Source organism: Sphingobacterium griseoflavum, from assembly GCF_014653155.1.
In the GTDB taxonomy this organism is placed as follows: Bacteria; Bacteroidota; Bacteroidia; order Sphingobacteriales; family Sphingobacteriaceae; genus Sphingobacterium; species Sphingobacterium griseoflavum.
Window position 1 is genome coordinate 1 of the sequence record NZ_BNAF01000004.1, and the last position, 57671, is coordinate 57671.

40 protein-coding genes, 1 tRNA gene and 1 pseudogene (1 of these 42 running past the window's edge) are annotated in these 57671 nt (G+C 48.0%); 26 read left to right on the forward strand and 16 right to left on the reverse strand.

Annotated elements, in window-relative coordinates; all coding sequences use genetic code 11:
- A pseudogene (locus IE165_RS05830) lies at positions 1 to 268 on the forward strand (hypothetical protein); the annotation flags it as partial.
- A gap of 987 nt (positions 269 to 1255) precedes the next feature.
- On the opposite strand, the gene IE165_RS05835 reads toward IE165_RS05830, so the two are convergent.
- Positions 1256 to 1591, reverse strand: a complete 336-nt coding sequence (locus IE165_RS05835; RefSeq protein WP_189625674.1) for a hypothetical protein — start codon at positions 1589 to 1591, stop codon at positions 1256 to 1258.
- Positions 1592 to 2288: 697 nt separating this feature from the next.
- Between IE165_RS05835 and hchA the strand changes: the two genes are divergently transcribed.
- On the forward strand, positions 2289 to 3137 hold the full coding sequence (gene hchA / locus IE165_RS05840; RefSeq protein WP_189625675.1) for a glyoxalase III HchA: 849 nt from the start codon (positions 2289 to 2291) through the stop codon (positions 3135 to 3137).
- Between the two features lie 292 nt (positions 3138 to 3429).
- Here the strand turns inward: hchA and IE165_RS05845 are convergent, their stop codons facing one another.
- On the reverse strand, positions 3430 to 4941 hold the full coding sequence (locus tag IE165_RS05845) for a DUF4394 domain-containing protein (RefSeq protein WP_189625676.1): 1512 nt from the start codon (positions 4939 to 4941) through the stop codon (positions 3430 to 3432).
- A gap of 663 nt (positions 4942 to 5604) precedes the next feature.
- On the opposite strand from IE165_RS05845, the gene IE165_RS05850 reads away from it, so the two are divergent.
- Positions 5605 to 6015 carry a hypothetical protein gene (locus tag IE165_RS05850; RefSeq protein ID WP_189625677.1) on the forward strand — a complete coding sequence of 137 codons (411 nt, stop codon included), beginning with the start codon at positions 5605 to 5607 and terminating at the stop codon, positions 6013 to 6015.
- 77 nt (positions 6016 to 6092) lie between these two features.
- Positions 6093 to 7139: an Rpn family recombination-promoting nuclease/putative transposase gene (locus IE165_RS05855; protein ID WP_189625678.1), complete on the forward strand. Its 1047-nt coding sequence runs from the start codon at positions 6093 to 6095 to the stop codon at positions 7137 to 7139.
- On the opposite strand, the gene IE165_RS05860 is transcribed toward IE165_RS05855, so the two are convergent.
- From IE165_RS05860 to IE165_RS05870, 3 genes are all read right to left on the reverse strand, one after another.
- On the reverse strand, positions 7088 to 7387 hold the full coding sequence (locus IE165_RS05860; protein WP_189625679.1) for a hypothetical protein: 300 nt from the start codon (positions 7385 to 7387) through the stop codon (positions 7088 to 7090). The two genes, IE165_RS05855 and IE165_RS05860, sit on opposite strands and share 52 nt — an antisense overlap.
- Positions 7388 to 7696: 309 nt before the next feature.
- On the reverse strand, positions 7697 to 10345 hold the full coding sequence (locus tag IE165_RS05865) for a DUF3857 domain-containing protein (RefSeq protein WP_189625680.1): 2649 nt from the start codon (positions 10343 to 10345) through the stop codon (positions 7697 to 7699).
- Between the two features lie 83 nt (positions 10346 to 10428).
- Complete coding sequence (locus IE165_RS05870) at positions 10429 to 14502, reverse strand: hybrid sensor histidine kinase/response regulator transcription factor (protein ID WP_189625681.1); 4074 nt, start codon at positions 14500 to 14502, stop codon at positions 10429 to 10431.
- Between the two features lie 343 nt (positions 14503 to 14845).
- Between IE165_RS05870 and IE165_RS05875 the strand changes: the two genes are divergently transcribed.
- From IE165_RS05875 to IE165_RS05935, 13 genes are all read left to right on the forward strand, one after another.
- On the forward strand, positions 14846 to 18046 hold the full coding sequence (locus IE165_RS05875; RefSeq protein ID WP_229826373.1) for a SusC/RagA family TonB-linked outer membrane protein: 3201 nt from the start codon (positions 14846 to 14848) through the stop codon (positions 18044 to 18046).
- Between the two features lie 23 nt (positions 18047 to 18069).
- Complete coding sequence (locus IE165_RS05880; RefSeq protein ID WP_189625682.1) at positions 18070 to 20001, forward strand: RagB/SusD family nutrient uptake outer membrane protein; 1932 nt, start codon at positions 18070 to 18072, stop codon at positions 19999 to 20001.
- A 28-nt stretch (positions 20002 to 20029) separates the two neighbouring features.
- Positions 20030 to 21232: a DUF5000 domain-containing lipoprotein gene (locus tag IE165_RS05885; RefSeq protein WP_189625683.1), complete on the forward strand. Its 1203-nt coding sequence runs from the start codon at positions 20030 to 20032 to the stop codon at positions 21230 to 21232.
- A 34-nt stretch (positions 21233 to 21266) separates the two neighbouring features.
- Positions 21267 to 22505, forward strand: a complete 1239-nt coding sequence (locus IE165_RS05890; protein WP_189625684.1) for a DUF4998 domain-containing protein — start codon at positions 21267 to 21269, stop codon at positions 22503 to 22505.
- Between the two features lie 4 nt (positions 22506 to 22509).
- On the forward strand, positions 22510 to 23754 hold the full coding sequence (locus IE165_RS05895; RefSeq protein WP_189625685.1) for a hypothetical protein: 1245 nt from the start codon (positions 22510 to 22512) through the stop codon (positions 23752 to 23754).
- A 65-nt stretch (positions 23755 to 23819) separates the two neighbouring features.
- Positions 23820 to 24260 carry a DUF4488 domain-containing protein gene (locus IE165_RS05900; RefSeq protein ID WP_189625686.1) on the forward strand — a complete coding sequence of 147 codons (441 nt, stop codon included), beginning with the start codon at positions 23820 to 23822 and terminating at the stop codon, positions 24258 to 24260.
- Positions 24261 to 24423: 163 nt separating this feature from the next.
- Entirely contained in the window at positions 24424 to 26175 is a 1752-nt protein-coding gene (locus tag IE165_RS05905; RefSeq protein WP_229826375.1) for a family 43 glycosylhydrolase, read from the forward strand.
- 60 nt (positions 26176 to 26235) lie between these two features.
- Positions 26236 to 29436 (forward strand): glycoside hydrolase family 2 TIM barrel-domain containing protein, encoded by a 3201-nt coding sequence (locus IE165_RS05910; protein ID WP_189625687.1) that lies wholly within the window; start codon positions 26236 to 26238, stop codon positions 29434 to 29436.
- Between the two features lie 170 nt (positions 29437 to 29606).
- Positions 29607 to 30962, forward strand: a complete 1356-nt coding sequence (locus tag IE165_RS05915; protein ID WP_189625688.1) for a MutS-related protein — start codon at positions 29607 to 29609, stop codon at positions 30960 to 30962.
- A 352-nt stretch (positions 30963 to 31314) separates the two neighbouring features.
- On the forward strand, positions 31315 to 33906 hold the full coding sequence (locus IE165_RS05920; RefSeq protein WP_189625689.1) for a TonB-dependent receptor: 2592 nt from the start codon (positions 31315 to 31317) through the stop codon (positions 33904 to 33906).
- A gap of 304 nt (positions 33907 to 34210) precedes the next feature.
- Positions 34211 to 35458 (forward strand): LVIVD repeat-containing protein, encoded by a 1248-nt coding sequence (locus IE165_RS05925; protein WP_189625690.1) that lies wholly within the window; start codon positions 34211 to 34213, stop codon positions 35456 to 35458.
- 2 nt (positions 35459 to 35460) lie between these two features.
- Positions 35461 to 36078 (forward strand): hypothetical protein, encoded by a 618-nt coding sequence (locus IE165_RS05930; protein ID WP_189625691.1) that lies wholly within the window; start codon positions 35461 to 35463, stop codon positions 36076 to 36078.
- Positions 36079 to 36415: 337 nt separating this feature from the next.
- The gene (locus IE165_RS05935) at positions 36416 to 38800 is read left to right on the forward strand and encodes a TonB-dependent receptor (RefSeq protein WP_189625692.1); all 2385 of its coding nucleotides are present in this window, start codon (positions 36416 to 36418) and stop codon (positions 38798 to 38800) included.
- 94 nt (positions 38801 to 38894) lie between these two features.
- Here the strand turns inward: IE165_RS05935 and IE165_RS05940 are convergent, their stop codons facing one another.
- The 3 genes from IE165_RS05940 to IE165_RS05950 form a co-directional block, all read right to left on the reverse strand.
- The gene (locus IE165_RS05940; protein ID WP_189625693.1) at positions 38895 to 39284 is read right to left on the reverse strand and encodes a RidA family protein; all 390 of its coding nucleotides are present in this window, start codon (positions 39282 to 39284) and stop codon (positions 38895 to 38897) included.
- A 90-nt stretch (positions 39285 to 39374) separates the two neighbouring features.
- Positions 39375 to 39956, reverse strand: a complete 582-nt coding sequence (locus tag IE165_RS05945) for a Crp/Fnr family transcriptional regulator (protein ID WP_189625694.1) — start codon at positions 39954 to 39956, stop codon at positions 39375 to 39377.
- Positions 39957 to 39965: 9 nt separating this feature from the next.
- Positions 39966 to 40565 carry a DUF4202 domain-containing protein gene (locus IE165_RS05950; protein WP_189625695.1) on the reverse strand — a complete coding sequence of 200 codons (600 nt, stop codon included), beginning with the start codon at positions 40563 to 40565 and terminating at the stop codon, positions 39966 to 39968.
- 124 nt (positions 40566 to 40689) lie between these two features.
- Between IE165_RS05950 and IE165_RS05955 the strand changes: the two genes are divergently transcribed.
- From IE165_RS05955 to IE165_RS05965, 3 genes are all read left to right on the forward strand, one after another.
- Positions 40690 to 41538: an SMP-30/gluconolactonase/LRE family protein gene (locus tag IE165_RS05955; protein WP_229826378.1), complete on the forward strand. Its 849-nt coding sequence runs from the start codon at positions 40690 to 40692 to the stop codon at positions 41536 to 41538.
- A gap of 372 nt (positions 41539 to 41910) precedes the next feature.
- On the forward strand, positions 41911 to 43329 hold the full coding sequence (locus IE165_RS05960; RefSeq protein WP_189625697.1) for a sugar MFS transporter: 1419 nt from the start codon (positions 41911 to 41913) through the stop codon (positions 43327 to 43329).
- Between the two features lie 70 nt (positions 43330 to 43399).
- Positions 43400 to 45274 (forward strand): MGH1-like glycoside hydrolase domain-containing protein, encoded by a 1875-nt coding sequence (locus IE165_RS05965; protein ID WP_189625698.1) that lies wholly within the window; start codon positions 43400 to 43402, stop codon positions 45272 to 45274.
- 60 nt (positions 45275 to 45334) lie between these two features.
- Here the strand turns inward: IE165_RS05965 and IE165_RS05970 are convergent, their stop codons facing one another.
- A complete protein-coding gene (locus IE165_RS05970) occupies positions 45335 to 45718 on the reverse strand; it encodes a hypothetical protein (RefSeq protein ID WP_189625699.1) in 384 nt (127 codons plus the stop codon).
- A 522-nt stretch (positions 45719 to 46240) separates the two neighbouring features.
- Between IE165_RS05970 and IE165_RS05975 the strand changes: the two genes are divergently transcribed.
- Entirely contained in the window at positions 46241 to 46675 is a 435-nt protein-coding gene (locus IE165_RS05975; protein WP_189625700.1) for a hypothetical protein, read from the forward strand.
- A gap of 55 nt (positions 46676 to 46730) precedes the next feature.
- Here the strand turns inward: IE165_RS05975 and IE165_RS05980 are convergent, their stop codons facing one another.
- Both IE165_RS05980 and IE165_RS05985 read right to left on the reverse strand, forming a co-directional pair.
- Positions 46731 to 47246, reverse strand: coding sequence for a hypothetical protein (locus tag IE165_RS05980; RefSeq protein ID WP_189625701.1), 516 nt, complete (start codon positions 47244 to 47246; stop codon positions 46731 to 46733).
- Between the two features lie 89 nt (positions 47247 to 47335).
- The gene (locus IE165_RS05985) at positions 47336 to 48214 is read right to left on the reverse strand and encodes an SH3 domain-containing protein (RefSeq protein ID WP_229826380.1); all 879 of its coding nucleotides are present in this window, start codon (positions 48212 to 48214) and stop codon (positions 47336 to 47338) included.
- 279 nt (positions 48215 to 48493) lie between these two features.
- Between IE165_RS05985 and IE165_RS05990 the strand changes: the two genes are divergently transcribed.
- Both IE165_RS05990 and IE165_RS05995 read left to right on the forward strand, forming a co-directional pair.
- On the forward strand, positions 48494 to 48883 hold the full coding sequence (locus tag IE165_RS05990) for a DUF1398 domain-containing protein (protein WP_189625702.1): 390 nt from the start codon (positions 48494 to 48496) through the stop codon (positions 48881 to 48883).
- Positions 48884 to 49163: 280 nt separating this feature from the next.
- Positions 49164 to 50075 (forward strand): sugar phosphate isomerase/epimerase family protein, encoded by a 912-nt coding sequence (locus tag IE165_RS05995; protein ID WP_189625703.1) that lies wholly within the window; start codon positions 49164 to 49166, stop codon positions 50073 to 50075.
- A 107-nt stretch (positions 50076 to 50182) separates the two neighbouring features.
- On the opposite strand, the gene IE165_RS06000 is transcribed toward IE165_RS05995, so the two are convergent.
- Positions 50183 to 51217 carry an MBL fold metallo-hydrolase gene (locus IE165_RS06000; protein WP_189625704.1) on the reverse strand — a complete coding sequence of 345 codons (1035 nt, stop codon included), beginning with the start codon at positions 51215 to 51217 and terminating at the stop codon, positions 50183 to 50185.
- Between the two features lie 160 nt (positions 51218 to 51377).
- Positions 51378 to 52532 (reverse strand): serine hydrolase domain-containing protein, encoded by a 1155-nt coding sequence (locus IE165_RS06005; protein ID WP_229826381.1) that lies wholly within the window; start codon positions 52530 to 52532, stop codon positions 51378 to 51380.
- Positions 52533 to 53179: 647 nt separating this feature from the next.
- Here IE165_RS06005 and IE165_RS06010 point away from each other — a divergent pair.
- Both IE165_RS06010 and IE165_RS06015 read left to right on the forward strand, forming a co-directional pair.
- Positions 53180 to 54016 carry a sulfite exporter TauE/SafE family protein gene (locus IE165_RS06010; RefSeq protein ID WP_189625705.1) on the forward strand — a complete coding sequence of 279 codons (837 nt, stop codon included), beginning with the start codon at positions 53180 to 53182 and terminating at the stop codon, positions 54014 to 54016.
- Entirely contained in the window at positions 54016 to 54396 is a 381-nt protein-coding gene (locus tag IE165_RS06015) for a DUF1634 domain-containing protein (protein ID WP_189625706.1), read from the forward strand. Before IE165_RS06010 ends, IE165_RS06015 begins: the two co-directional genes overlap by 1 nt.
- 94 nt (positions 54397 to 54490) lie before the next feature.
- Here IE165_RS06015 and IE165_RS06020 read toward each other — a convergent pair.
- From IE165_RS06020 to IE165_RS06030, 3 genes are all read right to left on the reverse strand, one after another.
- A tRNA-Lys gene (locus tag IE165_RS06020) sits at positions 54491 to 54563 on the reverse strand.
- 310 nt (positions 54564 to 54873) lie between these two features.
- Positions 54874 to 55773: a helix-turn-helix domain-containing protein gene (locus IE165_RS06025; protein WP_373297913.1), complete on the reverse strand. Its 900-nt coding sequence runs from the start codon at positions 55771 to 55773 to the stop codon at positions 54874 to 54876.
- Positions 55774 to 55840: 67 nt separating this feature from the next.
- Positions 55841 to 56839, reverse strand: coding sequence for an aldo/keto reductase (locus IE165_RS06030; RefSeq protein ID WP_189625707.1), 999 nt, complete (start codon positions 56837 to 56839; stop codon positions 55841 to 55843).
- 387 nt (positions 56840 to 57226) lie between these two features.
- Here IE165_RS06030 and IE165_RS06035 point away from each other — a divergent pair, with 387 nt between their 5' ends.
- A protein-coding gene (locus IE165_RS06035; RefSeq protein ID WP_189625708.1) for a helix-turn-helix domain-containing protein crosses the window boundary here: on the forward strand, positions 57227 to 57671 show its 5' portion. It continues 290 nt past the right edge of the window; the window shows 445 of its 735 coding nt (coding positions 1-445); its start codon is at positions 57227 to 57229; its stop codon lies off the right edge, out of view.

Consider the following 57671-nt stretch of genomic DNA (forward strand, 5'->3'; position numbering starts at 1 on the left):
CCTGAGAGAAGCCATGGATAAAGGCCGGGCCGAAGGCTTGGAGAAGGGGTTGGAGCAAGGCTTAGAGCAAGGTATGGAAAAGGGTATGGAGAAAGGATTGGAACAAGGCTTAGAGCAAGGATTGGAGCATGGCTTAGAGCAAGGTACACACAGAAAGGCGATTGCGATTGCAACCACCATGAAGAAAAGTGGCATTTCTGCCGAAGATATTGCTATCTATACGGGTCTTTCCCTTGCTGATATCGAGGCACTGAGCAGTGGTAAGTAATATGTAGTGCGAGGCATCGCGCTATTTGCTTCCGCGGGGTTGCTGCTCGACTCTTCGGTAGCTTCCCCTCCCATAAACCCTTCCGCCGCTCGCCGCGGCAAGGCATCACTTTTGAAGGTCAAAAGTGATCAAAAGCCTTTGTCTCCTTGAGGTGCTCTGTCGCACAGGTCCGCCCTGCGCAAAGCACCCTGTTTGGCCGAAGCCGGAATAACGCCGCCATCGCTTTGTATGCGATGTCGACATGATTCCATGCTTGCCCTGCCCTCGAAAACCCCCAAACATGCTCTTTGCCAGCCAGCACTGTTAAGGAGACCTAAAAGTTCCGTCGCACGGTATTCTTTATATTTCAGTTATCGTTCGCTATCTTACAATAATGCGATAGTCAGCGATACGCTCACTATCGCTTCTGCCTTTTATTAACAGCAATGTCGCATCATTTTTGTTGCGTCTGTATAAACTTGCCTTTTCGCTGACGTGCGCTTGCTGCCTGTGCTATTGGAACTATTCCCCTTCCCGCAAACCCTTCCGCCGCTCGCCGCGGCAGGGCATCACTTTTGAATGCCAAAAGTGATCAAAAGCCTTTGTCTCCTTGAGGTGCTTCGTCGCACAGGTCCGCCCTGCGCAAAGCACCCTGTTTGGCCGAAGCCGGAATAACACCGCCATCGCTTTGGATGCGATGCCGACATGATTCCATGCTTGCCCTGCCCTCGGGAACCCCCAAACATGCTCTTTGCCAGCCAGCACGGGCAAGGAGACCTAAAAGTTCCGTCGCACGGCGTCTTTTATCAAACGGCTATCGTTCGCTATCTTACAGTATTGCGATCTTAAGAAGATACCCCAGTCATTGCACGTCACTTTCTCACCCTCTCACTTTCTCACTTTATCACCTTTTCACTTCTTCACTCAAGGCACAATAGCTTTAGCATAACGCGAAAATCAGCAATACGCTCACTATCGCTTCTGCCCATCATTAACAGCAATGTCGCATCATTTTTGTTGCGTCTGTATAAACCTGCCTATGCACTGCCCCATAAGGATGCATGTCGCTTCCGCGGGGTTGCTGCTCGACCCTTCGGCAGCATCCCCCCCCCTCAATTCCTTCCGCCGCTCGCCGCGGCAGGGCATCACTTTTGAAGGCCAAAAGTGATCAAAAGCCTTTGTCTCCTTGAGGTGCTTCGTCGCACAGGTCCGCCCTGCGCAAAGCACCCTGTTTGGCCGAAGCCGGAATAACGCCGCCATCGCCTTGGATGCGATGTCGACATGATTCCATGCTTGCCCTGCCCGCGGACCCCAAACATGCTCTTTGCCAGCCAGCACTTGCAAGGAGACCTAAAAGTTCCGTTACACGATGTTCTTTATTTTTCAGTTATCGTTCGCTATTTAAACTAATGCGATCTTAAGAATATACCCCAGTTATTGCACGTCACTTTATAACGGTGTCACTTCATCACTATATCACCCTTTCACGTCTTCACTCAAGGCACAATAGCCTTAGCATAACGCGATAATCAGCAGCACGCTCACTATCGCTTCTGCCTTTTATTAACAGCAATGTCGCATCATTTTTGTTGCGTCTGTAGAGACTTGCCTATGCACTACCCCACAAGGATGCAACAAAAATAAGCGACGGGGTTTTGGTTACTTTTGCCCTACAAAAGTAACGCCCCCGTCCCGGGCTTAGGGACAAACCAGTCCCGGCGAGGGACAAAAGATATTAGGGTTAATGAGTATTGTGGTATTGCGATACGGCAGCCTATTATCTGCGGTGGCAGCAAAACCTTTCAAAAGTAACGCCCCCGTCCCGGGCTTAGGGACAAACCAGTCCCGGCGAGGGACAAAAGATATTAGGGTTAATGAGTATTGTGGTATTGCGATACGGCAGCCTATTATCTGCGGTGGCAGCAAAACCTTTCAAAAGTAACGCCCCTGTCCCGGGCTTAGGGACAATCCGCTTCCGCTAAAGTTTGGCCATATCTTTGCGTGATAATTAGCGAAATTACATACATTAAAACGAAATATTATGGCACAAGCATTAAGCAAAGAACCCGTTTTTGACGGAATAGGCTACGAGCCTTCTCCATTTTCGAGGTCGGAATTCGTTACGGCGAAAACCGATTATGACCACACCGTCTATGAAGGGGCGAACACCGATAAGAACAAAAAGATATTGGTTGTATGTACCGAGCAACGCTACATGACCATGCAGAATGGGAAGAAATTCTCGACGGGCAACCATCCAGTGGAAACGTTGGTTCCTATGCTGCACCTGCAGGCGGCGGGATTTGATTTTGACATCTACACCCCGACGGGCGCGGCGGTAGCGCTGGAAATGTGGGCGATGCCCGAAGAAGACGAAGCGGTGAAAAGCATATTGGAGCAGTATCGTTCGCAGTTCGAGCAACCCAAAAGTTTGCACCATTTTGTGGCGAATGGCTTGCAGTCTGCAGCAGAATATGTCGCCGTATTCCTGCCCGGTGGCCATGGAGCCATGTTGGGACTGCCGGAAAGCGAAGATTTGAACAAAGTAATCCATTGGAGCGTGGAGCAGGATATTTACATGTTGGCCATCTGCCACGGTCCTGCCGCTTTGCTGGCTGCGGCGCAGGGGGATTCTGCCAGCTTCCCCTATGCGGGATATCAGATCACCTCGTTTCCTGATGCCCTCGATAGGCAAACGCCAGCAATCGGTTATGTTCCTGGAGAAATGCCTTGGTTTTATGGCGAAAAGCTGCAGAAATTAGGCGTCGAAATTTTAAACGAAGATATATCCGGCGCCTGCCACACCGACCGGAAGCTGGTGACCGGCGACAGCCCTTTGGCCGCCAATAATTTTGGGAAAATGAGCGCGCAGGTTTTGCTGGGCAGCTAAAAATATGCCGCGTTGCATAGCGATAAATGAGCGCCCGCGCGTTAACTAATCGCTATGCATCTTGATGTCTGGCAATCTTTTGTCGTGTCGGCGAAGCGGAACATTGCAGCTCGACCCATGCTGTTGGATGTTGACGATGTTTAGGCACCCCACCTAATTTTAATAAATGGATATAATTGTCCGATAGTAAGCACAAAAATATCATCCAGGATCTATGTGGGTGGCTAGATAAAAAAGGGGACATCTTGACGACGTCCCCTTTTGGGATGATTATTTATTAAGAACAAAGCTTTTAAAAACCTAAACCCACGCTGAATCCTGTAACGCCTACAGCAATATCACGCATGGCAGTGGCCGCACCGGTGGTGGTGTTCACTTGGTAAAGTTTAGTGCTAGAGCCCACGGTACCGATTAAATAGGCATGGCCGCTTTTGCTACCGATATCGAAGCCATTGGAAGCGGTTAGCGTGATGCCAAGCGCGCCAACTGGAGCCAGCGTACCATCATTAGGCGGTACTTGCGTGTAAAGCATACTGGTAGCATGGTCTAGTACAAGTAATGTTGTGCTGCTTGTGCCGGCCACATTATTGGTGTAGGCCGCTGCGCTTACGGATGGGCTACCTGGATTCAAGATGCCATCGATACCGACTACAAGACCAGTAGTGGGGTTCACGCGTAGGTTTTGGCCCGTGTTGCTAACCACACGGATAAGATCTACAGCAGGATTGAAGTCGAACCCGAAGCTCGTGCCCGCCAAGACGGGAAACATAGGAATCGTGCCGATACGCGTTGCGGCGCCCGAGCTTAGATTGATGGTGTACAGACGGCTGCTGCTGCCCAGTGCATATAGTTGTCCCGTTGCCGGGCGAAAATCGATACCCAACACAGTCTCGCCATCGGCCATGCCTGCAATAGCCTTACTGACCGATCCGTCTTTCATTGGATTCATGATGTGCAGGTTATTGCTGGCATCAACTGCATAGGCAACAGGGTCTGTCGGAATAGCCAAATCGATCAAAGGTGCTGCGATCCGACCGATCTTGTCGGCATGGCCACTTTCTAGATTAACCATATACAAAGCATGCTCATTTTGGCTATGCGCCGCAATAAGGGCCGCTTTGTTATCTGGGCTGATGTCGAACGCGACCTGTCCGCTAACCGACATGCCTAGGCTGCCCACTTCAACAAGTTTACCGTCATTCGGCGGATCCTGTTTGAAAAGTTTGCCCGAAGTAGCATCGATGTCATAAAGGGTTGTTGCAGAAGCGCCTGCCACACTATTGGTGTAGGCAACGCCACTGATGCTCACCGCACTGCTATGGTTGATGTCCATATCCTCGGCCGCCAAGGCGCCCGTTTCAGGATGCAAGCGTAGGTTTTGCCCGGTGTTGCTGACCAAGCGAACGCGGTCTACCGTAGGATTGAAATCGATGGAGGCAAATGTACCCTCGATAGCAGGAGCGAAGCTCGCCGAGCCCACAACCTGTGCTTGGGCAGATGTCGTATGTATGCGGTATAGCTTGCTGGCATTGGATAGTGCGTACAGCTCTCCGGTGGCGGGACGGAAATCGATGCTCATCAATTTCTCTCCAGAACCGAGTCCTTGGATCGCCGTGGTGCTTTCGAAGCTGCTTGGACGATTGGCGTTGAAGGCTACCAGCTCGTTGTTGGCTGTTAACCCATACACCATAAGGTCAGGTCCCTGCATGTCGCCGCCCATGTTGTCGTCGTCCGAGCACGAGGAGATGAGTGCCACGGCCGTGCATGCCAGCATAAATTTTGTTAGTGTTTGTTTTAAATTCATAGTTTCAATTTGAAAAATTTATGATTATTAATTTTGTTTTCATTACTAATCGTCTATCTCACAGATTAGTTTTAAGAAAATGAAATTTAGGTGTTGTAACTTGATTAGTTGTGTCGCACTTCGCTGGCGCGAGCTTGCGGCTCGCACCTTCGGGAAGTGCCATCCCTTCCGCCGCTCGCCGCGGCAGGGCATCACTTTTGAAGGCCAAAAGTGATCAAAAGCCTTTGTCTCCTTGAGGTGCTCTGTCGCACGAGTCCGCCCTGCGCAAAGCACCCTGTTTGGCCGAAGCCGGAATAACGCCGCCATCGCTTTGGATGCGATGTCGACATGATTCCATGCTTGCCCTGCCCTCGGAAACCTCCAAACATGTTCTTTGCCAGCCAGCACTTGTAAGGAGACCTAAAAGTTCCGTCACACGCTTTCCTTAATTAAAAGGCTATTGTTCGCTATCGTACAGTATTGCGATCTTAAGAAGATACCCCAGTTATCGCACGTCACTTTATCACTTTATCACCTTTTCACTTCTTCACCCAACGTGCAATATCTTTAGCATAGTGCGAAAACCAGCAGCACGCTCACTATCGCTTCTGCCCATCATTAACGGTAATGTCGCATCATTTTTGTTGCGTCTGTAGAGACTTGCCCATGCACTGCCCCATAAGGATGCAACAAAAATCAGCGACGGGGTTTTGGTTACTTTTGCCCTACAAAAGTAACGCCCCTGTCCCGGGCTTAGGGACGCCCAGTCCCGGCGAGGGACATAAGCGTGTTGGTCATGCATATTGGTTATGGCGATATGGCTACCGATTATTTGCGGCGGCAGCTCAACTTTTGCCCCACAAAAGTAACGCCCCTGTCCCGGGCTTAGGGACGCCCAGTCCCGGCGAGGGACATAAGCGTGTTGGTCATGCATATTGGTTATGGCGATATGGCTACCGATTATTTGCGGCGGCAGCTCAACTTTTGCCCCACAAAAGTAACGCCCCTGTCCCGGGCTTAGAGACAAACCAGTCCGGCGAGGGACATAAACGTATGGGTCATGGCAACATAACTACCGATGATAAACATTTATAATCGTATATAAACATTTAACAACCGACTATTACCGAGCAACCTCTTTAACTTAGCCCCTGAAACCAATTTACACATACATGGATGCGCACAGGTACATCGATTTGACGACGGATTTCGGCTTCAAGCGGATCTTCGGGTCGGAGGCCAACAAACCTTTTTTAAAGGCCTTCTTGAACGAGCTGTTCCAGGGCCGCCTGCAGATCGCGGACCTGCAGTACGGCAGGAACGAGCACGTGGGCGATACGGTGGAGATGGGTACGGTGATCTTCGACCTGCTGTGCAGCACGGAGGCGGGCGAGCATTTCCTGATCGAGGTGCAGCGCAGCACGCACCTGAACCTGAAGCGGCGGATGCTGTACTACGGCAGCAAGCTGATCGCCGATTCGGCACCCCGCGGCCAGCGCCGGAGCTGGGACTACGCGATCAGCGCGGTATACGTGGTCGTGCTGCTGGACGGCTTCCCGATCCCCGGCGGAGGGAGCGGCGCGGATTACCTGCAGGAGATCTGCCTGTGCAACCGTCGCACGGGCGAAGTTTTTTACGAGGAGATGGCGTACCTGTACGTGGAATTGGTTAAATTTGTGAAGCAAGGGGCTGATCTGCAGAGCGATCTGGACCGTTGGCTGTACGTGCTGAAGAACATGTCCAAGCTGGACGGTCTTCCGGTGCACCTGCGGCAGCCCATCTTTGAGCAGCTGTTCGAGATAGCTGCCTACACGCAACTGAACAAGGAGGAACGCCATATGTATGATGTAAGTTTGAAACGCAAGTGGGATGCCGCAGTCGTGCGGAAATACCAGGAACAGGAGCAGGCAAAAACCAGGGAGGCCCTGAAAGCTGCGGAAGCCGCCCTAAAAGCTGCCGAGGCTGCCGAAGAAGCCCTCGTAACAGGCCTGAAAGAAGCCATGGATAAAGGCTTGATCGAAGGATTGGAAAAGGGTTTAGAAAAGGGTTTAGAACAGGGTTTGGAGCAAGGATTGGAGCATGGCTTAGAGCAAGGTGCACACAGAAAGGCGATTGCTATTGCCACCACCATGAAGAAAAGTGGCATTTCTGCCGAAGATATTGCTATCTATACGGGTCTATCCCTTGCTGATATCGAGGCGCTGAGCACTAGCAAGTAATATGTAGTGCGAGGCATCGCGCTACTCGCTTCCGCGGGGATGCGGCTCGCACCTTCGGGGGCTTCCTTCCCCAATCCCTTTCGCCGCTCGCCGCGGCAGGGCACCACTTTTGAAGGCCAAAAGTGATCAAAAGCCTTTGTCTCCTTGAGGTGCTCTGTCGCACAGGTCGCCCTGCGCAAAGCACCCTGTTTGGCCGAAGCCGGAATAACGCCGCCATCGCTTTGGATGCGATGTCGACATGATTCCATGCTTGCCCTGCCCTCGAGACCCCCAAACATGCTCTTTGCCAGCCAGCACTTGCAAGGAGACCTAAGAGTTCCGTCACACGCTATCCCTTATCTAAAAGGTTATACGTTCGCTATCGTACAGTATTGCGATCTCAAGAAGATACCCCAGTTATTAGTCACTTTATAACGTTGTCACTTTATGACCTTATCACTTTATAACGGTGTCACTTTATAACGGTGTCACTTTATCACGGTGTCACTTTATCACCATATCACCATATCACCTTATCACTTTATAACGGTGTCCCTTTATCACTTAACCTTTAATGGCTATATTTCGCTATCGGCTTTGCTTTTCTCGGATTCCGCCTTTGAGGTGCTTTCCTGCCAATCCGGGTTGCTTTCCTGCCAATGCGTAACGGCGGGCATTGCATCTTCGCCATACTTGCGCACGAAGGTGCCTTTGACCCGGGTAGATTTCAAGACGTACAGTATCCAGATGATTGCGAACAGAACAGACCTAATCATCTCCGACGGATCCGATTCAAAGTCGGGCTGGCCGCTAAATAGCAAGGACGCGACTGCCGTATCCAGGATCACCGTAACGAGTTGGAAGATAAACATCAAAAACACCGTTTGGGGAAAGAGATCACGTTTTTTAAGAAACAAATACAGGCAATAGCCGGAAAGGAATATGATAACCGTATTGGTGACAAACTCGAACGCTATAAACGGCAGATAAAACGCAGCGAGCGGACCCTGGAAGGTTTCTGTAGCCGACCATACCTGCGCGCTAAACCCGTAGGGCAGCATGGCCATCAAGAACACCCGTATAGGGGTAAAAAACAAACCCAGCCCAAGGAAGATCAGCCAACCGCCAATGTTTTCATGGCTTGCATGGTCATAGATCCAGATCAGCGAGGATGCCTGCGTGCGGTTGTAGTAGCGGAAGGTAATCCACGTGAAGAGCGAGAGCAAGCCGAAGAAAGCCAGCACCGACCACCAATTTGTTACATCTTGCGTATTGGAACCCGTAACGAATCCATCATCATCGAGGAAGATCGCAGCGCTGAAGTATTGGTCTTTTCGACCAAAATCAGTGACATAATCCGCCAATTGGTTTGCGGGAACATGCGTATCATGAAAGCCTAAGCGAAAAGATACCTTCAGCGTATCGCGATCCGTCTTGATACTTTTTCCGAAGTAATAGCTTTCACGATCTACGAAGCTATTCTCACCTGTGAAGGGAACCTCCTTGCCGTCGGGGTTGATGATATAGATATCATGTTCCAAACTTAGCGGATAGGGCAGTGCAATAGGAGCGACGCGTGTTTCCAGCACTTGGGGCAGCGAGCCGCTGAGGTTGAGCGCATAGATGGACACGGCCTGCCGCGGGTCTGATAGGTCCCGTTCGGCAAGCTTATCCACCGTGTAGTATTCTTTCACGGAGAGCACGTTGTTCGCGATATCGTCCTCGTAGGTCAGCGAAGCACGTTTTTTTGCATGTTTGTACAATTTTTGGTAGTAGGTCAAATACGATTTCTCCACTTGGTTCTTCGCATTTTGCTTGAAATAGCTGCGCATGTTATCCGCGTTGCAACCCTTGTATACGGTCAAGACATCCACCTTGGCCGTTCCGTCCTTGCTCAGGAAAAAGCGCTCTTCGATCCGCGTGTTTCCAGCTACGATTTTATACGTATCAGCAATCTTGGCGTTTGGTTCTGCAGCGAGCACCTTGCCGTAGAAGGGAAAATAACGATCGCGAAACGGACCACCCTGATCGGTGATGGTGGGATCAATATATTGACCGCGGCCATCGATACTAAAATAAAGAACCATATGGTTGAAGGCCGTAGGCGCGGGAAGGTAATCTTCCAAGCTATATTCCTCCATCGAGTTGACGAGGATCAGCTTGCTGAAAATACCTTTGTGTTTAAGAAGCGCTGCGAGCAGCACCGATTTATCTTTGCAATCGCCATACCGTTGGGCAAATACTTTCTCTGGACTGTTGGCGCGGTGGGAATATTCGCCCACCTCGACGCCCATGTACCGGATGTCGTTCTGTACAAAATCCGCGATGTGCTGGGCATAGCGCATGGAATCGCCCTTTGCTTTCGTCCACATTTGATCGGCAAATAACCGCAGTTTACCAGAAGGCTGTAAGGCTGGTATAGGGTTGACATCGTGCGCCCATTGGCCGATATCGGCCCATTTTTTAAATTCCGAGCATTCAATGCGCTGACGTGAGGCATGCCAAAGCGGGGCATCAGGCTCGTAGTCTACCTTTTCGCAGTCCGTTATATCCCAATAATACGCAAGGGCCGATCCGATGTTTTCTTTTTTTGCCTCGGGTGCCCCTAAAAAGCTTTTGAACTGCAGGTTGCGATCTTTTGGCACGATATAGTTGACCAAGAGCTGACCGACGGGCTCGAAGCCCTGTAAAAAAAACGTATCGAAAAAATGGCCTGCAAACACAGGATTGAAGCCCTTGATCGAGTAGGAGCATATGATTTTATCGTCCTTCCGGAGATCTTCCAACAATAAATAGGCGGCATAAGAGCCGTTGTAGATCGACCGGGATAGCTCGGTCTCCAAGGGTATAAGTTCGAATTTGCGGAGATCTAGGCGCTCCATACGTTTGCCGTCGCGCAGCACGTGCAGCTCGTGCAGGACCAGTTTTTGGTATTGCGGATTGAACGAGAGCTGAATCTGCCCGGCATTGCTCGCCCCCGCGTTTTCCGTCAACACTTTGATGTTTCTGTAAAAACGGGTTTGCGTGGCGATATCTACTTGATACTCGATACGCTCGAAGTAATAGCCATCGCTGATATCAGCCAGGTTGGGTGCCGAGGGTTTCTGCTGGGATGTGCGTGTCCAGCTGGGAACCATGCCCGTCGTCAATGTGGGGGCGGCCGCAAAGGTCGCCACCTGGGCGAGTAGCATAAGTAGCAGTATGCTAAGGAAAGTACGTAATTTCATGCAGTTAATAATCTGGATCGAAGATAACGAATGCTTGAAATATATGAAAATATTTTTTCTCTATTCGCGAAAATAATTTGAGATCATTCTTTCTCCACCCGGTATTTATTTTTTAAGTGCGCATAGCGCTTGCGGTATGCGGAAGGGGTGCAACCGAAAAGTTTGGAAAATTGCTGCCTGAAGTGCTTGATATCATTGAAGCCGGCCTTAAAGGCCGCTTCGTTGATATTGGCCTTGGTGTCTACGAGCAGCTGTGCGACCTTGCGCAGCCGAATGTAGCGGATAAATTCATTGGCGGATTTTCCCGAAATCGATTTAATTCGTCGGTACAGGTTGGAATGGCTCATGCCTAAAGATTCGGCTAGGCTGCCGACGGTGAAATCACTGTCGAGCAGATTGAGCTCTACCGCCTGGATGGCCTGTTGCAGAAATTCCTTGTATTCGGCCGGTATTTTATAGTCGTTGGCCTGCAGGGTTATTTCGCTGTGGAAATACTGGTGGAGGCGTTGTCGGTTTTGGATCAGGTTGTGCACCCTCGCTTGGAGAATATCCTTGTCAAACGGTTTGGTGATATAATCGTCTGCACCACCTTCAATGCCTTTCAGCTTAACGTCGGCCGAGAAGCTCGCCGTCAGGAGAATAACCGGGACCTGGCTTAAATGTATATTGGTCTTGATTTTCTCGCAGAGGTCGATACCCGACACATCCTTCATCACCACATCGCTGATCACGATGTCGGGCTCCGTTTTCTGCAGTATTTCTAAGGCCTTTTCGCCGCTGTCCGCTTGCAGGATATCAAACTCCTGCTCGAAGATCTTGCAGATATATTGGCGGATATCGACATTGTCGTCGACGAGCAGCATGACCGGCCGCTCGCTGGCCATCTCCACGATCTTTGCCGACTTTTCGTCTTGGTAAATGCCTGTTTTGGCAGGAGGTTGCGGCTCTTCTTCCAGCAGCTCCTGTATAAAGAGTGATTGCTCGGACAGGTCTTCAAAGATCAGCTTGTCTTTGAGCTGTGCCGGCTGGCAAGGTAAGGTTAACGTAAACGTTTGGCCCCCCATGTCGTTTTGTTGGAAATCGACCTGCCCTTCGTGTGCCAGCGCAAACTTCCGCACGAGAAAAAGACCGATGCCAAAACCTTCTTTGGATCTGCCCTTGCGGGCATAGTCGCGATGAAAAGGTTGAAAAATCTGATCCGATAGGGGAGCTGATACACCATTGCCCGAATCGCGGACATGGATACTGACCTGCTGGGCGTCTGCCTGCACATAAACCTGCACTTTCCCACTGTTTTCGGTAAATTTTAGCGCATTTTGGAGCAAATTGAAAAGGCATATCTCCAGTTTTTCACGGTCTGCGTAGAGCAGATGCGTGGCTACGCTGCCCTGAAATTGATAATCGATCTGTCGGGCGTGTGCAAGCTGTTGGAAGCAGTAGAACACCTCGCGTGTTAAGGCAACGATGTCCAGTTTCACGAAGCGCAGCTCATCAAAGTCGCTGTCGGCCTTGCGAAACAGCAGCAGCTTGTCGACCAGGCTCAGCAGGCGTTTGGCATGCGTATAAACATGCTGCAATTCTGCCGATGTATCGACGGCTTCTTCCTTTTCCGGATAAAGCATCTCCTTGATCGGGTTGACGATCAGCGTTAACGGCGTGCGGAACTCGTGGGCGATATGTGTGAAAAAAGTTATTTTTTTCTCATGGAGCTCGTGCTCTTTGTCCCGTTCGAATTCGCTGCTCCTGAGTTGGTAAAGCAGCGACTGTTTGTTTTTGATATACCGGCTATACAGGTAAAAGGCTCCAACGAGCAGCAGGACGTAGAGCGCATAAGCCCCATTGGACCGCCACCAAGGGGGCAGGATGCGGATGGACATGATATGCTCCTTGCTATTCCATACGCCGTTGGCATCCGTCGATTTGATGCGCAACGTGTAGTTGCCCTCCTTCAAATGGGAATAATGGGCTGCGCGTTGCTTTTCCACGTAATTCCAGTCTTTATCCCAGCCCTCCAAAAAGTAGGCGTATTTTATCTTTTCGGGAAAGGAGTATTCTAAGGCTGCAAACGAGAAGGACAGCACCGCTTTGTCATACGGTATGACCATGGATGACAGGCTGGCGAGCGAAGAATCGGCATAGGCATCGTATGCGCTGTATGGCGTGTTGTCGATCTGAAACTGCGTCAGCATCAAAGGCGGAAATTTGACCGGAATCTGGGTGGATTTGGGCTGGAATATATTGAGGCCGCGGATACCGCCGAAGGCCATCTCCCCGCTTTTTAGCAACAGGGCGGCATTGTAGTTGAACTGGTTGCTCTGCAGGCCATCTGACTTGTAGAAATTTTGGAAGTGCAGACGCTGCGGATCAAATTTGCACAGGCCATTGTAGGTGGAAATCCAAAGGTTGCCCTGTTGATCTTTCAAGGCATTGAGCAGGCTGTTGCTGGGCAAACCGTCTTTTTCGGTATACCGCTTGAATTGACCGGACTGTATGTTGAAATGTAGCAGCCCACCACCTTCGGTGCCCAGCCACAGGTGATGCTTATCGGCCTGCAGCATAAACCGCACCGGCGTACCGATCGGGAATTTGGTGTACTGACGCGTGCGCACATCCAGTCGCGTCAGATCAGACCAAGAACCCATCCACAGCCGGTCGGTGTCATCTTCGAAAAAGCTGAGCACATCGTAAATAGGCAGCTCCAGTGGCTGAAACTTATCGTGCTGCCTATCCAGCACATACACCTGTCCGCCGTTTAGCGTAGCGACCCACAGGCGTTTGCTGCTGTCCTCGAAAATACGCCATATAGCCTTGTTGAAATAGGTGGTGTGCGGGTAAATGCAGTCGTAGGAGCGGAGCGTTCCCGTTTTTTCGTCCAGCCTGAAGATACCCCGATCGTAGGTGGCAATCCACAGCTGCTGCCCGGGCCCCTGCTGCAAGTCGGTGACGAATGCCTGCTGAAGGGCCGTTTTATCGCCGATGGCGTAATCCATATACTGTTTTTGCCGTTTATCCCATTTGAGCAGGCCAGCACCGTCGGTGCCTATCCAAAGGTTGCTATCAGAGCTTTCCTCCAGTGCGAGCACAAAATTTTCTGCGCGGATCTGTTGGCCTGTGGCGGGCTTGCGGATTAGTTCAAATTTCCCTTTGTTTGGATCGATCAAGTTGATCCCCCCACGCCAGGTGCCGATCCACTGCCGCTGCTGCGCATCTTCATAAACGGTGAAAACAGATTTGCTGGTCAGCTGTTCAACATCAAAATCGTTTGCGTTTGCTATCGCTCCTGTAGCGATGTCTATCTTCTGTATACCGTCGCCGTCCGAACAGGCCCAAATCTTATGATCCTTGCCGTAATGTAGGTGCACGATGCGTTTGCTGGACAGTCCATTTGCTGCGGTATAGTACGTAAACTGCTTTGTTGCTGGGCGATAACGGGTAATGCCCCAGTTGGTCGAAAACCAGATGTCACCATCTTGGGAACAGGCTACCGTGGAAGCATTATAATTGCCCGCCGTATGGACGATGACCCGATTTAGGTTAGGATCGTAATAGCAAACCCCGACGTTATGGACGAGGAGCCAAAGGGTGCCATCGGGTGTTTTGCCCATGCCGCTTACATTATAGGCGCTATTGGAGCCTTGCCCAGCCAGTAGCAAAGGTACCGACGTTGCGATATAACCTTCCTTCGTTTTTTCGATGGCTAGCAAACCCGCATCGCCGCTGCCGGCAAACAGGCGTTTGTTGCAATCGGTCTCTAACTGGTGGATGGAAAACGCAATGGAATCTAGCTTGCCGCTGCCAGAACGATAGAGAAATCTGGAAAATGTCTCCTGATCGGCGTGAAGTACCGCTGCGCCAACTTTTGTGGCAACGAACAGATGTCCTTGGCTATCCTCTAGAACGTCGGTGATCCGGTTGTCCGGAAGCGATGTTTTATCCAAAGGGATATTTTTGTACACCTTATAGGCGTAGCCATCATAACGATTCAATCCATTGGATGTGCCAAACCACATGAAGCCTTTATGATCTTGGTAGATATCCGTTACGTAATCGTTGGATAGACCCTGATCTATACCCAAATAGGCAATCGATTGCTGCGCAAACAGTGTATTGAGCGCAGAAAGATAGCATAGCAGCATATATAGGGCTAGTCTCATCATAAATAGGCTGAATTTGGTTCTCTATTTGTGTTTGCTAAAATTAGCAAAAAGCACAAATTTTTGCAAATGTTAATTTGACGTTTGTTTTATTTTTCGCGTAGCGTCGTCTAAATGTGGGTGAAAGGCTAAACAGGAGGCGGGCCTAATTGGATGTATGCTAAAATACGGTGAATACTTGCTAAAATATAAGCATGTAGTCTAGCCGTCTGCCAGCATAGGCAGCTTTATGCTGATTTACCCCCCTCTTTTTGACCAAATCCCCCCTAAAAAATATGGGTCTTAGTAGCGATAATTGCAAAGCAGGTTCATATAACCGTGCGATTTACTAACCAAAATAAATATAATGAAAACATGTAAAATGCTTAAACGGCGTCTGGGGATATTTTTATTCCTGATGACGATGAGTTGTTATTTGGCTGTCGCCCAGACTGTCTCAGTGACAGGAAAGGTGTCGAGCGGAGGTGTGGCCATTCAGGGGGTTACCGTGGCCGTATCGGGCACGGAAACGAGAGCGATCACCGATGCGCAGGGGACATACCAAATCAATGCCGCACCTACGGCCACCTTGATCTTTAGCAGTGTGGGCTATTTGCGGCAGGAGATCGCGTTGGCCGGTAGGCAGGCCACCAACGGTGCGCTCGTGCTGCATGTGGCGCTGGAGGAAGATGATAGCGTGATCGAGGATGTCGTGGTAACCGGTTTCGGGCAGCGCGAAAAAAGAGCATCGGTCGTAGGGTCGATCACAACGATTAATCCAAAAGAACTGAAGGGGCCCACGAGCAATTTGACGACGATGCTGGCCGGCCGTGTGGCAGGGATGATCGCTTTCCAGCGCAGTGGCGAACCCGGATCTGACAATGCCAATTTCTTTATCCGTGGCTTGGGTACCTTCGGAACGGGCAAGCAAGATCCATTGATCCTCATCGATAACGTAGAGTCTACGCCGACCGATATGGCGCGCTTACAGCCGGATGACATCGCCAGCTTTTCGGTGTTGCGCGATGCAAATGCCGCGGCCATGTATGGCGCCCGCGGTGCAAACGGTGTGGTTTTGGTGACCACCAAACTAGGTGCCGAGGGGCAGACAAGATTCGAGTTCCGTTCGGAAAACAATATTTCGACAAACACGCGCAATTTCCGATTTGCCGATAACATTACCTACATGGAGATGGCCAATGAGGCTTACCTGACCCGGCCCGTCGATGCGGCCAGTGGCCAAGGGCTGCCGTATTGGCAAAGTAAAATAGACCATACGAAAGCAGGCGATAACCCCTTGCTGTATCCCAACAACAACTGGATCGACCAGCTGATAAAGGACTATACCCTGAACCAGCGGAACAACCTCAATATTTCTGGGGGTGGTGCAAAAGCACGATACTATCTCGCCGGAACCTATAATATTGACAACGGGATCCTTAAAGTGGATGGCATCAATAATTTCAACAATAATATCAAGTTGAAAAACTACTCGGTTCGCTCCAATGTGGATATCAACTTCACACCATCGACGACGGGGATCGTGCGCGTGTATGCACAGTTCGACGATTATACCGGGCCGATCGGTGGTTTCGATGACAATGGAAACCGGATAAACGGCGGTGCGGTAACATTTCGCAGGGCGATATGGTCCAATCCGGTGATGTTTCCGGCGGTCTATCCATCGTCTTACTTGCCCTACATGAACCATCCCTTGTTTGGTAACGCCATCAACCGCAACGGAGGCTTGTTCATAAACCCCTATGCCGAGATGGTGCGTGGCTACCAGGAGTACAATACCTCGACGATTATGCCGCAGATAGAGCTGCGCCAGAATCTCAATGCGCTCTTGCCCGGATTGAATTTTACGGCGATGACCTACCTCAAGCGCTATGCCTATTTCGAAGTAAGCCGCGCCTATAGGCCTTTTTACTACACCGGATCATCTAGCCCAGACGGCGATTTGATGCTGCGCGTGATGAACGATGGCGGATTGGGATCTATTGGTTTGGTGGGCACCGAGTACCTGGACTATGCCGAATCTGGAAAAGAAGTCAACTCCATGTTCTATGCACATGGTATTGCAAACTACAGCCAGGCTTTTGGAAAGCATAACGTGAGCGGTACGCTGATCGGGCTGATACAGAATTCGTTGAATGGTAACGCCGGAAGTTTGCAGCTATCGCTGCCTGCGCGGAACATCGGTTTGTCTGGCCGATTTACGTACAACTTCGGCGACCGCTATATCGCCGAGTTTAATTTCGGTTACAATGGTTCGGAGCGCTTTGCGCGCGACCGCAGGATGGGCTTCTTTCCGTCTTTTGGCTTGTCGTACAACCTATCTAACGAATCCTTCTTCGAGCCTCTTCGTGATGTCGTGACCAACTTAAAAATCCGGGCTACGCACGGCTATGCCGGGAACGATCAAATTGGTCGTTCACAGGATCGTTTTTTCTATCTTTCCGAGGTCAATATGAATGCTCCGGAGCTGAGCTTTGGTGAGCTTAGCGGTTATCGCCGCCCTACCATTGCGGTGACTCGGTATGCCAACGATGGCATTACCTGGGAGCGATCCAAACAAACCAACTTGGGATTGGATTTCAGCTTGTTCAATGCCCTGGAGGTGAATGTGGATGTTTACCGGCAGATTCGTAGCAATATCCTGACCGCACGCTCTTATATTCCGAGCACGATGGGACTGCGCGCAAATATTGTGGCCAATACCAACAAGGCCGAAAGTAAAGGGGTGGACCTGACGGTAAACTACAACAAAAATTTCGCGAGCGGCTGGTACCTGCAGGGTCGGGGAACCATGACCTATGCCCTGAGCAAGCGACTGATCGTGGACGAGCCGGCCTATGCGGAGCCCTGGCGTTATACCGTAGGGTCCTCTGCTGCGCAAGAGTTTGGCTACATCGCCGAACGCCTCTTTGTGGATGACCAGGAAACGCTAAACTCGCCGGTGCAATTTGGTACGCCGGGATTGGACTATCTCGGTGGTGACATTAAATACCGTGATTTAAACGGAGATGGACAGATCACCGATCTGGACCGCGTAGCCCTCGGGTATCCGACAACACCAGAGATGATCTATGGCTTTGGCGGAACGGTGGGCGGAAAAGGCGTGGATTTTAGCTTCTATTTCCAAGGTTCGGCGCGCTCTTCCTTCTTTATCAATTCGGAAAATATTTCTCCCTTCTATTTAAATGGCGGTTCGCAGAATGGGTTGCTACAGGCCGTGGCCGACAGTTACTGGAGTGAAGACAATCGCGACCTCTATGCATTTTGGCCGAGGTTGAGTGAGGGCGTGGTGGCCAACAACAACCAGCGGTCTACCTGGTGGATGCGGGATGGCGCCTTCCTGCGCTTGAAAACCGTGGAATTGGGATATACCTTCAAACAAAGCCTGATGGATCGCATCCGGGCAAAAAATCTGCGCATCTACGCCAATGGTATGAACCTGTTTGCGATCAGTCGCTTCAAGATGTGGGATGTGGAAATGGGCGGAAACGGAATAGGGTATCCTATCCAAGCAGCTTATAATATTGGAATACAGCTAGGTTTCTAAAGTGTCTTAAAATGTTAGAAAAAATGAAAAAATTGAATGTTAGAAGAGGAGTAGGGCGCTATATGGCTTATCTTTTTCTAGGAAGCATGGGCTTTTCAGCCTGCGCAGATTATATCGACGTGGTGCCCGACAATGTGGCGACCATTGACAATGCTTTTTCCTTGCGCAATGAAGCGGAGAAGTTTTTGTTTACCTGCTATGCATGGTTGCCAAATAATGCGGATGCCCAAAGCAATACGGGCTTCTTGGCGGGCGACGAGGTATGGATACCGGTGGCGCAGCGCGAGATCTTTCCGGCGGATAACTGGCGGATTGCGCGCGGCGGGCAAAACGTCAACGCACCGCTCGTCGATCGCTGGAGAAGCGGCATGTGGACTGCCATCCGCGACTGCAACATTTTCTTGGAAAATGTGTCCAACCCTTCGAAGGTGCCCGATCTTTCCAGCAACGACCGATCGCGCTGGCTGGGCGAGGTTATGTTCTTGAAGGCCTATTACCACTATATATTGATGCGCCAATACGGACCTATCCCCTTGATGCGCGAGAACCTTTCGCTTGACGCGACACAGAACGAGGTACGGGTGGTGCAACGGCCAGTCGATGAGGTCGTGGATTATATCGTATCCCTGCTCGACTCGGCAGCGGGTACAGCCGTTCCGCTGATCATTCCTGACCAGGCCTCCGAATTGGGACGGATAACCAAACCGATTATCCAAGCAGTGAAAGCGGAGGTTTTGTTGACCGCCGCCAGTCCGTTGTTCAACGGCAATGCCGACTATCAGCAGGTGCGCAATAGCTTGGGAGAGCCCCTGTTTAACCCTACCTATAGCGAACAGAAGTGGACACGCGCCGCAGCGGCAGCAAAAGATGCCATTACCGCAGCAGAATCTGCCGGTTTTCGGTTTTTCCCGTTCAACAAAGCGGAGTATGGACAATTCAAAATGAGCGACTCTACCGCGAGAATATTGGGCATCGGTCTCGGTTTCAACGAGCGCTGGTCGTCAGAGCATATCTGGGCCAACCCCAATCATCAGGCATGGAATATCCAACGTGACGCCATGCCGCTGTTGAACAGTGCCGCCGTTGTTGGAACGGCTAGACAGCACCTGAGCGCGCCGATCAAGATTGCCGAAATGTTTTATACGAAAAACGGTGTTCCGCTAAACGAAGACAAAACACTGGATTTCAATAACCGCTATACCTTGCGGACAGCGACAGCTGCCGAACGCTTCTACATCAAAGAGGGATACACCACAGCACGCCTGAATTTTGACAGGGAACCCCGGTTTTACGCCTCGCTAGGATTTGACGGTGGTACTTGGTTCAAGTTTGATACGCAGAGCTTATCCGATGAAGACAGCTACTATGTGCAGGCGAAACTCAACCAGCCAGCCGGAGCGAACAACCACGGCTGGATCAATGAAACGGGCTATTTCTTAAAGAAGCTGGTGAACTGGGAGCAGGCTTTTGCTACCAGTGGGGTGAGCTACAAGGGATATCCTTGGCCGAATATGCGTTTGAGCGACGTGTATCTGATGTATGCAGAAGCGCTCAACGAATCTGCAGGACCATCGGAAGAGGTGTTTATGTATCTGGATCGTATCCGTGAACGTGCCGGCCTTGCTGGTGTGGTCGAAACATGGGCGGCTTTCTCTAACAATCCTGCGAAGCCCAATACGAAAGATGGCCTTCGGGAAATTATCCAGCGGGAGCGCATGATCGAGCTGGCTTTCGAAGGGAAGCGCTATTGGGATCTTCGCCGATGGAAATTAGCGGTCAACTATTTTAATCAGAATATAACAGGATGGAGTGTCAACCAAGAAGTGACAAGCGACTACTACCGCCTGCGGACACTTTTTGCGCAAACATTTGTAGCACCTCGCGATTATTTTTGGCCTATTGCCCAGGGTGAATTGGTGGTAAACCCGTCCTTGACGCAGACATTAGGTTGGTAATCTTCGTGTATTTTTTAAGCAATAAATTATGAAAACGAATTCAATAAAATCCGGTATTGTGGCTTTGCTGGCGATCCTGTTGCTATGCAGCGGTTGCGCAGAAGAACTGAAGCAAGCGACGGTGGTAAACGCTAACCCGCCCGGCCAGGTGAGCAATATTCAAGTAGAAAACCTGCCCGGTGCGGCCCGAATAAGGTATGCCTTGCCCAGCGACCAGGACCTGCTTTATGTTAAAGCCGTTTATACACTGGCCTCTGGCCGCGAAATGGTCGTAAAATCTTCCTATTACAATAACTCCGTATTGGTGGAAGGCTTTGCGGATGAAAAGCCTTATAGCATCCAACTGTTTGCCGTAAACCGGAGCGAAGTGAGCTCTGCACCGGTGAACGTAACCGTGGAACCGTTGGAAAACCCGATATGGGAAACCTATCGAAGCTTGGAAGCCATTGCCGCTTTCGGCGGTATTCGCGTCACGGCGGAAAATGCCAAGGAGAAAGAACTGACCATCATGGTGATGGTCGATTCGCTTGGCGAATGGGTGCCCTCGATCGATAACATCTATACGTCGGCAAAAGAAATCAACCGTACCATTCGCGGTTTGGACACCATCCCGAAACAATTTGCCATCACCGTGCGGGATCAATATATGAACTTCACCGATACGTTGGTGACGAAGATCACCCCATTGTTTGAAACGGCACTGCCCAAGTCGAGGTATAATGCGATCAGTTTGCCGACGGATGCCAAACAGACCTATTCGTCTACGGGATTGGCAAAGATGTGGGATAACGATATTATCAACTGGCCCAACATCTCGCTAACCGACGTCACGATAAACGGGCCCCAATGGATCACGTTTGACACGGGCGTGTTGGCCAAGATGAGTCGTATCGTGGTTTGGGATTATCCAGAATATACCAATAGCGGGCGGATGTACTACTATGGGGGCAACCTTCGGTTTTTTGAGATATGGGGATCGGATAATCCGCCATCGGATGGCAGCTGGAATAACTGGACCCTACTGGGAACCTTCGAAAGCAAAAAGCCCTCTGGGCTGCCGATGGGACAGCAAACCGATGAGGACTACCAGTTGGCGAACTCTGGGTTGAGCTTTGACTTTGATGTTGCAGCCCCAAAAGTGCGATACATCCGCATCAAAACGACCAAGAATTGGCAGGGTACATCTTTTATGTCCATCGCAGAACTGCAGGTATATGGCGATCCACGGTAGAAAACAGAGGATGAACGATTTGAAAAAAAATATCATGAAAATACAACATAGGAAAAACTTGCTTTACGGACTACTGATCACCTTAATTGGTTTTTGCATCAGTAGTTGTTCCAAGAGCGACGATTATAAAAAATACCTAGAGGGCGGAGAAATTACCTACCCCGGGAAGATAGATTCTGTTATCGTCTACTCGGGCAAAGAGCGCGTGTATGTAACGGGCTTGTTTATAGCAGATCCAAAGGTGGCAAAGCTGAAGGTGTTCTGGAACAACAGGCAGGATTCAACCGAGTTTGCGATCAATAGGACGCAAGGTGTGGACACGCTGAAATTGATGATACCGGTCATTGAAGGGGTGCACAATTTTGAGTTCATAACCTTCGATAACCAGGGTAACAAGTCGCTAAGCGTCTATAAAACCGGGGTGTCCTATGGCGCGCGTTATTTTTCTGGACTCATTAACCGGCCGTACTATACGGCAGACTACTTTGCCGGCGATGAAAATACCACGATCTCTTGGGGGGGCATCGATCTGACAAGTGGCGCTACGTTTACCGAGGTGGAATACACGAATACCGAAGGGAAATTGGTCACGCAAAGAGACTCCATTGGTTTTGGAGAAAGTGTACTGAAAAATTATCTGCCCGGCGAACCATTGCGGTACCGTACCGTATTTGTGCCGGATACGTTAAGTATAGATACATTTTACACCAATTACGTATCGAATGTGCTGCCAAAAGTGGCTTATTTGAAAAATATGAATTTCCCATTTCAAACAGCTGCTATGGCAGGTAGTCGATGGGGGACGCCAGCAAACTGGATTTTGAATGATGCCGCGAAGAACTTTAAGCATACCGATAATAATTTCTATGGTGGAATCGAGATACGCTCTAATCAAGCCTGTCTATCGCTCGAAGCGGGATGGTGGCAATGGGCTTCACCATCGCCCAATTTAGCGCCGATTGTAAATGGGAAAATGTATCAGACGACGAACCTGCAGCCCGGTAGGTATCGGTTTACGATCACGCGGCTAGATAAGGGTGCTGCCGGAACTGTACATTTAGTAGCGGCTAAGGGATCACAATTGCCGGATCAGGCCAATCTAGCCGCGGAAAGCTTGGCCTATCTCACGATTTCAGGCACACAGGCCGTGCTCGAATTTGATCTGACGGAAGCAAGTGCAGTAACGCTCGGGCTCTTGGGTAATATGCCTGGTACAGCGACGGATGGATCCTATATCAAGATAACAGGTAATATGACTTTCGAAGCGTTGTAACGGTATGGATAGCTTAAGAAGAAATATGATTACGTTGCTGACAGCTTTTTGTTTAATGATGTATAGCTGTAGCAAGGCCGACGCCGGAAATAGCGCAGAAACTCCGGAGGAGCCTGCCGGCAATATTGCTGTTCCGCAATTAGGAACGCTAGCGTTTTCTGAGATTACGACAACAGGCGCGCATGCCATTGGACATATCTTGAACAACGGGGGAGGTTTTGTGCTGGAACGTGGTGTCTGTTGGAGCAAAGAAGAGATGCCTACGGTGGATGGCGATCATCGCGAGGCCACTTCCGCAAAAGGATCGGGCGAGTTTGGCTTGCAGCTTACCGGTCTCGTTCCCTCCACATCGTACTATGTGCGTGCCTATGCGAAAAACAAAGGCGGGGTAGCCTACGGCGATCAAGTGGTATTGCGCACAGCAGATATACAATCGGTGGATTTTGCTTCGACACCGCTATTTATCATCGGATCCAGCAGGGCTTCCTATGATGTAGAGATCGTGGGCAGTGGTGGTGGCGCCATTACCGAGCGCGGCATTTGTTGGGGCACGGCGGAAAATCCAACCGTGGCCGATCATAAAGTAGCCCATGGCTCAACGGGCGTCGGTAAATTTCGCGCTAACCTGACGGGGCTCACCGAACGCACAAATTACCACCTGCGCGCTTATGCCGTAAACGAAACCGGTGTAAGCTATGGTGCAAATGTGCCGTTTCGAACGATCGGTAAAGGTAATGTGACCTACACCTTTAATAAAGTGAGCAACCCGAATGCCGAGCAGCTCGCTGCCTATGAACGTCTGCAAGTTGCTATTGACAGTGCCGTATGGTATGCAAACAACTATACCTCTGCCACAAAGCATGTTTGGTTAAACTATGATGCTGGCGTGCCAACAGCCGATGCCAACAACGAAGGTTGGATGCGCTTTGGTGCCAACGCATCCTACCAGAATATCAGGACCATGCTACATGAGATGAACCATACCTTTGGCACAGGAACTACCTCGTGGTGGTCTAACCAGGCCATATCAGGGGGGAAATATCAGCTTGCCCAGGTAAACACGGTACTGAAATGGATTACCGCCGACAATAATGCGGTGTTAAATGGTGATGGCATGCATTGGTGGCCATACGGTCTAAACCAAAATTCGGAAGTGACCTCCAGTTGGGATTTTGTATACAATTGCCTGATTATCGAGGCTATGCGTAGAGATGGTATGACGAGCCACAGCGGTAGCTACCAACCTTAAAAGCTGTGCCCCCCATCGGGTTTCCCGATGGGGGGCTATTCATTACTGCATATAGAAAATAAAAAATGAAAAAAATAAAGATCATATTGACACAGTTGCTTCTTTTGGCTTGCTGTGCTGCTGTCGCGGTGATACCGCCCAGCTCTAAGAAAAAGATAACAAGTCGGTTTATCGGCGTTTGGGAGCTGGCTTCTATGGAAGGGCCAGATGGACAAACGTATCATGCACATGCGGGACAGCTGAAATGCTTTGAGACGAATGGCAACTATCGGTTTTTGTTTGTGAGCAACGGCGGGACCGTCGTTACGCAACAGGGATCGTTCAAGGTGGTGTCCGATAAGATGTACGCGGAAAATATCGAGTTTTCTACCAACCCAAACCTACGAAACGTGTCTTCTCCCGTTACCTTTGCATTTGTCAACGAGGATACCTTGCAGTTGAGCGGTTCGGTCAATAATGTGCCGTTTCAGGAAAAATGGGTACGGGTGAAAATGCCCGCTATGTAGAATCTGGCTGCAGAAGTAATGAATTTGTGACAGGAGGAAGGGGCGAATCCCGATATGCCCAACTTTTTTGCTGAAAATGCCCCCTTTTTGACCTGTTTTATGCGATAGCTTTGTTATTGTTATATATTTAATCACTGTAAAAGCTGCTACAGCAGTCATATGTATGAATAGACTCTTGATATTTACTTTCTTTTTTTTGTTTGTGGTCATCACTATGGGGCAGACAGCGGGCCAAACGACTTACAAATTAGTTTGGGCTGACGAGTTTGACCAAGATGGTATGCCCGATTCGACATATTGGACTTTCGAAGAGGGCTATAAGCGCAATCGAGAAGATCAATGGTACCAGCGCGAAAATGCCGTCTGTAGAGATGGTATATTACGGATCGAGTTGCGGAAGGAAAGAAAAGCGAATCCGACATACCAAAAAGGTAGCAAGGATTGGGCGCAATCCCGTAAAGAAGTGCAATATACCTCGTCTTCCATCAACACATGGGGAAAAAAAGCTTGGCAATATGGCCGATTCGAGATCAGGGCCAAGATTCCTGTTGGTTCAGGCTTATGGCCCGCCTTTTGGACGCTCGGCACAGAAGGTGAGTGGCCCGCCAATGGCGAAATTGATATCATGGAATACTACCGTGGAGACATTTTGGCCAATATTGCTACCGGTACGAAAGAGCGATGGAAAGCCAAATGGTTTAGCCAGACCAAGTCGGTGCATGAACTTGGTGGCCAAGCGTGGGCGGATAAGTTCCACCTGTGGCGCATGGACTGGGACGAACGTGACATAGCGCTGTACGTGGACGACAGCTTGATGATCAGCGTGCCATTGGACCAGTTGACAAATGCGGACGGAACCAATCCTTTTCAACAACCGCATTATATCCTGCTCAATTTGGCGTTAGGCGGTATCAATGGCGGTAAGATCGATGAAAAGCTGCTGCCCGCAACCTATGAGATAGATTACGTTCGGGTTTATCAAAAAGAAGATGCTAGCTCGCAGGATGCCCAGACTTTTACACCCGGAGCACGGTGGGAAGATCAGCATGGCGAGCATATCAATGCGCATGGTGGCGGTATATTACACCATGAAGGTATATACTATTGGTATGGCGAGAAGCGAGGCGGCAAAACCTCTTTGGGTGTCAACGTGTATTCATCGAAAGACCTATATAACTGGACCTTCGAAAAATTAGCCTTTGCGCCGGCCGATGATCCCAACAGCGACATTACCTGGGGCTGCATTATGGAAAGGCCGAAAGTAATCTATAACGAGCAAACCAAAAAATTTGTGCTGTGGTTCCATTTGGAGCTCAAAGGACAGGGCTACGCGGCAGCGCGCGCGGCCGTTGCGGTCAGCGACACGCCCATCGGTCCTTTCACGTTTGTGGCGAGCTTTCGTCCCAATGGCAACATGTCGAGGGATATGGGGCTCTTTGTCGACGATGATGGTCAAGCCTACCATATTTATTCCTCGGATGAGAATTATGCCCTCCGCCTGGCGCGCCTCAGCGCGGATTACCTTCGTCCCACGGAAGAAGACAAGTTGCTGTTCCGCAACCACCGGGAAGCGCCGGCTTTGTTCAAGCATGCAGGTAAATATTACCTATTTACCAGTGGCTGTACAGGTTGGGCGCCCAATAGAGCAGAGCTGCATGTGGCCGACAAGCTGTTTGGACCTTGGACATCCCTGGGTGACCCGATGCAGGGCCCGCAGGCACAGCTTACCTTCGACGGGCAGAGCACTTACGTGTTGCCTGTAGCAGGCAAAAAAGATGCATTTATCTTTATGGCCGACCGATGGAAGCCTAACCAACTGCTGGATAGCCGTTACATTTGGCTTCCGGTCGACTTGCAGGACGGTAAGGTTTCTGTTTCCTGGAAAGATACATGGGATCTATCTGTATTCAACTAAAAACCAAGCACCGATCAACGACAAATTTAAGTAACCCTAACCCCATACGACACCCCGTTCATGAAACGCTCCGCTAAAATCAATGTTGCACTTGCCCTCTGTCTTTTTACTGTGCAAAGTCTTGTTGCACAATCCAGTGTTACCCTTTCTGGAAAGGGGCCGGCACGGCAGCAGGAACCCCCGGTAGACCGTAAAGGTGTGCCTTGGCTCGATGAAACCATCGTGGAAGAAAACCGCCTGCCCATGCACGCCAGCTATTTCGTTTATGAAAGCGAAGCCTTGGCCAATCAGGCGGACTGGAGAAAGTCGCGCAATTACCTGAGCTTGAATGGTGACTGGAAATTCAAGTGGGTGGAGGCACCCAAGGATCTGCCGGCAAATTTTGAAGCAGTGGCACATGATGATAGCCAGTGGCCTACATTTCCGGTACCCGCCAATTGGGAGCTGCATGGTTACGGTTTTCCGATGTATACCACATCGGGTTTTGAGTTTACTTATTTGATGGGCCGTGCTAACCCCCCGATTGTTCCGATGCGGTTCAACCCGACAGCGGTATACCGAAGGACGGTGGAGCTGGGCGACGCCTGGGATGGTAAGCAGGTTTATCTGCATATCGGTGCGGCCAAGTCCAATTTGTCGGTTTGGGTAAATGGTAAATATGTGGGCTATGGAGAAGATAGTAAGTTGCCCTCCGAATTTGACATCTCCTCTTTTTTGTCGAAAGGCAAAAATCTTATTGTGCTGAAGGTGATGCGCTGGGGCGTGGCCAATTATTTGGAAGACCAGGACATGTGGCGGCTGAGCGGCATCACGCGCGACTGCTACCTACTGGCGCGCGAGGCCACGCACCTCTACGATCTTGATTTCGCTGCACAGCTGGACAGCACATTCCGTCAAGGTAACCTGGTCAGCAAATTGCAACTTAATGCACCGGCCAAACAAGCTTTGCAAGCTGATATCGCTTTGCTCCAAAATGGAAGGCCTGTGGCACGGCAAACGCTTGACGTCGCAGTAGGCGCGCAACAGCTATCGACGGCAATACTCGTGGAAGACCCCCTGCTGTGGACTGCCGAGACGCCGAACCTGTATCAGGTGATTACCACGTTAAAAACGGCAGATGGAAAGGTATTGGAGGTTATTCCACAGCGCGTAGGCTTCCGAAAAGTAGAGATTAAAAATGGCCAATTCTTGGTGAATGGTCAGCCCATATTGATCAAAGGTGTCAATAGGCACGAAACGGATCCCAAAACCGGACATGTGATTTCGCGGGAAGCCATGGTGAAGGATATACAGTTGATGAAACAGTTCAATATCAACTCGGTCCGCAGTAGCCACTATCCCAATAGCGAAACATGGTTAGACCTGTGTGATGAGTATGGCTTGTATGTTATTGATGAGGCAAATATCGAATCGCACGGCATGGGCTACGATCTGTCTTACACGATGGCCAACCGCCCGACGTGGGAGCGCGCCCATGTGACACGCGTGGAACGCATGATGGACCGCGATAAAAACCATGCGTCGATCATCACCTGGAGTATGGGTAATGAAGCCGGCAATGGATACAACTTCTACCGAGCTTACCTGGCCATGAAGGCACGCGATACCAGCAGGCCGGTACAGTATGAGCGAGCGGTGGTGAACTATGGCGAAATGCGCTTTGATTGGAACACCGACATGATTGTTCCTATGTATGCGAGTCCGGCAGCTATGGAAAGCTATGCGAAACGCACGAAGCAGCCTGTACGCCCGTTTATTCAATGCGAGTATGCCCACGCCATGGGAAATTCCCTAGGAAATTTTAAAGATTACTGGGACATCATCCGGGCGCACAAAGATCATTTCCAAGGCGGTTATATTTGGGATTTCGTGGATCAATGTTTTCAGCGGGTCAATGCCAAAGGCGATACGGTATATACCTATGGAGGCGACTATGAACCCAAGGAAGCCATCACGGGCTGGAATTATGCTTCCAAAGGCATTTTCTATGCAAACAGAACACCTTATCCGCATGCTTGGGAAATGAAAAAGGTATACCAAGATATTCACAGCACCTTGATCGGAGGCGATTCCATCGCTATATATAACGAGAAGTTTTTTACCGATTTGCAGAATGTGGAATTGCTGTGGGAGCTCGTATTGGACGGCAAAACGATACAGTCGGGAAGGATAGACGACATTAGGGTCAAGCCACAGCAAACGCAGAACTTGGCGCTGGGCCTGAAAGAAAATCCTGGAAAAGGCGAACTGTTTCTTAACCTGATCTACCGGTTGAAGTCTGCAGAACCATTGATTCCCGCAAGGCATATCGTTGCCACCGAGCAATTGTCGCTAGGCGGTGCATACAACGCTTTAACAACAAATAGAATAGCAGGCGCCGCAGCCATTGACCTGGAGCAGGGTAGCGATATTGTTGCTATTAAAGGGAAGGATCTGTTGTTGGTCTTTGATAAGCAAGAGGGCTGGTTAAAGAAATACCGGTATCGGGGCGTTGATCTCTTGGAGGAAGGCGCACATTTCAAAGCGAACTTTTGGCGTGCGCCGAACGATAACGACTTTGGTGCAAACACACCGGAAAAACTGAAAGCTTGGAAGGTCGTGACCAACAAGAGCGAGGTGGTATCGTTTAAAGCTGATCTGGAAGGTGACGTTGCGCATGTCACGGTGCAGCACACGCTACCGGATGTATTCGCGACCTTGACCATGGACTACTGGGTGAACAGTCTGGGACAGATGACGGTCGAGCAAACATTGACGGCCGACACCAGCCAAAAAGTGGAGGTACTGCCACGCTTCGGTATGCAGTGGATTTTTCCGAAAGGGTTTGAAAACATCGACTACTATGGCCGCGGGCCACAGGAGAATTACCAAGACCGCAATTTCAGCGCGCACGTCGGACATTATAAGCAAACGGTGGATGAGCAGTATTTTCCCTACGTCATGCCGCAAGAAACCGGGAACAAAACGGATATCCGCTTCTGGACGCTCACGGACAAAAAGGGGCGTGGCCTGACCATTACGGCCGACTCCTTATTCAGCGCCAGCGCCCTACATTTCTTTGACGCAGATCTCGATGATGGCGACAAGCGGGCACAACGACATGCGGCGGATCTTGTTAAGCGACCACAGACACAACTGAATATTGACTGGAAGCAAATGGGCGTAGGAGGCATCAATAGCTGGGGCGCCTGGCCTATGCAATCTTACCTGCTTCCTTACCAGAACTACCGTTTCGCCTTTACCGTTCGGCCCACATTCTAGTTGCTGCCAACAAACGAATCGCGCCGGTAGGACAGCACACGAAGGAAGCAATAAAGCATGGGAGGGAAAGTTTTCCCTTCCGTTTCGGTAACGGTTGCACAGATCTTAAAATATGTTAATGATCCGCCTTATGTGCGGATCATTTTTTATATTTAGCTATTGCTTGCCCGATGTTCAAAACAGATCAACAGACACTGACCGATATCAACGCCCTAGACTGGAATTCCAGAAGTTTACTGCATTTTTTCGACCATACACTGACCTTGGGCGGCCGCGATGTGCTATACGGTTGCCTATTGCTGCCCCTTTGTGAGAAAGATGAGATCGTGAAGCGGCAGGAGACTATCGCCTATTTGGCGAAGCTGAAGATCGACCAGCTTTTTGATAAGTACATGATGGTCGATTTAGAAAGCTACCTGCAGATGCCCCAATCCTCTTATTCCCCAAGTTTGTTTATCCACTTCGCTGATAAATTATCGACAAACTTTCTATCGCTTGCATATCAAAAAGAAAGGTTGTTCATTCGCCAGTCTGTGCGGGAAATAGCCACGCTACTGATTGGGATACGGGACCTATTGGCCTCGTGTGTGCCATCCAGTCGACACACGGGAATACTGGCGACTTATGCAGAACAATTAGTTTTATTTTGGAAAGATCTTGATGAAAAAGAACTACATCGGCTAAGCAAGTCCAAGAGCCCATTGCGCTTGGTTTTAAAATACGACTATATTTTCCGAAGTGTAAAAAAGAACATCGTACAGGAGGTTTTTAAGATGTTGTATACGCTTGATGCGCTGTATGCCGTATCAAAGGTATGGAATAAAGGAGGACTTTGCTTTCCACGTATAAGGATGCACAGCGATCCCCACGAATTGTTGACCATAAAGGGGATGTACAACCTTGGACTGGATGAACCGATAAAAAATGACATACATATCCATGCCTCACAGAATATTTGGTTTTTGACCGGAGCCAATATGACCGGCAAGTCGACCTTATTGAGAAGTATTGCCAGCTGCATGCATTTGGCACATGCGGGCTTTCCAGTGCCAGCCCTGTCTATGGGTACCGTACTCTTTAAGGGCATGATGACGAGCATAAATTTGGCAGATAGTCTCGGTGCAGGCTATAGCCACTTTTTCGCCGAGGTGAACCGGCTGAAGACCATGGCCGACAATATGGCAACACATGGCCCCATGATCATTATGTTGGACGAGATCTTTAAGGGAACCAATTATCGAGACGCTTACGAAGCCACATCGCAGTTGATCGACCATATCAGTGGAATCGACCATAGCATATTTTTCATATCGACCCATATGACCGATTTGGGAACCGCATTGAAAGGCAATGCGCGTATAGCACCAAAATACCTGGCAACGAAAATAGACGCCAAGGAAGGCATATCCTTTACCTATACATTAACCGACGGCATAGCAACAGATAAGCTGGGTATGTGGTTTTTAAAGCGGGAAGGTGTTTTCCAACGCTTCCAAACATTGCAATCTAAATCTGATAAGGCGTAGTAACAGGGATTGCTCTGCCTCCAAATAACCGGCATACGTTAGGAGCTATCAGCACGCCGTACACGCTTATACATGGAAAGCCGGTAACTTTTCCAAAGCCCTTTTCAAATAATTCTTTGCAAAACTTCAGCTTCATCCTATGTTGTCTATCGTGTCGCTTAGCGTGACAATCGCTCAAATTCCCCACCATTTATGCGTTTAGATCCCCCCCGGGATAGACATCCAATAAAAATAATATTAATAAAATCTATAGAATTAGTAGTCTTTTTAATTGTTATGTATATATTTGCGCTGTCATGTGCTGATTATGATCGGTAACATGGTTTAGAAACACGATTAACAAGTTGTATTTATGAAAAGAAAAAACCTGTGCCTCGCAGTACATCTGCTTTTAGCTGTCCTGTTCAATTTCCTTCTTGTACCTGTGCATGCGCAGGTAGAAACCCGACCTATCATCAACGCATCTTTGGAAGGCACCGTAGTGGATGCAGATACCCGAGAACCTATCGAGGGAGTAACGGTACAGCTTGAGGCGGTTACGCACAGCGTGCGAACCAATCGGGACGGGAAATTCCAGTTCGTAACGGGGCAAAAGCTGCCGTTCACGGTCATTCTCTCGTATGTGGGATATGAAAAGAAAACGGTTGTCGTATCATCTTCGCCGACCGTCATTGAGTTGAAGCCTATCACCGAGAACCTAAGCGAAGTGATCGTGACATCTAGAAGGCGCCGGGAACAATTGCAGGACATTCCGATTCCTGTTTCGTTGATCCGGGGATCGGCTATAGAAGATGCCGGTGCATTTAATGTCAACCGCTTGAAGGAATTGGTGCCCACGGTGCAGTTATATACGTCGAATGCAAGAAATACCACATTGAATATTCGCGGTTTGGGATCTACATATGGTTTAACAAACGATGGTATCGATCCTGGTGTTGGATTTTATTTGGATGGGGTGTATATCGCGCGCCCGGCCGCTACTTGGCTAGACTTTATCGATATCGAGCAGATCGAAGTTTTGCGGGGTCCACAAGGGACGCTTTTTGGAAAGAATACCACGGCGGGTGCATTCAATATAACAACACGCCTGCCGCAATTTAGTCCCGAAGCCAACTTCGAGCTAAGCTACGGTAATTATGGCTTCATACAAGCCAAAACATCCCTTACCGGCCCAATATCTAAAAAATTGGCCGCTCGGGTTTCGTTTTCTGGAACGCAACGCAACGGTACGCTGTATAATGTGCATACCAACAGGGATATCAATAATATCAATAACCTTGGCTTCCGTGGACAGTTGCTTTACACCCCTACAGAAGATATTAAAATTGTCGTTGCAGGGGATGTTTCGAAACAGAAACCAGATGGTTATGGCTGGGGGATTGCGGGCGTGGTGCAAACGCAACGTGCGGATTATCGTCAGTTCGACAGGATCATTGCAGACCTGAATTATACCGTTCCCTACACGAGTGCCTTCGAGCGTAAGGTGGATTTGGATACCCAATCGAAAGCCGATAATGAATTGGGGGGGATATCGGTGAACGCCGATATCAAGATTGGTAACGGCACGTTAACATCCACCTCTGCTTGGCGCTATTGGGACTGGGTGCCGCTGAACGATCGGGACTACCTCGGCCTGCCAGTGTTTACCGTCTCTGCCGGAAACTCCGTTCACGACCAATGGTCGCAGGAATTTAGGTACTCGGGGAAAATCAGTGAGAAAGTGAGTGGGGTGGTGGGCTTATATGGTTTATGGCAGGATCTGCGGACGGATCCAGTACATACCGAGGAAGCAGGATCCGCATTATGGCGTTTTGCACAGAGCTCGACGAGCGATCTATGGCAAACACCCGGCCTCTTCGACAATTATGGTATCCGTACCACCTACGGCATCAAGTCTACCAGTTTAGCAGCCTATTCGCAAGTTGACTGGTCTGTTACCGATAAATTGCATATCCTTCCCGGATTGCGTTATAACTATGATAAGAAAGTCGCAAACTATGATCGCCAGCGCTATGGCGGTTTGGAAACCTCCGATCCGGCATTACTGGCCTTGAAAAATGGCGTCTATACCGATCAATCTTTCGATACCGATGCCTCGGCCGGCAACTGGTCTGGTCAGCTATCTGCGCAGTATAAATTTACCCCGCGCTTGAATACATTCGCTACGTATTCTGTGAGCTACAAGCCTATCGGTATTAACGTAGGTGGGCTTCCTACGGCCAATGGCGAGGTGCTATTGGATTTGGCGCGTGTAAAACCAGAAGCGGTGCACCATAAAGAGCTTGGCATTAAGACGATCCCTACACGCCATGCGATCTTAAATCTGACCATCTATCAAACCGATATCCGCGATTATCAAACCTTGGTACAAACGCCAGATCCGGGTGTCAACCGGGGCTACTTGGCGAATGCTGAAAGGGTTCGCGTCCGAGGATTGGAGTTAGATGGTAGCATCCGTTTGTTCAATACCTTGCTGTTGAACGGCGCATTAGCCTACACGGACGGAAAATACGTGCGCTTCACCAATGCGCCAGTACCTTTGGAGGAAGTGGGCGGACCGGAGGCTTTTAAAGATGTCTCTGGAGGCGAATTGCCCGGTATCTCCAAGTGGGCAGGCTCTTTCGGCGCGGAGGTTACGCGCAAAGGAAAATTCCTTGCTTTGACAGGTAGCTACTTTCTAGGAACTGATGTGTTCTACCGATCGACGTTCTCATCAAGCCCTTCACCATCGGCATACCTCAATATTGATGGATATAGCCTGTTGAATGCCCGGGTAGGATTTAGAGCATCCAATGGTCTCTCGGTACTCATCTGGGGCCGTAACATCGCGAACACCGATTATTACGAACAGCTGCTTGCGGCCCCAGGAAGCTACGGGCAGTATGCAGGTGTGGTCGGCGATCCAAGAACATATGGCGTAACATTACGGTATAACCTGAAATAAAGATTTTCTCTCTCTCTTTTAGGTCCGTTGGTACAGCATTTGTCCAACGGATTTTTTTATGGGAGCATATTGGATGCACATAGTTCGCCATATCTTTGATTTGATACCACAGCTTTTTTGACCAACAGGTGCTACTGTTTATAACGCTATTCCTTGCAGCTTGAACTTGGCATGCAGTAATAAACTAGTTGAATATGCCTAGGCCGACCGCTGCCTTCCAAAGAATTGTTAAAATAATCTTTCCCGCTGTAGCATTTTAGATCTTCACTCGTTTTAGAATTAAAAGCTATTAAATTATTAAATTATGAAATTTTTGAAGAACGCTTGGCTGTTTTTGCTAGCGGCACTCCTATTTTACGGTTGCGACAAAGTGACGACCGAGCGTACCTACGCGGTGCGCCTACCCACGTTTGTTTCCATGTCTACGCTGCGGCTGCAGGCGGAACAAATGGTTGTGCTACCTCAGCCCTTGGAATCTACCGGTAAGATATATGTCTATGGAGATTACCTATTTATCAACGAGCCCATGAAAGGGATACATATTTACAACAACGCTGACCCTAAAAGCCCTGTTCCGCTGACTTTTCTTAAGGTGCCGGGAAATGTGGATATGGCCATCAACGCCGGGATGCTATATGTAGACAGCTATGTGGATCTGTTGACCTTCGATCTAGCTGATCCCGCAAAACCGACGTTGGTACACAGAAATGAAGATGTTTTCGTATCCTTATATCAGCGCGATTATACCAATGCGGGTTCCGATAAGCTAATGGTTGTTTCCGGATACCGGGATACCGTTATAAGCGCCAGCGACGAGCGGATCTACAAACCCTATATCAAGGAAGTGGATTTGGTTTACGATAATGTCAACGCGGGAGGCAATTATGGGCAGGGGGGGTCTATGGCTCGTTTCACCCTTTCCATGGAACATCTATACGCGGTGGATCACTACAAGTTACATCTTTTTCAGGTAAGCGATAAGCGTAAGCCTGCCTATATTAAAGATATCGAGCTGGGCTGGGGTATCGAGACGATCTTTCCTTATAAAGACCATTTGTTTATCGGTTCGAATACGGGCATGTTTATTTACGATGTGACCACGCCGGGCGAGCCTGAACAGGTTTCCCGATACCAACACATGCGTGCATGCGATCCGGTCGTTGTAAACGATGATTACGCTTTTGTTACGCTGCGCACTGGCGTGGCCTGCGGAGGGGCACAAAATGTACTGGAAGTGGTGGATATCAAAGATCTAACAAATCCGCGGCTCGTGAAATCATATCCCATGAAAAATCCGCATGGTTTGGGCCTAGCGGATGATGTCTTGTATCTATGTGAGGGAGCATTTGGTTTCAAAAGTTTTAGGGTTTCCGATGTCCACAATGTCGCAAACAATGCGCTGGAAAGCTTCGAAAATTTGGTCAGCACCGACGTGATCGTCGCGCCCAAATCGCTGGTCGTCATTGGGGAAAACGGCGTGAGCCAATACGATTATACGGATAAGGCACAGCTCAAGTTGTTAAGCAAAATTCAGTTAGCCAAAAGCAAGTAGCGATGAAAAGAATCTTCCTAATCGTGCTAGTGATCATGGCCGTTCAGCAACTGCTCCATGCGCAGCACATTTCCTACCGCAATCAACAGGAGGTAGGCCTTGTTAGCTATGGCCCAATGCCATTAGAGATCGGTTTTGCGGCACGCAGCTTCCATGGTGTTGCGATCGGTGATGCGCACACGTTGGGCGTCAACGTTGGCGTAAACCGTTTTCCTATAGAAGGGAAAAGCACAATCTGGACCGTTCCCCTTACGATAAAGAACAGGTATGTGCTTAGCCCACGGCGTAAAGCTGCTTTTTTCACCGATCTTGATGTGGGATATGCGTTGGCCTCGCTTAATAAAGAAAGAAAAGCGGTCCCGGTTTGGTCTACCTACGATGGGGGAGTCGTGATGAACCCCCAGATCGGACTGAAGCTTGCAAGCCCCTCGCAAAATTTTTTTTGGACGATCACGGGCGGTTATTTATACCAACGGCTCGCCATAACGACGTACAGCAACTATGATCCGAATTTCAATTCAAGGGATCCATCAACAGTAGACTGGATAGGCGATTTTAATCGAGAAAGGAATCGCTATGCTGTACATCGCTTAACATTTATGCTAGGCTTCGGCTTTTAATGAAACCCTACAGTATCCCGCCAGAACAAGGAGTAGCTATGCCTTGAACTGGCGGGTAACTTTTCTGCTGCCAATTGCGTGCAATGCCGCGTCACATTAACTTTTTAGCCCTATAACTCTCTAACTTGCTAACCTTCTAACCCTTTAACCTTCTAACCCCTTAACCTTCTAACCTTATAACCTCTTAACCTTCCAACCCTTTAACCTTCTTCGATCTCCAGCATATTTCCCCACCCCAATTGCGAGCATTGTTTTTTTTTTATTAAAATATTTTGATTAGTCTTTTCATTATTTATATTTGGTCTAAATTAATACATAATGAATTTTTTCCAATCAAATGAAAACAAAAAATAAGGCGTTGCTGGTTCCATTGTTGGGGCTGGCGCTAAGCGGCTACGCGCAAACAGGAGTTATTCGCGGTGTCGTGCGCACCAATGACAACCAATTTGCCAGCGATTTGACGGTTGTTTTGAATGATAGTTTGCGCACCAAAGTGGACCATGCCGGAACCTATACTTTTCGCAACCTAAAACCTGGACGTTACATCATCTCGACCAATCACATCAGCCTACGTTCGCAACGGGATACGTTGGTACTGCAAGATGCGGAGACCCGACAATTTGACTTTACACTCCGTGTGGACAAGCATATTCTGCAAGAAGTGGTGGTGGATGGACATTTGCCCATCGCGGAAACCTTTGTATCTCCTACGCTTCGCGTGGAGACACCCTTGGTGGAGCTTCCGCAAAACGTGCAGATTGTCAATGCCGATCTGATGGCCAAGCAACAGATCTTTAATATGGCCGATGGACTGATGCGTAATGTCAGTGGTGTGAGCCGTTTGACGCATTGGAACGACATGTATGTGAACCTAAATATGCGCGGCTCACAGATTCAGGCATTTCGTAACGGGATGAATGTCGTCTCTTCGTTCTGGAGCCCCTTATCAGAGGATATGTCGGTGGTGGAACGCGTGGAAATTGTAAAGGGCCCAGCGGGTTTTATGATGTCCAGTGGTGATCCTGCGGGGATATACAATGTCGTGACGAAGAAGCCTACCGGTGTCGAAAAAGGAGAAGTTACCTTTTCTTTGGGCAGCTTTTCAAGCTACCGCTCCACCGTGGATTTGGATGGAAAGCTCTCCAAAGATAACAGGTTGTTGTACCGGCTGAATATCGCAGGGGATACCAAGGGATCTCTCCGGCCATTTGAAGAAAACAAACGCTTGGTCATTGCCCCGGTGTTGTCCTACCAGTTGGATAGCAAGACCAAAGCTACCTTTGAATATACCTATCAGCGGGCGCAGATGTCGGATGTAGGATCGGCTTACGTTTTCTCGCCGTTCGGATACAAGTCGCTTCCCCGTGAAACGACGTTTTCCTCGCCAGGGTTAGAACCGATGAAGGTCAACGACCAAAATGCATACCTTACCATCGACCATCAGTTGAGCAATAATTGGAAAGTTACGGCCCAGGGCGCTTACTTTGCCTACGAGCAGACCGGGGCAAGCAGCTGGCCAGCTGATGTACTTGCCGACGGACGCGTGGTGCGGAAGTCGGATATTTGGGATGCAACAAGCCGGATGACCTTGGGTCAGGTTTTTGTGAATGGCAACGTGCAGACTGGTGCCGTCAAACACCGTATCTTGGCAGGCTTGGACTTTGGCAAAAAGAATTATTATGCCGATTGGAACCAGTCCTTTGTGCTTGACTCCTTAAATGGTGGCGAATTTGATCCGGGCAATCCGGTGTACGGTTTCGACTTTCCATACCAACCTTTCGACCGCTCCATACCGCTTAAAATTCGTGCGACAACGGGTGGTGGTGTAATGGAATCCAACTATTCATCGGGATACATCCAGGATGAGCTTGCATTTTTCGATAACCAGCTGCGGCTTACCCTTGCCGCGCGGTACACGTCAATGTCGCAGGCTTCTTGGGGCGGCGAACCCGTCGTCAGCAAGAAGGTAACACCACGCGTGGCGCTTTCATACTCCATCGATCGCTATACGTCGGCCTATGCCCTGTACGACCAATCCTTCATTCCGCAAAACGGAACCTTGAACACCGGTGGTGCGGTGCAGCCTTTAACCGGCGATATTACCGAGCTAGGCTTGAAGAGGGAGTGGTTTGCCGGTCGGTTGAATACCTCGTTGAGCGCCTATCAAATTAAAAAAAACAACGAGGTAACGGCCTATGGTCCGCGACCGGGAGAAAGCATTGAAATTGGTCAAAAACGTGTGCGCGGTGTCGAGCTGGACATCATTGGCCGTCTGGCGCCAGGATTGAATGCGGTGGCGAATTATGCCTTTACCGATGCCGAGATCACTGAGGTGAATGCGGAAGTAGAAGGATTTTATGTAGGCCAGCGGTTGACCGGTGCGGATAGACATATTGCGAATCTGTGGTTGGATTACAACCTGCAGCGTGGCCTCCTGCAAGGGCTAAGTTTCCGAGCTGGGATGACAACCAATGTGGATCGTACAACAGCTTTCTACTCGGACGAACATCCCGAGTGGAACCTGCCGGACTATCTGCGTTTCGATGCGGGTTTAGGGTACCATAAGGACCACTTTACCGTGACGTTGAACGTGCAAAATCTAGCCGATAGCTATCTGCTCGCTGGTGGGTCGCATTACACAAACTACTTCCCGACCGAGGTCTATTCCTGGCAGGCCGAAATGCCGCGCAATTTCCGCTTGACATTTGGTTATAAATTCTAGGCTTTAGCTATTTTTTGCATAGCATACATGGTTTCCTAGGATCTTGAACGCGTAGGCACAAGATCCTAGGATTTTTTTTACAGGCTTTATCCCGCTACTTAACGACCGTTGCCTCCAATTCGACTTGCAAAGTTTCGAATAGTCCTTTTACTTCGATCAGGGAGGTGCTCTGTTGGATGCCATGCTTGTTGAGCCAGGCTTGTAGCACATCAAAGTTTTCCATCAACGCAGCCTCAGAAACGGTGTACACGTTTAGGCGTACAATGCCTGCGGAGGCAAAACCCGCGTGCTCGATTACTTTTTCTAGATTGGCGATCGCAATCACCAGTTGCTCCCGCATACCGGCTTTGCTGGAGATCCCGTCGGCGTCTACGGCGGCCTGTCCCGCGCAGTAGAGCGTGCTTTCCACCTGTTTCACTTCCACCGCCTGTACATAACTTCGGGCATCCTGCCAAGTCCAAGGACTGCTTGCTATTTTTTCCATTGTTTTATTGTATTTGTTTCCTGCCTACAAAGTTGAGGAAAAGAGGAGCTTTTGGCCTGTGACATACCGCACAAAATGGGGCTGCTGCAGCTACGTGCTGCTATATAGTCGGCTTAGCGTTTCACGCGTCACGCCGAGGTAGGCTGCCAGTTGCCCTTTGGGGAGCCGTTGTACCAGCTTTGGAAACTGCTTCACCAGCAGTTCATAGCGTTCCTTGGCTTGGTTGGTGAGCAGGGATAGTATGCGTTTCTGCGAAGCAATGTGGCCTGCAATGGATTTTTGGAAAAGAAAACGTTCGAATGTAGGTAGCTCCTTGCACAGCAGGAGATAGTTCTCTAGGGAGAGCTGAAAAAGCTGACAGTTTTCGAGGCAGTGTAGGGAAAGGGCAGTAGGCGTTTGCTCATAGAAGGCTTGGAAATCTGTTTCCCACCACTGTTCCATCGCGAAGGATAGGATATGCTCTTTAGCGACATCGTCATGATAAACAAGCTTGAGCAAACCCTTGGCAACGAAAAAAATATGTTTTACGCGTTCGCCTTCCCGAAAAAGGGCTTCGCCTTTGCAGCATTGTCGCTGTTGGAAATGGACGAGCACCTGCTCCAGTTCCTGACCGGATAGGTTTCCCGTTATTGCCAAATGTGCGCGAAGTATCGTATTAGCCGTTGCTTTCATTGTTTGGCTTTATTGGCCTTTGGCTGCGAGTAGTGCCAAAGCGGCCTGTATATGGGCTAAACCTGCTTCAGAATATGGCAACTGCAGGGCGAATTGATGACCATGAGCATCCATCTTTAAGAGCGACTTGCGCAGGATATCCACAATTTTATCTTCGTGTTTCGGAAAGAAGTCGGCATACTGAAATTGTAGAAAAACAAGACAAAGCGCGTTTTCCATAGTCTGTACATCGGCTTCTACTTTAATCTTCCTTTTAAGGATGATCTGCTGGGTGGCTAGCATAGTCGTTTCGTCGTAGCCCAGCTCCCGCAATATCTTGCCAGCTGTCGTAGCATGGTGCTGTGCCAGCTCTTTTCTCCACAACAAATAGCCGCTTCGGTCCATCGGATAGTTTTTTCTAGGGCTCTCCCAGCGTCCGATGTGCTGGCTACGTGAGGCTAGCAACAGCTGTTGGCTGGCCTGTGGATCCAATTTTCGCACCCATTCGTGTAGTTTTAAGGCCAAAAAATATTCTTGGGGATAATCCTGTCCTTTCCAAGTAAATCGATTTGGGTCGTTTTTATTGTAGGCATCAAATCGTTCGAATGCTTGTTGCAGTTTCTCGCTCATGTCTATTGTTTTCCCTAAATAAAGGTTTTTAAATGAAAAAGCCATGCATAATGTTACAGCATATAGCTTTACTATTTCGTTTGCAAGCAGACGAGTTGTCGACCCGAATGTTTACATTAGGGGTATGAAACATGTATTTTTTATCATGCTGATTTTAATAAGCCTTTTCGCGAAGGCACAAAAAACAGGTGAGCTTGTTGAAATTTCGAATCAATTTTCGTTTACGGAAGGGCCTACGCCAGATGCCGACGGAAATATTTATTTTACCGATCAGCCTAACAACAGCATTTGGCGGTACGGTGTGGACGGTAGATTGACTTTATTTATGCAGCCTGCCGGCCGTTCCAATGGTCTTTATTTTGACAGCAAGGGGCAGATCATAGCCTGTGCCGATGAGCAAAACAAGCTATGGCGAATTGATACGGAAACGAAGCATGTAGAAAATCTTGTGCACGGCTTTGAAGGCAAGCTGTTGAATGGCCCCAATGATATTTGGATATCGCCAGCAGGAGCGATGTATTTTACCGATCCGTTCTACGAACGCGATTATTGGAACCGTTCGGGCAGTGAACTGGCAGAAGCGCTTTATTGCTTGCGCAACGGCCAGCTTACTCAGGTGGATGCAGATTTCGTAAAACCAAATGGAATAGTCGGCAGTGCAGATGGCAAACTACTTTTTGTAGCAGACATCGGAGCGGATCGCACCTATGTATATGATATAGACGAGCAAGGAAATGTGGTCAACAAACGCGTATTCTGTGAAAAAGGATCTGACGGAATGACTTTGGATCGTGCTGGCAATTTGTATCTGACCGGTAAAGGTGTTTTCGTGTACAATGCGTATGGTGAATTTATCCGGCACATTCCAGTACCGGCGGGATGGACAGCAAACGTTTGTTTCGGAGGAGCAGCGCATGAATATCTTTTTATTACAGCCTCGGAAAAAATTTTCAAGATTTACCCTAATTGGTAGTCTCTGCATATGGCAATTGCAGCAACGTGTAAAGTGTGCACTTACTTTTTGTGCCAAGTTTTTTGCTGTCGATTTGGAAATTCGCCGAATTCGATGTACAATTGCATCGCTCCTTTTCTGCAATTAAATGGTTTTAGCTTTTTTGTAGAAGGGAAATCGATGAGGGAATGACTTGCAGCTATGTAAAGTATATCAAGCCTAATGGTTAAACCGTATGAAAGCATAGGTATATGCTTACTCTTCGATTTGATGTATGTTAACGAAACAAACGGATGCTTTTTCGCGGATCAAAAACAGTGTTATGCGTAGGTCAGGGTGGCGTGCACATTGCTGTAAGGTTGGTAGAAAGCGTTTATTACAGCTATAAAAAAAATGCAAACAACAACGACGACCAAGCAGAATTATCTGGTTCCCTTGATTACGATTACGGCACTCTTTTTTATGTGGGGATTTATCACCTGCATGAACGATATCCTGATCCCTTACTTAAAGCAGCTTTTTTCCCTTACATTTTTCGAATCCATGCTGGTGCAGTTTTGCTTCTTTGGCGCATATTTCATCGGTTCGTTGATTTACTTTCTTTTTTCGACTATGGTGGAAGATCCTATCAACAAGGTAGGATATAAGAAAGGGATTCTTTTCGGGATATTTTTGGCAGCAGCCGGATGCGTATTGTTCTATCCTGCCGCCAGCCTGTCTTCGTATCCACTATTTCTAGGTGCGTTGTTTGTACTGGGACTTGGCTTCACGGTGTTGCAGATCACGGCCAACGCGTATGTCTCTCTATTGGGCCCCGAAGAATCGGCTTCCAGCCGTCTGAATATGACGCAGGCTTTTAATGCTTTCGGAACCACGATCGCACCGGTCTTGGGGGGGCATTTGATATTCGAATTGTTCTCTTCTCCGGATGGTAGCTTTAGTGCGGTTGCTACACGATTGCCTTATTTGATCTTTGGGGCGATCTTATTGTTGGTGGCTTTGATGATCTCGCGCGTAAAACTCCCGTCTTTCCAGACAGACGATACCGAGCCGGTAAAAGGTTGGGGCGCATTGAAATACAAGCATTTGCTGTATGGTGTGGGCACCATGTTCTGTTATGTCGGGGGCGAAGTTGCCGTCGGTAGCTTTATCATCAGCTTTTTGGAGCTTCCAGAAGTGATGGGATTCAATGAGGCAGTAAGCAAAAACTATTTAGCACTCTATTGGGGAGGCGCAATGATCGGGCGTTTCCTGGGAGCAATATCCCTGAATCAGGAGTTGCCTAACGGTAAAAAAATGCTGTATATGGTGTTTACGGCCCTAGCAGTGTTCCTAGTGATCTACGGTGTAGTCAGTCTGACGTTTTCGCAGATATCGTTCTTCCTCGGTTTTATAGCCCTTAACTTTGTTGCATTCATGATCGGCAAATCTGCACCGGCGCGTACGCTTGTGGTTTTTGCGACCATTAATGTGGCGCTATTGGCATCGACAATCTTGAATACGGGTGTTTGGGCCATGTACAGCGTATTGGGAGTCGGTATATTCAATTCCATCATGTTTTCCAATATCTATACCTTGTCTATCGCTGGTTTGGGTAAATACACTAGCCAAGGATCTTCTTTGGTAGTGATGGCTATACTGGGGGGTGCCATTGTACCGATCGTGCAGGGTTATCTGGCAGATAATATCGGCGTACAGGACTCTTTTTTGGTTCCGGCTTTATGCTACGTTGTTATCCTCATATTCGGGGTTTACTGCTTACGAACGCTGAGCCAAGTAAAGATGGACGGATCGGCAAAATCGGGTCACTAAAGAAAAAGCAAAAGATAGCGTCAGGCTATCTTTTTTTCTTTTATGATATATAAATAATCTAAAGACTACCATGGGCCTCCAAAAGATCCTTACTTTTCCTCAATATGCTTGTTTATCGCCACGCTTGCGGGTGTTTTTTCTTTTTGTAGCCTTTTGTGCGGCGACGGGCTGCTCGAGCAGCAGGGAGTTCGCTTTTCTTCAGGAACGCGATCGGCTGCAGGGTCTGTCTGACAGTGTTTTATCTGCGCATATTGACGAATTTAATCGCTACGAAGGGCGGCCAGCGTCGGACGGTCCATTTGACAGCAGCAACAACAAAGCATTTCTACGCAATAATGTACCCCTATTTATGAGCTCAGATGATGCCATGAATAAGGTATACAATTATCGCTGGTGGATGGTGAGTAAACATCTAAAGGAATATGAAGATCCGGAAGACCAACAAAAATACTGGGTGGTGACCGAGTTTTTCGGTGTCAAGCCTTGGGCATCTTTAAGTGGGGCCATAACGTGTCCTGCGGGACATCAATTCTATGATGTTCGTTGGCTTCGAGATCCAACATACTTAAAATCGTATGCCGACTACTTCATCAAAGGATCTGCATCACGATTGAACCAACGAGAAAACGACAACTTTTTAACATACTTGAGCAGGCCTGAAAGCCACCATTTTTCGAGTTGGATGTTGGATGGCATTGATGCGTATTTACGTATCCATCCAGATTCAGCATGGTTGCATGGCATACTGCCCGATATGGAGCGACACCAAGCCGTGTGGGATAGCTTATTCACCGTTCAGAAAACCGGCGCCAAGACATCTGGTCTCTACAAAATTCTGGATCTATACGATGGCATGGAATTTAGTCTATCGGCCGTTTTGGGGCTTATCGCTAGCGAGGGTGCATATGATCTCTATACGGCAGAAAATTGGCGTGATTATTACTTGGGTTGGGAAACAACGGCTAACGCTGCGCGGTCCACGCAAGCGGTACAATATCCGCATGCTTATCGTAAAGGCTATCCGGATCTTTATTTGGTTCGCCCTTCCGTGAACAGCTATGCGTATGGCAATATCCGTGCGCTGCGTGATCTATACGGACTGGATGAGCGCAACTACCAGCAAACCGGAGCAATCAAAAAGTCGACGTTTTACCGAGACCGGGCTTCGAACCTTCAACAAAAGGCGATGGATGTGCTGTGGAATGATGATGACCATTTTTTTTACAGTTACACCGCTGGTGATAACGCATTTGGTGCACGCGACTTTCAGGCGCGTGTGCGAGAGTCCGTTGGCTATACACCATGGTATTTCAACATGATTCCGAAGGATAAAGCGAGGGACTACGCGGAAGCTTGGTTTTTTTTCACGTCGGATAAGGGCTTTGACAATACTAATGGCATGACGACGGCGGAGCGGCAACATCCCTACTATAACGAACAGGCCTACGCGTGGAATGGTCGGGGCTGGCCCTTCCAAAATTCGGTGGTCTATAAGGCATACGCCAACTATTTGCGGCATTACAAGCAGGAGATCACCGAAGCGGATCGACATGCTCTCTTTGCACAAATCAAAAAATTAACGACACTGCACGATCCGGAAAAACCGAATATTGGAGAGTGGTACATTCCTAGCGATGGGAAAACCTTCGGGGGTGAACAAGATTACTTTCATTCCACGTTTCCTGATATAATCATCGAGGATTTAGTAGGTTTTAAAGGGCAGCACGAGCGAAAGTTTGACCTTCAACCGCTGCTGCCGGAAAACGAATGGGATTACTTTTACTTGGGTCGCCTTCGCTACCACAGCCATGATGTGGATATCATTTGGAAAAAAGATTGGGATAAAACCCGACCGGGCGATCAGTCAATGTTAGGGGTGTGGGTGGATGGCAAACTAGTCGCTCAGGCGCCGGACTTGCAGACCAAACTCACCGTAGAGCTTTAGCAAAGCAATAAAAAAGGATAGGGCGCCCTATCCTTTTCTACATAACTTATTGTGGACCTTTTATCGTTCACAGTTGGCAGTCCATGTTCTACCGTCTCTATTGAACAAGATACGTAGTGTAGATTCCGTTACGGTAATGGATCCAATGGCTTCATCGCTAAACACGATCGTGTTGTTGTCATTTTTGCGCATTTGGATATCATTCAACGTCGGAATGCTATTGGAGAAGTTAAAGCTATAGTTGTCGCCAACTTTTACAACCCGTACAGACCCGCTGGTGGACGTGACATCGGCTTCACCGTCATTCGAGCTGCTGAATGCTACAGATCCGTTGTACGTACCCACAAATAGGTCGTTATCTGCAGGATCATCGTCTTTACTACAGGCGCCGAACATAAAAACCGATACCATGATCAAAGCCAAGATTTTAATTGCTGCTTTCATAAAAATAATGTTAAATTTTTGTTCTGTTACCCTTATTAGACGTACATCGTAAAGATAAAGTTTTTAAAAAAAGCAGTTTTTGGTTATTTAACGTGATTTCGAGACAGGTGCGGGATTTTTCAAAAATATCCATAACAACGCGATGTAGAGAATTAATAATTATTTAATCTTTTAAGTAATCAAATTAACTTTTTACTAGTTATATTAGAGGGTGTTAAACAATACGACTATGGATTCCGTAAATACCACTGCAAGTAAACGAAGCGTCCACTTGCTGTCCTTGGCACAAATGCCGTATGAGGTTGATGATATAGAGGCGTTACGCAAACGATCTTGTGCATTGTTAAATAAGTTTCGAACAGTTTGGAACGAATCGGAATATCAGGAATGGTGTGCAATTCAGCGCGTGCTGTATAAAATAACATGAGCCATTGGCTCACTGACATGTAGGGATGCAAGCACATTTCGTTTGTTGCATAGCGCAGATTTTACAGGATGAACCTATACTGATTTGACTGAAGCATGATGAATCGATTCCTTATACTTTTTATGGCGGCAAGTGTTTTCGGCTGTGGTAACCCGCGTTATGAACCGGTCAGCAATAGTTGGACAGACAATGAAGAGCTGCAGGCAGAGCTCGAGCACACCTTGCTTGCCGACATGCAAGAGGTCTCGAAAACCTTGCACGGGACGGAAGTCAAAATTCGCGGAAAGCTCGTGTATGAATATGATGATGCTGCTATTTATCCGTTTGACGATTGCTCCGATTACAAGCCGATTTGGATCCATGTAGATCACGAATCGGATCTACATTCTTTTCTATTGCAAAACGACGATGCATTGGTAACCATTGTAGGCGTCGTTGATACGATGGCCTATTTTGATAGGCGGCAGTACGGAAGCGCTATAAAAGATATTGCCCGCGTGGACGTCCGTTATAGCTTAGCACAACAATAGTCCCACCTAGGAATGAACCCCCGTTTATAAAAACGAGGGTTTCGAGTTTCCAATTTTATTCCAGTTCAATCTGTATGGCATCGCCATTGGAAATGCCGCTGATAGCGCCGCTATTATACTGTATGGTATAGGTTCCCGATTTTTCAAAACGATATCCTTTGGATACATTGAATCGGATACTGTCCTGCTTCCCCGGTGCTACGATACGATAAGTGTCCGCTGGCGGTGGCATCACCCGTCTGGTCATTGCGCCCATATAGGGTACTTCTTGACCTTCCGCATGGGTGATGGTTAAAAAATTGCTCAAGAATCCTTCAAAAGGCGTATGATATTGTGTAAAGCGGAGGGTATCCTCGGTTGGGTTATATACTTTGAAAAGGATCGAAATGCTATCTGTTAATTTGTAGGTAGCGTTTGCCTCGAGCGAGGCCACAAGCATGGTATCGATGGTTGGTGCTGTACTCCCGGATGAGGTCAATGTGGTATGCTTTGTGTTGCCTGTTTGCTGACAGCTTGCATTTAACAGCAGTGCTGCTGCCAGAGCTGCCGTAGCATAGATTGATGTGTTCATTGTGTATAGATTGTTTGGTGTAGCAAACGGCCTTGGTCGGTATTTGGCTACAGGTTGTCATAAAAATAGTGTTCTAATGTATTAGTGTTCTATTTGGATTGCGGGAGACGGTTGAAGCCTTTGCCGTTCCAAAGGAATTTTTCCTGCTTTTTCTTGATGTCATAGCTGAGCTCTGCGAGATCTTCAACCTCTTCGTGCGCCTCGCCCTCTTCAATAAGTTTGTAGATCACATTAGCCTCTTTCCTATGTTCAGAGGGAAAGAGCATGGACTCTTCATAATAATAGACACCGGCATCGCTGACAGTGTAACGCATGGGCAGTTCTATAAACATCGCCCCATTCCAGCCTGCATAATAATGATTGGAAGGGATGCCGCATGCCTCGCCCAAGAATGATATGCGAAAAATCTGTTTCAGCTCGCGAAGGCCCATGCTGGGTAATAATTTGCTTTCGGTAAAGCTTTGCCCGGCATAGTCGAACCCAAACGTGTACTTACTGCGCAGGCGCTGCTGCTTGTCGAAAAGTTTTATGGAGCAAAGGTACCGATCGGGGCTTTCTTTAGTAGAGGGTATAAACCGATCGAAGCCATAGATAAAAAGTTGCCCTGAGGCATCCTTCTGCTTTCCGAGCGCCAGTAGACCTATCCAGATAAATGCTCTTTTTATTGTATTGTCCTTGTTGTAAGCAACCTGTTGCCACGGCGCGTGGAAACCTTTGATCTTATTTCCGCCGTAGGCAGGGCTAACAATCTGCACCATTGCCCCCGCTGCTAACGAATCCACCACGCGCCCGTTCAAACTGGGCTGATCCCTTAGGTAAGCGACATCCGCATGGACGTAGGCGGTGTCACGAGAGGATAGATTCCACATCGTAAATTCGTCCGAAACGGCATAGGCCGCGGGCTCATCTTGGCCGTAGCCGCAGAAAGGGATCAAAAGCAGCAGCGTATAGATCAATCGTTGTACCATTATGTTATCTTGTTTTTTGTTAAACAACCCTACAAAGGTAATGTTTCGTTGTCGAAGCGGATTCCCTGAAAACGGGGATATTTATGTCCTGGAAGATGGTTTTGGTTCGTGCTAGGCATAAAAAAAAGGTTTTCAAACGGGGAGAATGAAAACCTTTAGCTAACCAATTATAAACCTAAATTATGATGATACAAATATAGTGTATTTTATACACTAAGTGCAAATTTATTTTATTTTTTTTTGTATCTTCATTAATTATGCAAAATAAGGAGAGCAGGTATGTTTACTATTCAGGATATTAAAGCGGCACATAGCCGCGTAAAGTCGGGAGTTGATTTTCCGCGCTACATACAGGATTTACGTCAATTGGGTGTGCATGCCTATGAAACTTTTGTATCTGACGGGCATGCGCTTTATATCGGAGAAGCCGACCATAAGCTGTTCAGTGAAGCTCTTTATGCACCACTGGAAGTGCTTGCTGTTTATCAAAAGGCGGAGTTTGCTGCAGCACTCCATCTTCACCAGCATGGAGGAACCGACTATCTGCAGTTTTGCAAAGACTGCGCCGTAAACGGTGTATATAGCTGGGTCACTGACCTAGAAGCCCTAACCTGCACGTATTATGATGCGGAAAAGAAAGAGGTCTTGACCGAACGTATACCGAGCTAAAGCGAAGGTGCCTATGTGCTTCGCGGTCCGAAAAACAGCTTTTTTGTTTGTTTCAATTGGCATTCTACATGGAGTGTTTGCGCAAGTTTAGCTTGATGTTTTTTGAAGTTTTGCATACTATTGTGTAGGGCTTTGCGTGGTAAGGCCCTTCATAACGCTTTCTCTTTGGGGGATTGCTATCAACCCTTACGGTGTTTCGTTCATGTTTCGCATGATGCATCCGGCGGCAGCCTTGAAGAGAAAGCATAGAGATGATATATTTTTACGTTAAACAATCTATATGAAAATCAAATTTTTAGTGGCATCCCTTTTCTTCGCTGGTATGAACGTGGTGGGGGGAGCGGGTTATGCTCAACAGGCGAAGGCGAAGAAGGATATCGGGCTGCAGCTCTATTCTGTCCGGGATTTGATGGGTAGTCATTCGGATCCTGACGCCTATAATACCAGCTATTCGCCTGTGTTGGATAAACTTGCCAAAATGGGATATACCACGATTGAAGCAGCGGGTTATCGCGATGGTAAGTTTTATGGTAGCAGTCCGGAAGATTTTAAAAAGAATGTGGAGAAGGCGGGATTAAAAGTGCTCTCATCGCATGCTACCAAAACACTATCCGAGGATGAGCTTGCCTCGGGCAATTTTTCTGCCTCATTGGCTTGGTGGGAGACGACGATCTTGGCGCATAAGGCAGCGGGCATGAAATATATCGTGACGCCTTGGCTTGATCTTCCCAAAAGCCTGTCTGATCTAGCTACCGAATGCCGTTACTTGGACGAAGTGGGTAAGCTATGTCGTAAGCACGGTATCAAATATGGATACCACAATCATGCGCACGAGTTCCAAAAGGTGGAAGATAAAGCGGTGATGTTGGATTACATGATCGAGCATACCAACCCGGAAAATGTCTTCTTCGAAATGGATGTATACTGGACGGTGATCGGGAAAGCGAGCCCAGTGGATTATTTCCATAAGTATCCGGGACGTTTTACCACCTTGCATATCAAAGACCACCGTGAGATCGGTCAAAGTGGAATGGTGGGTTTTGACGCTATTTTTGACAATACCGACGTCGCCGGTGTAAAACACATCTTTGTCGAAGTAGAGGAGGTTTCGGGAGATTTGGAGACCGCCTTGAAGCAAAGCATAGATTATCTATTGGCAGCACCTTTCGTTAAGGCTTCTTACGCAAAATAGATCTATTAAGCCATCCGACAGATTTTTTTTAAAGTGGTGGAGATAAAATTAATAGGAGGGTGTGCTAGACGACTAGCGTACCCATCTTTTTTGCATTGCTTGCTACATTACCGCCACCATTTCGGCCATATTGTCTTTATGGACGTTAGATTGACCTCTTCGCCGATCTTCGGTGTGACAATAGGTATCGATGCTTGCTCGGCCAGTGTCGTCACCTGTTCGAGCGGTTCATACCAAGGATGTTGCGCCAGTTTGAATTTTGAATGGTGGACCGGCAATAAAGCCTTTGCGTGCAATTCCTTCACTTCTTGGACTATTTCTTTTGGTAGCGAATGAATGTAGGGCCACCGTTCATTATACTGCCCACATTCTAAGATAGCTAGGTCAAAAGGACCATATTTTTCGCCAATCTCTTTGAAATGCGGACCGTAGCCGCTATCTCCTCCGAGAAATAGCTTTTTGGTGGGAGTCTGCAAGATAAATGAGGTCCAAAGGGAGATATTCCGGCTCAAAAATCGACCTGAAAAATGCCGCGCAGGAGTGAGGGTTATTTGTATGCTATCCGCTAGCGTTACGGTTTCATACCAGTTTTTTTCGATGATTTTATCTTCTGGCCAACCCCAAAATAGGAAATGCTGTGCGACGCCGAGTCCGCAGACTACCTGCTTAGTCTTATTTTCCAGCAACCGTATGGTGCCGTAATCTAAATGATCCCAGTGGTCGTGGCTGATCAGTAGCACGTCAATGTCGGGCATGTCGCTCGCTTGGTAACCGTTGCTTCCGGGAAATGCTTTGACCGATCCGAAAACGGGTGAAGCGTTACCACTGAAAACGGGATCCACTAAAAATCGCTTGCCATCGATTTGCATAAAATAGGAACTGTGTCCGAACCAAACAAGGACATCTTTATCGTTCTGCAAATGAAGGAGATCGGTTTTGATCGCGGGAATCGGTGAAGTTGGCGTAGTATCTTTATGGCGACCAAAAAATTCTAAGAGCAACTTTGCCATGCTCTCGCCCTCCAATAGGGCCGGGGTGGGTATCTGGTTTTGGAACTGTCCGTCTTGATAGTTGGGTAAGGTTTTGAAATAGGCCTTCCGTTTTTGATCGGGAAACTGCCCAAACATTTTTTTTAACTTCATCTTTTGCGATCTGTATTTCTTAAATAGACGTGTACCATTCGATTTTACTTTATACATCCTCATACAGCAAGCAGATGTCCGGGCCTAATGTTGTATGACGGTTAAACAAAACGTAGGGAAGAAGCTTATCTCTGCATACGGTGCTATATTGCAAGGGCCACTACGTACCTTTCGTTTCCAGGATCCGGTAAGCGTGGTCGATAAATTTGTAGAACGAGGAGCCAGCCTTATTTTTGGGTTTGTTGTCAAACTGGTGTCCAAGACGAACAATGATGAGATCGTCGCTGGGCACCACGATGACAAATTGCCCTAGATGTCCATCCATGTAGAAGTAGGGCTTCCCCTTAAAATCGCCAATCCACCAGCCATAGCCGTAGTTTTCGCCATTTTTGAACCTCGGTCTTAACGATGCCGAGATATAGTCTTCCGCGAGCAATTGCTTGCCTTTCCACCGTCCGTGCTGCAGGTACAGTTTTCCGAACCGGGCAAAATCGAGGGCGTTACTGGCAAGGCAGCAATAGGCTTTCTCTATACCATGTTCCTTACTGTCTACCTGCCATAAAGCCTCCTGCTCCGCTCCCATAGGCTTCCAAAAATATTCGGAAAGCAGTTGGCTTAAAGATGAACCTGTCGCACGCTGTAGCGCAATACCCAGCAATTGGGTGTCTCCACTTTGGTAGCTGAATTGCTGTCCAGGTTTATGCGCGATGGGAAGTTTATCTAGCATGGCCTCGATGCTCTTGTCGAAATAAAGTTGGGTAACAACCGAAAACGGACTGTAGTAGTCTTCTTCCCATTTCATACCCGAACTCATACTTACTAAATCTCTAAAGGTGACATCCGCTGCATATTTTCCGGCTATTTCGGGAACAAAATCCACAATCTTTTGATCGAGGCCCTTAATCTTTCCGCTCTCCACTGCCTTTCCCAAGATCGCGGAAACGACACTTTTTGCCATTGAAAACGAATTGGATTTGGAGTGGCGGCCATATCCATCAAAATAATGTTCTAGTACGACGCTATCGCGGTGGATAATGACATAGGCCACGGACCGTTCACGCCCGTGGAATTGCATGATGCTATCTGGAAGCTGCGCCTTTTTGGTGTATTCAGCCCAAGGTTGTGGATTGGATGTCGCCACGGTGTTGTTGTCAAAGTATTTGTAATCCGACAAGTAGGCGGTCGTGTGTCCGGTGAAATAGGTGACTCGGATAGCTTTTAAAATGTAATCGGCATGGAATATGTAGGCGAAGGCGATGATAGCGAGGGAAATACCTGCTATATAGGCTAGAATTTTTGCGAATAGTTTCATCATGCTATCATTCGTATGTGTCAAGGCTTATCCTGCTGTTCCGCCCGCTTCGGGAAGGCTGTGATTCTTTAAAAGCCCTTCCGCTTGCCTGCGCTAACGCCATTTATGGTAATGAGCAGGTAAGCAGCAGTTTTTTCTCAGAAGCTAATTTATAAAAATAGCTAAAATCTTCCTAATAATTGTCGTATTGGACTTGCCAACATGGCAAACACAATTTACCTGCTTTTGTGCTCTAGAAGGTTTACCTAAATATGGTATGCGCCTGCGCTGATCTATATGCAACAGGTGCTGCCGCACCCTCACTCTTGCCTGTAGCATCAGGCCAGGCCAACAGTTGGCAGATAGACTCGGCCTAACTCTTGTTTTTAGTTTTCATGAGCAAGGTTTAATTATGCTTTATCATGAAATAGGCTATACGTAAATTCCAAAATAGTCCTAAAAATATACCCACTATTCCGACATTCTAATTATTTTCTAACCATTACCGTGCATAAGGTTAATACATCTTGAGTACCTTTGCGGGTAGAAAAATCTACGAAGGTTGCAGGTCGAAGGCATACGATGTCGAGGGGAGGATTGGTTGATTTTAAATGAAATAGGTATGCTTTAAAATCTGGCTTACATTTCTACCAGAATAATTATTGTAAAATATGACAGTTATTGTATTTGTTGCGTTACTGCTTTTAGGCGCCATTATGGCCGGAATTATTGGGTCGCTTTCTGGTCTTGGGGGTGGGATCGTGCTCATTCCGCTGCTAACACTCGTACTGGACGTCGATATACATTATGCAATCGGCGCTGCACTTGTTTCGGTTATAGCAACATCCTCGGGTTCGGCCGCTGCCTATGTTAAATCGGGCGTTGCCAACATTCGTTTGGGTATGTTTTTGGAAATTGCGACGACCGCCGGTGCCGTAGCGGGTGCGATACTATCGGCCTATGCTCCCACATCCTACATATCTATTTTATTTGGTATGGCGCTTATATTTTCCGCGGCAAATTCGTTGCGCAAAAAGCAGGAGGGTATATTGGAGGAATCCAGTTTGCTTGCACAAAAGCTAAAACTGGACGCTACTTATCCGGATGGACCGAATACACAGATTGCATATGGAGTCAAAAATGTGATCGGCGGTTTTAGCATGATGGGGCTAGCAGGCCTACTCTCCGGAATTTTGGGTATAGGTTCTGGGGCATTCAAGGTTATTGCCATGGATAGCATCATGCGCATTCCGTTTAAAGTATCCACGACAACCAGTAACTTTATGATGGGCGTCACGGCGCTGGCGAGTTCGGTAATTTACATCCAAAAGGGTTATATCATTCCTACGATCTGCCTACCGGTGCTTGTGGGGGTTTTGATTGGTGCCATGGTGGGATCAAAAATATTGATGGCCACAGATCCTAAAAAGCTGCGGTTCTTTTTTGCATTTGTGATCGTGTTTCTTGCACTGAACATGATTTACAGCGGAATTAAAGGGAGGATATAATGAAAATAACAGATAAAACGATACAGTACATCATCGGTAATCTCCTGAAATATAGCGTATGGATTGTATTGGGAATTGGTATACTGGGAGGTGCACTTTTTTTAATCAATAATAAAGACGCTACGGTTGACTACCGGAATTTTATCGCGCATGACCAAAGTCTGTTGGAGGTACTCGATGACGTATTTAGCGGGATTGCCAATTTTGATGGAGCTGCAGTCATCTACTTAGCAGTCATTCTATTGTTTTTGACACCCCTCATTCGATTGCTGCTGTCCCTTGTTGGCTTTATGCTCGAAAAAGATGGTTTGTATGTCGCTATTACGTTAACCGTGCTCGCTATAGTATCTTTCAGTGTCTATTTTGGTTTTGCACATTAAAGCCTCCAACTAAAATATCTGCAACGTTGACCCTTCTCTTCAAAAGCCAGCCAGGGACACAAAAAAAGCCCAATCTTTCGATTGAGCTTTTTTGTGATCCCGCTGGGATTCGAACCCAGGACCCATACATTAAAAGTGTATTGCTCTACCAGCTGAGCTACGGAATCTTTTAAACATATACGCTTACGCTGTTTGTTTAAAGTGATGCAAAGGTAAAAAAAATGTTTAGTATGTCAAGCGGAAAAAATGATGTTTTAGTGTTTGTTTCCGTATTTGCTGATTATCAGTGTAATAAAATTTAAGGAATTCGCCAAGCGGATTATTTGATCCGACCGTACTTGCAACATCAAGATAGGTTCGCCTTTGTACATCATTTCCGGAACAAAGGCAATAGCCGAAGCGGACACTAGTGCATTGCAATAACAGTTTCCGAAGATTGAAATTGATATATCCTCTAAAAAAATGCTGATCAGGACTTTAATTAAACGATTGTCGAAACTCAATCGGCGAAAGGCTGGTTTTTTTCTTAAACAGTGTGCTGAAGGATTGCGCATGCTCGAAGCCCAACCCATAAGCAATTTCGTTGATGGATAAATTTGTTGTCGACAGCTGTTCTTTTGCCTTTTCAATCATGCGCCGGTGTATATGCTGTTGGGTATTTTGTCCGGTATGCAAACGCAGCAGATCACTTAAATAGTTTGGTGACAAATTCATGATTTCGGCAACGCGATGTACCGTTAATAGTTCTCTTCGCGTTTTGGCGCCTCTTTCAAAAAAATCGTTCATGACACCTTCGAATTTTACCAGCAACTGATGATTTTGGCTTTTGCGGGTTATGAATTGCCGTTCATAAAACCGATTGGAGTAATTAAGCAGCAACTCGATTTGTGACAGGATAATGTCCTGCGTGTATTTGTCGATGCGCGAACATTCCTTATCGATCTTATTCAAGACCGTAACCAAATCAGCTTCCTCGTCAGCCGAGAGGTGCAATGCCTCATTTACGGCATAAGAGAAGAAGCTATAATGGTTAATGTGGCGAGCTAGAGGATGCGAAAGTAAAAAATCTGGGTGGAAAATGAGTAGGTAGCCTGATCCACATTCCACATCACTTACGTCCAGATATTGAACTTGGTTAGGCGCGGTAAAACTTAGCACACCCTTGTCGTAATCATAATGCTGCTGCCCATACCGAATCTTGCCTTTGGTATCCCTTTTGAGGGCCACGCAGTAAAAACTATTAACGAAGCCATTCCATATAGCATCCTCTAAAAAGATGCTTTCAGCAAGATCGATGACACTTACCAATGGATGTTTCGGTTCGGTCAACGAGAGTAATCGATGGAATTCGGAGACTGATCGAATAGTATTCATCATACTAATGTATATATTTTTATTCATATCATAGCGGTTGGCAGTTAAAATGCCAACCGCGACCAATAGGTTAGTCGATAAGACCCATACTAAACGTATCGTATGGGTTGCCCGTATCGGTACCCAAGGGCACAATGCTTTCGAGTTTTGATAGCTCTGCATCCGTCAAAACGATGTCGGCTGCCGCTATATTCTGCGTTAGGTATTTTCTTCTTTTGGTACCTGGGATAGGTAGGATACCTTTATTTATAATCCATGCAAGTGCCAGTTGACTTGTAGTGATGCCTTTCTCTAACGCCATTGTTTCGATAGCTTTAACAAGCTCGATGTTCTTGTAAAAATGGGGCTCTTGGAAGCGTGGAATGGCACGTCGGAAATCATCTGCCGGAAGGTCATCCAATGTTTGTATTTGACCCGATAGAAATCCGCGGCCTAAAGGAGAATATGCCACAAACCCTATCCCCAGCTTTCGCAATGTATCTAGTATACCGCGCGATTCCGTCGTCCGCTCAAACAAGGAATATTCACTTTGCACAGCCGTGATGGGATGGATCGCGTGAGCCCGCTCGATTGTCGATGATGACACTTCAGATAGACCGATAAATCCAACTTTTCCTGCCTTTACAAGTTCGCTCATGGCGGCCACCGTTTCTTCGATGGGTGTATTTTTGTCAAGCCGGTGCATATAGTACAGATCGATGTAATCTGTGTGAAGGTTTTTTAGCGACCGCTCTACGGCTTTTTTAACATATTCTTTTTTCCCATTTATGGCCCAGGTCACTTTGTGGTTGTCGTCTATTTCCCAGCCAAATTTCGTCGCGATAATACAATCGTTTCGGCGGCCTTTTATTGCTTTCGCAATCAATTGCTCATTCTTGAACGGGCCATACAAATCGGCTGTGTCCAAAAAATTACCACCCAATTCTAGCGATTGGTGAATCGTGGCGATAGCTTCTCGCTCGTCTGCTTCCCCGTACATGTGTCCTTCTTCAAAACCTGTCATGCCCATGCAGCCCAAGCCTACACTTGGAACAATCAACCCCTCGCTTCCTAAATTTATTTTTTTCATTTTTGCCTTTATTAGTATGAAACAAAGTTCGCGAAGCATGCGATACCTGTTGTATGCGGAACCCTGAAAGTTCTAAGCAAATCAAGGGTTTGTGCTAAAGTTTAGTCCCTAAACGTTCATGCTGAGCAATCTACCCATTGCATTGTTGGGTCTGCATAAGATAAAAAATAGGTAAACCTACCTTAGCAACCCATTATTTGAATCGAAGGGATCTCGTTGTGCAAGGCATCAAAAAAATATTACATTTGTAGAGAGGGGCTTGACGATGACAATCTTTTTTGCTTCCTTTCCGATTTACCTTTGTGGTAACAGATGGTTTTCCTAAACAGGGAAGTGCAGGTAGTATGTGGGAAACAGCTTTTATTAATTGCCGAAAGACGAATGCCAATGGAATACAACATCGTTAAACCTAGGGAAGGATTAGCTGCCTTTATCCATTTTTATTGGGAATTGAAAGGCAACCAAAACGGAGAAGCTTGGGAACGTGTTTTTCCCGACGGCTGCGCGGGGATCATGCTGAATTTGGGAAATAAATGTCTCACAGATAATGGCAGGTTTACGATGGAATTTGGGAAAACTTATGTGGTTGGTGCAATGAATTCGTTTAAAGACAGTTTGATAACTGTCGATACGCATATAGTAGGAGTGTGCCTGAAGCCCGCAACTTTTGCCAATTTTTACAGTTATGCGCCCCAGGATGAATTAACCAATCATACTGTCGAATTGGAAAAGTCCAACTGTTTCGTTGTCGGTCATGCCTTGGACAGTCCATTCCGTTACTTTGATCGCTTTTATGCTGGAAGAATGCAATCCAAAACGAATCAATTGCATT

Bases quoted from the DNA above. Each gene is read 5' to 3' on its own strand.
- IE165_RS05890 (WP_189625684.1), top strand. From the start codon at position 21,267: ATGAAAATACAACATAGGAAAAACTTGCTTTACGGACTACTGATCACC.
- IE165_RS05920 (WP_189625689.1), top strand. From the start codon at position 31,315: ATGAAAAGAAAAAACCTGTGCCTCGCAGTACATCTGCTTTTAGCTGTC.
- IE165_RS05950 (WP_189625695.1), bottom strand. From the start codon at position 40,565: ATGAGCGAGAAACTGCAACAAGCATTCGAACGATTTGATGCCTACAAT.
- IE165_RS05935 (WP_189625692.1), top strand. From the start codon at position 36,416: ATGAAAACAAAAAATAAGGCGTTGCTGGTTCCATTGTTGGGGCTGGCG.
- IE165_RS06015 (WP_189625706.1), top strand. From the start codon at position 54,016: ATGAAAATAACAGATAAAACGATACAGTACATCATCGGTAATCTCCTG.
- IE165_RS05900 (WP_189625686.1), top strand. From the start codon at position 23,820: ATGAAAAAAATAAAGATCATATTGACACAGTTGCTTCTTTTGGCTTGC.
- IE165_RS05930 (WP_189625691.1), top strand. From the start codon at position 35,461: ATGAAAAGAATCTTCCTAATCGTGCTAGTGATCATGGCCGTTCAGCAA.
- IE165_RS05880 (WP_189625682.1), top strand. From the start codon at position 18,070: ATGAAAAAATTGAATGTTAGAAGAGGAGTAGGGCGCTATATGGCTTAT.
- IE165_RS05910 (WP_189625687.1), top strand. From the start codon at position 26,236: ATGAAACGCTCCGCTAAAATCAATGTTGCACTTGCCCTCTGTCTTTTT.
- IE165_RS06025 (WP_373297913.1), bottom strand. From the start codon at position 55,773: ATGATGAATACTATTCGATCAGTCTCCGAATTCCATCGATTACTCTCG.
- IE165_RS05975 (WP_189625700.1), top strand. From the start codon at position 46,241: ATGATGAATCGATTCCTTATACTTTTTATGGCGGCAAGTGTTTTCGGC.
- IE165_RS06005 (WP_229826381.1), bottom strand. From the start codon at position 52,532: ATGATGAAACTATTCGCAAAAATTCTAGCCTATATAGCAGGTATTTCC.
- IE165_RS05915 (WP_189625688.1), top strand. From the start codon at position 29,607: ATGTTCAAAACAGATCAACAGACACTGACCGATATCAACGCCCTAGAC.
- IE165_RS06000 (WP_189625704.1), bottom strand. From the start codon at position 51,217: ATGAAGTTAAAAAAAATGTTTGGGCAGTTTCCCGATCAAAAACGGAAG.
- IE165_RS05905 (WP_229826375.1), top strand. From the start codon at position 24,424: ATGAATAGACTCTTGATATTTACTTTCTTTTTTTTGTTTGTGGTCATC.
- IE165_RS05960 (WP_189625697.1), top strand. From the start codon at position 41,911: ATGCAAACAACAACGACGACCAAGCAGAATTATCTGGTTCCCTTGATT.
- IE165_RS05990 (WP_189625702.1), top strand. From the start codon at position 48,494: ATGTTTACTATTCAGGATATTAAAGCGGCACATAGCCGCGTAAAGTCG.
- IE165_RS05955 (WP_229826378.1), top strand. From the start codon at position 40,690: ATGAAACATGTATTTTTTATCATGCTGATTTTAATAAGCCTTTTCGCG.
- IE165_RS05965 (WP_189625698.1), top strand. From the start codon at position 43,400: ATGGGCCTCCAAAAGATCCTTACTTTTCCTCAATATGCTTGTTTATCG.
- IE165_RS05925 (WP_189625690.1), top strand. From the start codon at position 34,211: ATGAAATTTTTGAAGAACGCTTGGCTGTTTTTGCTAGCGGCACTCCTA.
- IE165_RS05870 (WP_189625681.1), bottom strand. From the start codon at position 14,502: ATGATGAGACTAGCCCTATATATGCTGCTATGCTATCTTTCTGCGCTC.
- hchA (WP_189625675.1), top strand. From the start codon at position 2,289: ATGGCACAAGCATTAAGCAAAGAACCCGTTTTTGACGGAATAGGCTAC.
- IE165_RS05855 (WP_189625678.1), top strand. From the start codon at position 6,093: ATGGATGCGCACAGGTACATCGATTTGACGACGGATTTCGGCTTCAAG.
- IE165_RS06010 (WP_189625705.1), top strand. From the start codon at position 53,180: ATGACAGTTATTGTATTTGTTGCGTTACTGCTTTTAGGCGCCATTATG.
- IE165_RS05885 (WP_189625683.1), top strand. From the start codon at position 20,030: ATGAAAACGAATTCAATAAAATCCGGTATTGTGGCTTTGCTGGCGATC.
- IE165_RS05945 (WP_189625694.1), bottom strand. From the start codon at position 39,956: ATGAAAGCAACGGCTAATACGATACTTCGCGCACATTTGGCAATAACG.
- IE165_RS05845 (WP_189625676.1), bottom strand. From the start codon at position 4,941: ATGAATTTAAAACAAACACTAACAAAATTTATGCTGGCATGCACGGCC.
- IE165_RS05995 (WP_189625703.1), top strand. From the start codon at position 49,164: ATGAAAATCAAATTTTTAGTGGCATCCCTTTTCTTCGCTGGTATGAAC.
- IE165_RS05875 (WP_229826373.1), top strand. From the start codon at position 14,846: ATGAAAACATGTAAAATGCTTAAACGGCGTCTGGGGATATTTTTATTC.
- IE165_RS05985 (WP_229826380.1), bottom strand. From the start codon at position 48,214: ATGGTACAACGATTGATCTATACGCTGCTGCTTTTGATCCCTTTCTGC.
- IE165_RS05850 (WP_189625677.1), top strand. From the start codon at position 5,605: ATGCAACAAAAATCAGCGACGGGGTTTTGGTTACTTTTGCCCTACAAA.
- IE165_RS05940 (WP_189625693.1), bottom strand. From the start codon at position 39,284: ATGGAAAAAATAGCAAGCAGTCCTTGGACTTGGCAGGATGCCCGAAGT.
- IE165_RS05865 (WP_189625680.1), bottom strand. From the start codon at position 10,345: ATGAAATTACGTACTTTCCTTAGCATACTGCTACTTATGCTACTCGCC.
- IE165_RS05970 (WP_189625699.1), bottom strand. From the start codon at position 45,718: ATGAAAGCAGCAATTAAAATCTTGGCTTTGATCATGGTATCGGTTTTT.
- IE165_RS05980 (WP_189625701.1), bottom strand. From the start codon at position 47,246: ATGAACACATCAATCTATGCTACGGCAGCTCTGGCAGCAGCACTGCTG.
- IE165_RS05860 (WP_189625679.1), bottom strand. From the start codon at position 7,387: ATGGAATCATGTCGACATCGCATCCAAAGCGATGGCGGCGTTATTCCG.
- IE165_RS06030 (WP_189625707.1), bottom strand. From the start codon at position 56,839: ATGAAAAAAATAAATTTAGGAAGCGAGGGGTTGATTGTTCCAAGTGTA.
- IE165_RS05895 (WP_189625685.1), top strand. From the start codon at position 22,510: ATGGATAGCTTAAGAAGAAATATGATTACGTTGCTGACAGCTTTTTGT.